The 55106-nt window shown below is 27.5% G+C and carries 36 protein-coding genes, 2 pseudogenes, 1 riboswitch and 2 other annotated features; of the genes and pseudogenes, 11 read left to right on the top strand and 27 right to left on the bottom strand.

The window, feature by feature from the left end:
- Positions 1–141 precede the first annotated feature (141 nt).
- Positions 142–705, bottom strand: a complete 564-nt coding sequence (locus NGI68_RS07560; RefSeq protein ID WP_251860871.1) for an ECF transporter S component — start codon at positions 703–705, stop codon at positions 142–144.
- 153 nt (positions 706–858) lie between these two features.
- Here NGI68_RS07560 and NGI68_RS07555 point away from each other — a divergent pair, with 153 nt between their 5' ends.
- Positions 859–1014, top strand: coding sequence for a hypothetical protein (locus NGI68_RS07555; protein ID WP_251860870.1), 156 nt, complete (start codon positions 859–861; stop codon positions 1012–1014).
- A 189-nt stretch (positions 1015–1203) separates the two neighbouring features.
- Positions 1204–2196 carry a phosphatase PAP2 family protein gene (locus tag NGI68_RS07550; protein ID WP_251860869.1) on the top strand — a complete coding sequence of 331 codons (993 nt, stop codon included), beginning with the start codon at positions 1204–1206 and terminating at the stop codon, positions 2194–2196.
- A 76-nt stretch (positions 2197–2272) separates the two neighbouring features.
- Here the strand turns inward: NGI68_RS07550 and NGI68_RS07545 are convergent, their stop codons facing one another.
- The gene (locus NGI68_RS07545; protein ID WP_251860868.1) at positions 2273–3862 is read right to left on the bottom strand and encodes a peptide chain release factor 3; all 1590 of its coding nucleotides are present in this window, start codon (positions 3860–3862) and stop codon (positions 2273–2275) included.
- A 483-nt stretch (positions 3863–4345) separates the two neighbouring features.
- Here NGI68_RS07545 and yidA point away from each other — a divergent pair, with 483 nt between their 5' ends.
- Positions 4346–5152 (top strand): sugar-phosphatase, encoded by an 807-nt coding sequence (gene yidA / locus NGI68_RS07540; RefSeq protein ID WP_251860867.1) that lies wholly within the window; start codon positions 4346–4348, stop codon positions 5150–5152.
- Between the two features lie 83 nt (positions 5153–5235).
- Here the strand turns inward: yidA and trpS are convergent, their stop codons facing one another.
- Both trpS and NGI68_RS07530 read right to left on the bottom strand, forming a co-directional pair.
- The gene (gene trpS / locus NGI68_RS07535; protein WP_251860866.1) at positions 5236–6234 is read right to left on the bottom strand and encodes a tryptophan--tRNA ligase; all 999 of its coding nucleotides are present in this window, start codon (positions 6232–6234) and stop codon (positions 5236–5238) included.
- A gap of 59 nt (positions 6235–6293) precedes the next feature.
- Positions 6294–6520 (bottom strand) — a binding site (T-box leader).
- A gap of 271 nt (positions 6521–6791) precedes the next feature.
- Entirely contained in the window at positions 6792–7166 is a 375-nt protein-coding gene (locus NGI68_RS07530; RefSeq protein WP_251860865.1) for a desulfoferrodoxin, read from the bottom strand.
- 183 nt (positions 7167–7349) lie between these two features.
- Here NGI68_RS07530 and NGI68_RS07525 point away from each other — a divergent pair, with 183 nt between their 5' ends.
- Positions 7350–7544, top strand: coding sequence for a hypothetical protein (locus NGI68_RS07525; protein WP_251860864.1), 195 nt, complete (start codon positions 7350–7352; stop codon positions 7542–7544).
- 459 nt (positions 7545–8003) lie between these two features.
- Here NGI68_RS07525 and NGI68_RS17070 read toward each other — a convergent pair.
- From NGI68_RS17070 to NGI68_RS07480, 8 genes and pseudogenes are all read right to left on the bottom strand, one after another.
- Positions 8004–16635: pseudogene (locus tag NGI68_RS17070) on the bottom strand (glycoside hydrolase family 94 protein).
- 240 nt (positions 16636–16875) lie between these two features.
- Positions 16876–18162 (bottom strand): diaminopimelate decarboxylase, encoded by a 1287-nt coding sequence (lysA, locus tag NGI68_RS07510; protein WP_251860862.1) that lies wholly within the window; start codon positions 18160–18162, stop codon positions 16876–16878.
- A 15-nt stretch (positions 18163–18177) separates the two neighbouring features.
- A complete protein-coding gene (locus NGI68_RS07505) occupies positions 18178–19380 on the bottom strand; it encodes an aspartate kinase (protein WP_251860861.1) in 1203 nt (400 codons plus the stop codon).
- 157 nt (positions 19381–19537) lie between these two features.
- A riboswitch (Lysine riboswitch) is annotated at positions 19538–19707 on the bottom strand.
- Positions 19708–19777: 70 nt separating this feature from the next.
- Positions 19778–21082: a M18 family aminopeptidase gene (locus NGI68_RS07500; protein ID WP_251860860.1), complete on the bottom strand. Its 1305-nt coding sequence runs from the start codon at positions 21080–21082 to the stop codon at positions 19778–19780.
- A gap of 569 nt (positions 21083–21651) precedes the next feature.
- Complete coding sequence (locus tag NGI68_RS07495) at positions 21652–22212, bottom strand: acyltransferase (protein WP_251860859.1); 561 nt, start codon at positions 22210–22212, stop codon at positions 21652–21654.
- Positions 22213–22301: 89 nt separating this feature from the next.
- A complete protein-coding gene (locus NGI68_RS07490; protein WP_251860858.1) occupies positions 22302–23405 on the bottom strand; it encodes a DegT/DnrJ/EryC1/StrS family aminotransferase in 1104 nt (367 codons plus the stop codon).
- Complete coding sequence (locus tag NGI68_RS07485) at positions 23398–24369, bottom strand: NAD-dependent epimerase/dehydratase family protein (RefSeq protein ID WP_251860857.1); 972 nt, start codon at positions 24367–24369, stop codon at positions 23398–23400. The genes NGI68_RS07490 and NGI68_RS07485 overlap by 8 nt, the downstream gene beginning before the upstream one ends.
- An 18-nt stretch (positions 24370–24387) precedes the next feature.
- Positions 24388–25671, bottom strand: a complete 1284-nt coding sequence (locus NGI68_RS07480; protein ID WP_251860856.1) for a glycosyltransferase family protein — start codon at positions 25669–25671, stop codon at positions 24388–24390.
- 287 nt (positions 25672–25958) lie between these two features.
- Between NGI68_RS07480 and NGI68_RS07475 the strand changes: the two genes are divergently transcribed.
- On the top strand, positions 25959–27137 hold the full coding sequence (locus tag NGI68_RS07475; RefSeq protein ID WP_251860855.1) for a cation diffusion facilitator family transporter: 1179 nt from the start codon (positions 25959–25961) through the stop codon (positions 27135–27137).
- A gap of 115 nt (positions 27138–27252) precedes the next feature.
- Positions 27253–28344 (top strand): PRK06851 family protein, encoded by a 1092-nt coding sequence (locus NGI68_RS07470; protein ID WP_251860854.1) that lies wholly within the window; start codon positions 27253–27255, stop codon positions 28342–28344.
- Positions 28345–28642: 298 nt separating this feature from the next.
- On the opposite strand, the gene NGI68_RS07465 is transcribed toward NGI68_RS07470, so the two are convergent.
- The 13 genes and pseudogenes from NGI68_RS07465 to NGI68_RS07405 all read right to left on the bottom strand — a co-directional run bounded on the left by NGI68_RS07465 (position 28643) and on the right by NGI68_RS07405 (position 46257).
- Positions 28643–30772, bottom strand: coding sequence for a HelD family protein (locus NGI68_RS07465; protein ID WP_251860853.1), 2130 nt, complete (start codon positions 30770–30772; stop codon positions 28643–28645).
- 20 nt (positions 30773–30792) lie between these two features.
- Entirely contained in the window at positions 30793–32775 is a 1983-nt protein-coding gene (gene ftsH / locus NGI68_RS07460) for an ATP-dependent zinc metalloprotease FtsH (RefSeq protein WP_251860852.1), read from the bottom strand.
- Between the two features lie 405 nt (positions 32776–33180).
- Entirely contained in the window at positions 33181–34572 is a 1392-nt protein-coding gene (gene pepV, locus NGI68_RS07455) for a dipeptidase PepV (RefSeq protein WP_251860851.1), read from the bottom strand.
- 213 nt (positions 34573–34785) lie between these two features.
- Positions 34786–36222: a proline--tRNA ligase gene (proS, locus tag NGI68_RS07450; RefSeq protein WP_251860850.1), complete on the bottom strand. Its 1437-nt coding sequence runs from the start codon at positions 36220–36222 to the stop codon at positions 34786–34788.
- Positions 36223–36276: 54 nt separating this feature from the next.
- Positions 36277–36488: a binding site (T-box leader), on the bottom strand.
- Positions 36489–36622: 134 nt separating this feature from the next.
- Positions 36623–36877: a GIY-YIG nuclease family protein gene (locus NGI68_RS07445; protein ID WP_251860849.1), complete on the bottom strand. Its 255-nt coding sequence runs from the start codon at positions 36875–36877 to the stop codon at positions 36623–36625.
- A 195-nt stretch (positions 36878–37072) separates the two neighbouring features.
- Entirely contained in the window at positions 37073–38290 is a 1218-nt protein-coding gene (locus NGI68_RS07440) for an ABC transporter permease (RefSeq protein WP_251860848.1), read from the bottom strand.
- A 102-nt stretch (positions 38291–38392) separates the two neighbouring features.
- The gene (locus tag NGI68_RS07435; protein WP_251860847.1) at positions 38393–39262 is read right to left on the bottom strand and encodes an ABC transporter ATP-binding protein; all 870 of its coding nucleotides are present in this window, start codon (positions 39260–39262) and stop codon (positions 38393–38395) included.
- A gap of 11 nt (positions 39263–39273) precedes the next feature.
- The gene (locus NGI68_RS07430) at positions 39274–40626 is read right to left on the bottom strand and encodes an RNA polymerase sigma factor (RefSeq protein ID WP_251860846.1); all 1353 of its coding nucleotides are present in this window, start codon (positions 40624–40626) and stop codon (positions 39274–39276) included.
- A 172-nt stretch (positions 40627–40798) separates the two neighbouring features.
- Positions 40799–42457: a SulP family inorganic anion transporter gene (locus NGI68_RS07425; RefSeq protein ID WP_251860845.1), complete on the bottom strand. Its 1659-nt coding sequence runs from the start codon at positions 42455–42457 to the stop codon at positions 40799–40801.
- A gap of 195 nt (positions 42458–42652) precedes the next feature.
- Positions 42653–43393, bottom strand: a pseudogene (locus tag NGI68_RS07420) (sensor histidine kinase); the annotation flags it as partial.
- The gene (locus NGI68_RS07415) at positions 43383–43994 is read right to left on the bottom strand and encodes a DUF2705 family protein (protein ID WP_353505364.1); all 612 of its coding nucleotides are present in this window, start codon (positions 43992–43994) and stop codon (positions 43383–43385) included. The pseudogene NGI68_RS07420 and the gene NGI68_RS07415, both read right to left, overlap by 11 nt.
- 64 nt (positions 43995–44058) lie before the next feature.
- Positions 44059–44964 carry an ABC transporter ATP-binding protein gene (locus tag NGI68_RS07410; protein WP_251860842.1) on the bottom strand — a complete coding sequence of 302 codons (906 nt, stop codon included), beginning with the start codon at positions 44962–44964 and terminating at the stop codon, positions 44059–44061.
- Positions 44965–45210: 246 nt separating this feature from the next.
- Positions 45211–46257, bottom strand: a complete 1047-nt coding sequence (locus tag NGI68_RS07405; protein WP_251860841.1) for a PLL family lectin — start codon at positions 46255–46257, stop codon at positions 45211–45213.
- Between the two features lie 360 nt (positions 46258–46617).
- Between NGI68_RS07405 and NGI68_RS07400 the strand changes: the two genes are divergently transcribed.
- Positions 46618–47319: a ferric reductase-like transmembrane domain-containing protein gene (locus tag NGI68_RS07400; RefSeq protein ID WP_353505363.1), complete on the top strand. Its 702-nt coding sequence runs from the start codon at positions 46618–46620 to the stop codon at positions 47317–47319.
- A gap of 445 nt (positions 47320–47764) precedes the next feature.
- Here the strand turns inward: NGI68_RS07400 and NGI68_RS07395 are convergent, their stop codons facing one another.
- Entirely contained in the window at positions 47765–48631 is an 867-nt protein-coding gene (locus NGI68_RS07395) for a hypothetical protein (protein ID WP_286010095.1), read from the bottom strand.
- Between the two features lie 206 nt (positions 48632–48837).
- On the opposite strand from NGI68_RS07395, the gene NGI68_RS07390 reads away from it, so the two are divergent.
- The gene (locus tag NGI68_RS07390) at positions 48838–50568 is read left to right on the top strand and encodes a coiled-coil domain-containing protein (RefSeq protein ID WP_251860840.1); all 1731 of its coding nucleotides are present in this window, start codon (positions 48838–48840) and stop codon (positions 50566–50568) included.
- A gap of 207 nt (positions 50569–50775) precedes the next feature.
- Here NGI68_RS07390 and NGI68_RS07385 read toward each other — a convergent pair whose 3' ends face one another.
- Entirely contained in the window at positions 50776–51360 is a 585-nt protein-coding gene (locus NGI68_RS07385; protein WP_251860839.1) for a hypothetical protein, read from the bottom strand.
- A gap of 282 nt (positions 51361–51642) precedes the next feature.
- Between NGI68_RS07385 and NGI68_RS16935 the strand changes: the two genes are divergently transcribed.
- The 3 genes from NGI68_RS16935 to NGI68_RS07370 form a co-directional block, all read left to right on the top strand.
- Positions 51643–52626: a collagen-like domain-containing protein gene (locus tag NGI68_RS16935; RefSeq protein ID WP_286010094.1), complete on the top strand. Its 984-nt coding sequence runs from the start codon at positions 51643–51645 to the stop codon at positions 52624–52626.
- Between the two features lie 273 nt (positions 52627–52899).
- Positions 52900–53955 (top strand): tetratricopeptide repeat-containing glycosyltransferase family 2 protein, encoded by a 1056-nt coding sequence (locus tag NGI68_RS07375; RefSeq protein ID WP_251860873.1) that lies wholly within the window; start codon positions 52900–52902, stop codon positions 53953–53955.
- 411 nt (positions 53956–54366) lie between these two features.
- Positions 54367–55106, top strand: a 740-nt coding sequence (locus NGI68_RS07370) for a collagen-like domain-containing protein (protein ID WP_502799376.1), incomplete at its 3' end; no start/stop codon positions are given.

The following is a 55106-nucleotide window of genomic DNA, read 5'->3' as shown; positions in this document are numbered from 1 at the left end:
TTTGAGCGTTCAGCCAGTTATAATTTGGAATCATATATTTTAAGGAAAAACAAATTAGAATCTCTTATTGAAGTGAATTGCCTTTCAAGCCACATATCCCTTTTTTTAATCTAAGGTAGTGACTTTTAAGTTGTAATTTTCTTAATTTATGCTTTTCATTAAACTTGATCTTTTTAATGCTCTTCCTAGTGGTAATGCTATTATGATTCCAACCACAGCCTGGGCTATATTTGATGGTATATCCTTTAATGATATTAGTAATGCTTGGCTTAAAGTTGCGCTTTCTACCATTATAAATCTAGTTATTATGGCACCTGCTAAATAGTAAGCAACCACCATCCATATACCTGCCAATATAAATCCTAATAATTTTACAGATAAATTTTCTTGTTTTTCTTTATCTTTATATATTATTGTTCCTGCTATAAATGCCATTAATCCTTTTATTAGTATTGTAAAAGGAGCCCAAACTAAGTATCCACTTATTATATCAGCCATTGCCATACCTATAGCTGATGAAAACACACCCTTTTTTCTTCCTAAAAGTACTACTGATAAAAGCACCATACTATCTCCTAAATGAGTATATCCCGCATATGTTGGAACCTTTATTGTGAAAGTAACTACACATATTATTGCGGCCATAATAGCTACATGCACTATATCTAATATATTACTATTATGCATAACTTTTTTTTGTTCCATTGCAATTCATCTCCTTAAAAACTTTTTGTATATAGTATATAAAGTATTTATCTTTTCTTAAAGTGTATGGGTACATTATCTAAATAAATCTTATTATTATAGGAAAAGCTATATCTATAAATAAATTAATCTATATAATAAGGAGATGAATGAATGAACTTTTTAAGATGGATAATCTCTATTATACTTATATTCTACTTAATATCCTTTATATTTAAGCTAGGAACTACTTTTATAAATGCCCTTCTATTACTTGCAGCAACAATTTTTATAATTGATATTTTTATAGAAAAAGAAAAAATAAGATAATTATATATACATTGCAGTTGTTACCAAACAACTGCAATTTTTAATATAAATTTACAAAATTTTTATTAATTTAAACTTAAATCAAAATTTTTATATATACATTTTTTTGTACATATTATATAATTTATTAATGAAACATTAAGTTTTTTCAGTTTTTTAAATTTTATTAATAACGAAAGGAGAATATAATTGGCTAATAATACAAAAATATCTTTATTTAAAAAAAATTGTAAATTAAATTCTATTTTACAATTTTGTGACAAATATTATTCAATAATTATAGGTATTATAGCTTTGTACTTCTTTATTAAGGCTATGCGTTTTCCAAGTATATCCTACAGCTATAAATTTTATTTACTTTTGCTAGCCATTGCTACTCTTACAGCTTATAAAGATGTTAGAAAAGATGTAAAAATAATACCTTTTTTAATATTAGCAATTCCTTTTCTAATATTTATAATGTATATAAATAAACACGGATATGAATTTTGGGGAAAAATGTTAAGCTGGCAAATAAGCAGAGATATTGTGATGGATCTTAATCCATCTTTTAAAAACATACCTTTTAATGATGCAGGTTTTGCAAGAATTTTTCAAAATGAAACCCTTACTTGGTATTTTAGATTAGTATATAATAATGGTTTTGTTATTCCAGCTTTAATTCCTATGTATAGAGCAGCTGTATCTAAAGATTTTAGGAAGATGATTCGATACGCTTTATCTGCCCACGTACTTCAAGTGTTCTTAATAACTCCATTTTATTTAATGTTCCATTTACAAGAAGTTTGGTATGTAAATGGACATCCCGATGGCTTAGCTAGACATTTAAGTCCAGAAGCAGCAGCTGGAGTTACTTTAAATTGTTTTCCGTCTATGCATACGTCTATAGCCTTTGCTATGTTTTTAGTTGTATTACATGAAAAAGATAAAATATTTAAATTTGTATGGTCATTTTTCTGTCTATCAGTAGTATACTCTACAATGTATCTAGAAATACATTGGATTATAGATGTAATTGGTGGAATTATATTAGCTTTTGTAACTGTAAAATTAGTGGACTTTATATTAGCTAAGGGAAAGATTTTGTTGACCAAAATTCTAAATAAATTTTATTATAGGAAAAACAAAGAAACGGTATGCCTAGACAATATATTGGTTGGAAGTTCAAAATCACTATATTAACTTTAAATAAAAGAGATGATACACAAAAATATAATTTGCGTATCATCTCTTTCTTATTATATTTAATTGGTGAAAATTAATTTTTACCTATATCTGAAAGAACTAAGCCATTGTTATGTTCTAAAGCCCAACTTATAGACCAGTCACTTTGGAATAATAATAAATCTCTATCCTTTAAATCTTTTACTATTTTAGTGTCACTAGTTATGCTTAACTTTTCAGCTTCTTTTTCTGATTTTTCAATCCATCTTACATACTTATGAGGTATTCTTTCCAATTTTATATCTACATTATATTCATTTTTCATTCTATATTCTAAAACTTCAAACTGAAGAACACCAACTACTCCAACCACTATTTCTTCTATACCTATATGTAGTTCCTTAAAAACTTGTATTGCACCCTCTTGAGATATTTCAGTCATACCTTTTATAAATTGTTTTCTTTTCATGGTATCTATAGTTCTAACTCTAGCAAAATATTCTGGTGCAAAAGTAGGTATTCCTTCAAATTTAAATTTATCCTGAGTAGAACACAGAGTGTCCCCTATTCTAAATATACCAGGATCAAAAACCCCTATTATATCTCCAGCATATGCTTCCTCAATTATTTCTCTATCCTGAGCTAAAAATTGTTGTGGCTGAGCAAGCTTAACTTTGTTTTTTCCTTGATAATGATAAACTTCCATACCTTTTTTAAACTTACCAGAACATATTCTCATAAAAGCTATTCTATCCCTATGTGCTGGATTCATATTAGCTTGAATCTTAAATACAAAAGCTGAAAATTTATCACTAAATACATCTATTTCTCCGTTATCTGATTCTCTTGGTAGCGGTGGTGGGGTTAAATTTAAAAATTCTTCTAAAAATGGTTCTACTCCAAAATTAGTTAAGGCACTACCAAAAAATACTGGTGTCAATTCTCCAACCCTTACCTTTTCTTGATCAAAATCATCTCCTGCAATGTCTAAAAGCTCTATATCTTCTTTTAGCTTTTCATGTAAATCTTCTCCTATGAGATCTTTAAATACAGAGTCATCTATGTTACCTGATAAGGATTCTACGGCTGTTTGACCATGATTTCCACCATTAAAGGCTTGAATTATTTTTTTCTTTCTATCATAAACACCCTTAAAGCCTTTACCTGAACCTATAGGCCAATTTATTGGATAAGATTTTATACCTAATACATTTTCTATGTCTTCCATAAGTTCAAATGGATCTTTGCTCTCTCTATCCATCTTATTTACAAATGTAAATATAGGTATGCCTCTTAAACTACATACATGAAACAGTTTTTTTGTTTGTTCCTCTACACCTTTAGCAGCATCTATAACCATTACCGCACTATCTGCTGCCATTAAAGTTCTGTATGTATCTTCACTAAAATCTTGATGTCCTGGAGTATCTAATATATTTATACAATATCCCTCATAATTAAATTGCATTACAGAGGAAGTTACAGATATTCCCCTTTGTTTTTCTATTTCCATCCAGTCTGAAGTGGCATGTCTTGATGCCTTTCTAGCTTTTACAGAACCTGCTAATCTTATAGCTCCTCCGTATAATAATAACTTTTCTGTTAAAGTAGTTTTGCCAGCATCTGGATGTGATATTATAGCAAAGGTTCTTCTTGTCTCTATATTTTCTTTTAAATCAGCCATTAAATCACTCTCCTTTTATAGTAAATATTTATTCTCTAGCTAATCAAGTACTAAAGTTCCATATTAAAAATATTATAAACATGATTTTTTAATATTAATCTAATTATACATAAATCAACATTAATTTTAGTACTAATAAAAATTTATAAAATTATGAAATAAAACAAAGGATGTCTAATTAGCTACATCCTCTACTATTAGATCAAAATTATATATGTATAGTATTTGTATAAACTATGTACATAATACTTTAATAAAACAAGTTAAATTATATCATTTACAAAGTTTATTTTCAATAAAAATACATTACCCTAATATTCTTCTTCATAAAATAAATTTTAACTAAAATATAAATATAAATAAATTTTTTAAAGAATTTGGTAATATTATAAATGTAAACAATATCACTTTTAGTTACAAATTTGATTTTATTTACAATATGTTATAATATTTTTATATTATAGCTAATATGGAGGTTGTAATATGTATAAATTAATAGCATTAGACATGGATGGGACTGTTCTTAACAGTAAAAAGACTATATCTAAAGAAAATAAAGAAGCTATAAAAGCTGCTATATCTAAGGACTGTAAAGTAGTTTTATCTACAGGAAGACCTGTTAAAGGTATAGAAAATTATTTAAATGAATTAAATTTAATTCACAATGGTGACTATGCCATTGCTCTTAATGGTGCCTTAATTCAAGAAACAAAAACTGGTGAAGTGTTATATTCAGATAGAATGACTCATGATGATCTAAAAATAATATATAAGCTAAGCTTAAAATTTGATATAGATATTCACTTTTTTACAGCTAATGAATGCTATACACCTAAGTTAAATGAATATAGTGAATTTGATAGCAATATTAATAATATGCCTTTAAGTATAGTGGATATTAATAATTTACCTGAAGATTTAATCATAATAAAAATAATGTTTGTGGGCCGTGAGGGAAAAATAACTGAAATAATCAAACAAATACCACAAGAATTTAGAGAAAAATATAATGTAGTAAGAACTGCACCTATTTATTTAGAATTTCTAAATAATCATACAAGTAAAGGCCACGGTGTGGAAAAGTTATGTAATATATTAAATATAGACAAAAAAGAAGTAATATGTGTTGGAGATGCAGAAAATGATATATCTATGATAGAGTATGCTGGTTTAGGTGTAGCTATGGAAAATGCTTACCCTGAAGTTAAACAAGTAGCCAACTATATTACTAAAACTAATGAAGATAATGGTGTAGCTCATGTAATAAATAAATTTATACTTGAAAAATAATCTACTTTAAAAATAAAAAGTTTTCATAAATAATAATGAAAACTTTTTATTTTTACATGCTATAAATTTATAATCTTAATATATTATCTAGGTATAAACCCTATTTTCTTTTGCATTTTTCTTAACATTTTATAAGATGTCTTATAAGCTTTTTCTGCACCTTTTTTGTATATAGATTCCAAATATTCCTTATCATTTAACAATTCATTTACTTTATTTTGAATTGGCTCTAATTCTGAAATTATAGCTTCTGCTACATCTTTCTTAAATTGAGCATATCCTTGTCCTTCATATTTTTTTTCTATTTCTTCCATAGTCATGCCAGTTATTGTATTTAATATTGTCATTAAGTTTTTAATTCCTAATTGATCATCTGTATATTTAACTGTTCCTAGACTGTCTGTTACTGATCTATTAATTTTCTTTCTTATAACGTCTGGTGGATCCATAATTAATATATATGAATTTTCATTATCTGATGACTTAGACATTTTTTTGCTTGGATCTTGTAAATCCATTATTTTTGCTCCCGCTTCTGGTATATATGGTTCCGGTATTTTAAAAGTTGGGCTATACAAATTATTAAATCTTTGGGCTAAATCTCTTGTTATTTCTAAATGTTGTTTTTGATCTTTACCTACTGGTACTAAATCTGTATTATATAATAATATATCTGCGGCCATTAAAACTGGATAGTTTAGTAAGCCTGCACACACAGATTCACCATATCGTTGAGATTTATCTTTATATTGAGTCATTCTAAATAATTCACCTATATATGTGTTGCAATTTAAAATCCATCCTGCTTCTGAATGAGTTGGTACGTGTGATTGTATAAATATAGTATTCTTATCAGGGTCTATACCTGAAGCTATATATATTGCTAATACTTCCAGAGTTCTTCTTCTCAAATCTTTAGGTTCTTGTCTCACTGTTATAGCATGTAAATCTACTACACAATAATAACAATCATATTCATCTTGTAACTTAACCCAGTTTTTTAATGCACCTAAATAATTCCCTAAAGTTAAGTTTCCTGAAGGTTGAATTCCACTAAATATAACCTTTTTGTTATCTTCCATATTGTTTCCTCCATCTATTTTATTTTTTAAGAGTATATAAAAAAGCCCTATAACAAAAGTTATAGGGCGAATTGTCGCGGTACCACCTATATTCAAGAAATCTTAAATTTCTCCTCTACGAACATAAAATTCTGTCTTTGTAACGTAAGACTTACGCCTAAGGCTACTATTATTTCACCTAGGTTTTCAGGGGCCCATTTGGCTTAACCATAATTACTGTAATCTCAGCATCTACAGCTCTCTTTAAATTTGTTTTTAAGCTTACTTTTCCCTTCTCTAAATATAAATATAAAAATTTTAAAATTAATTTTTAATACTCAAAATTAATAAATTAAAATTATTTTAAATATATTATACATTATTTTACTACTATATTGTCAATAGCTAAATGAAACTATTTTTATTATTTTAAGCAAATTTATTACATTTATAAAAATATTATTTATAAGCTAAATAAAGTCCTATTTATAAATAAAACTTTAAAATAGGACTTTACTTAATTTAAAATTTTAAAAATTACACATAAAATTTAATGTGTAGTATTAATTATTTATATCTTATTTCTTCCATAATCCATGTATATTACAGTATTCTCTAACTTTTAGTACTTCTTCATCTAATTTAAATTCTGCTTCTGGTTTTTCTCCTGGTTTTAAATATTTTTTATAAACTTTATTTTCTGTGATAACTTCAATCCATTCTATATAGTGCTTCTCTTCCATTGGATGCTCTTTTTCTCCAACTTTTACTATAACTCCATCTTCCGTTTTTTCAACCACTGGAACATGTTTTTCTAGTGCTGCATCTGTTGTATTTTCTTCTAATAATCTCATAGGTTTACCACAGCATACTAATTGACCTGCAGATGCATGAACAACTTGTATCATATTACCACATACTTCACATTTGTATACTTCATTTAATTTTACCATGAAAATCCCTCCACTATTTAAATTTGTGTACCCTTTATATAATTTCTCTATTTATTATTTTTTCCCTTTTAAAAAGAAGATATTTCTTAAATATTTAATATTAAGCAACAATATATTGACATAATTATTTTTATTATTAGTGGAATACTAAATTATATAATAACTTAAAAAGGAGTGATTTAAATGGATAAAAAGCCTTATTTACCTAAAGAAAGGGATTACTTAGAACAAGATCCTAAAATAATAAAATCTATGTCTAAAACTGGTAAAACCTATTCTAAGTTGCCTGATAATGTAAGAGATCCTATAGTATGTAATAATATAGCTTGGCCAGAATTTGATTATACTTCAAATGAATTAGGAGAAGATGACATATAAATATTCAAATTAATTTTTAATCTAAAAAACTATTATAATAAAATTTATATAATAAACAATAAACTTTATAATAAAAACTATACAATAAACAAGTCTTATAAATAAAACCCTATTTAGTTGCAAATTTTATTTAACTAAATAGGGTATATTTATTCAACTGTAAAATTATTTAATTTAAAATACACTATTATAGTTCTAAGAATATATTTCAAAGAATTTCCAATCAATTAAGTCTATAAATCTTTGAAATAACATTATATAATTATAATTATCAACCTTCTTGCTATATATTTTGGGATAATTATACTAAAGCATATGTTGCTGATTTTTTTAATATAAAATTCATGGATAAATTTCATATTAATTTTGTCAATAGTATTTCAATTCCAAACGTTGAACTCTAGTATGATAAAATAAATAAATCTTTAAAGAATAATTAAAATGTAATTTAATATATTTTTATATTATGACCCTTATTTCATGAGTACCCTTTTCAAATATTGGTACAATATTGTCCTGTTTTAATTTACCATCTACCCAAAGTTCTTTTTTATTTTGTCTAACTACTTTTATATTATATTTGCAATTTCCTCTATTATAATATATCTCATATTCCTTCCAATGTTTAGGTACACATGGATCTATATAAAATCCATCTTTTCCCTTCAATTTTAATCCCAATATACCCTCTATACCTGTTCTATACATCCATGAAGCAGCTCCTGTATACCAGCTCCATCCTCCTCTACCTGTATGTGGCTCTACATCATATATATCTGCGGTCATAACATAAGGCTCAACCTTATAATTTTGACAATTAAAATAAGAATTGGCATGATTTATAGGATTTATCATACTAAATAAGCTCCATGCCTTATCTTCCATGTTCATTTTAGCAAAAGCTAATACTACCCATATAGCCGCATGAGTATATTGTCCTCCATTTTCTCTAACACCAGGTAAATATCCTTTAATATATCCTGGTTGTAAATTAGATTTATCAAAAGCTGGAGTTAAAAGAGAAATAATCCCTTTATCTTTTTTAATAAGATTCTTTTCAACAGCTTCCATAGCTTCTTTACACCTAGATTCTACACCTGCTCCTGACAATACAGACCAAGATTGAGATAGGGAATCTATTGTACATTCTTCATTTTCTACAGAACCTAAGGGAATACCATTATCAAAATATGCTCTTCTGTACCAACTTCCATCCCATGCATTTTTCTCTATATTTTCTTTTATAAATTGCATATATTCTCTATATCGATTCATATTTACACTATCTTTTTTATAGTCACATATAGTTATGAAAGATTCTAATATAGTATATAAGAACCATCCAAGCCAAACACTTTCTCCTTTGCCTTGGTTTCCTACTGTACTCATTCCATCGTTCCAGTCACCAGATCCCATCAAAGGTATATTATGTTCTCCAAACTTTAAAGCTTTATTAATAGCCCTTATACAATGTTCATATATACTTCCTTTTTCACTAGATACAGAAGCTACATTGTATCTTTCATCTTCGCCTTGTTTTAATAAAGGTTCCTCTAAATAATTTGTAGTTTCTTCTAATATACCATAATCTCCTGTATTTTTTATATAATCTATTGTTACATAAGGAAGCCATAATAAATCATCTGAAAATCTAGTTCTTATACCACTTTCTACTACTGGATGCCACCAATGCTGAACATCTCCTTCTTTAAACTGTCTTGAAGAACTATATATTATTTGTTTTCTAGTCATATCCGGATCTATATAACATACAGACATAACATCTTGAAGTTGATCTCTAAATCCATATGCACCTCCTGATTGATAAAAAGCTGTCCTAGCCCATAATCTACATACTATTACTTGATATAAAAGCCATCCATTTAACATTAAATCCATGCTCTTATCTGGAGTTTTTACTTTTATGCTGCCCAAAAGATTTTTCCAATAATCCTTAACATTATTTAATTCCTTAAAAGCCACCATTTCATTGTTATATTTACTAATTTTTTTCTTTACATCTTCTATATTCTCTTCTGCTCCTAATATAGCTACTAATACTTTTTCTTCATCTGGTTCTAAAGTTATTTTGGAATTTTCAGCCATACATGGATCTATACCTGCACCCACTTCATTATTTAATTTTTTATACTTCAATCCATTAGGATTTTCTATAGTTCCATCAACACCCAAAAATTCCTTTCTATTCCCTGTAAATGATTCTTCCTGTCCTCCTACTATTTTTAAATAAGCTATAGTTTTCTTAAAGCTAGTATTATAAGGATTCTTCCCATATATAAAGTCTTCTTCATCTAAATAAGTACTTATATATTGTGAAGTTAACTGCTTAGATACTCCTAAAACCATTGAAGCATAGTAGGTTACAGATATTTTTCTTGTTATATTGGTATTATTTTTAAGCTTTATTAAAGATATTTTACAATTATCTTCTATAGGACAATAGTTTATAACCTCCCCAATTATGCCTTTAGCATAATGTTTAAAATTAGAATATCCAAATCCATGACTTATTATATACTGACCAGAATCCCTTACAGGTTTAGGGGTAATACTCCATATTTCCCCTGATTCTTCATCTCTTACGTAAATATGTTCACTCTCTCCATCTATTACTGGATCATTGCACCAATTAGTCAACTTGTTTTCCCTGCTGTTTTTATACCAGCTATAAGATGAACCACTTTCTGATACATGGAATCCAAATTTACCATTAGACATTACGTTTATCCATGGTAATGGTGTGTTATTATAATCCTTTAATAATATTGTATATTCATTGTTTTCTATATCAAATCCACCTATATCATTAAAATACTCTAATTTGGGAATTGTCAATTTATAATATTTAGGATTATATTGTAATTCTTTTTTCTCTAACAAATCTATCTCTTCTTTTTTATTACTACATATATTTATCTGTTCTGCTAGAGATCCTTTATTACAATCTATATATAATCTACATATAGCTTTTAAAAGCTCTAAATCTGTTTCACTCATAGTAGATTTGTTAAATAAAAATATTCCTGATGATTTATTTATATTGCTCATCAATCCTATACTATTTATTAAATTTAATATGGAATCTTCTACAGGCTGTATATACGAGCTTTCCTTAGTATTAACTATTACTAAATCTACATTTATATTTTTCATTTTCCAATATCTATAAGCCATTAATAGTTGCCTTACTATATCTATTCCTGCTTCCTCATCTAAAGTAGCTAAAATTATAGGATTATCTCCTGATATTCCGTAAACCCATAAATTTGATTGACCTAAATTTATTGATTTTATATATTGTACTCTTTCTTTCATATTTCCATTTATAAACAATATATTAGATGCAATATACTGATACATATTAGCCGCAGTAGATCTAATGCCTAAATTTTTCATTTCTAAGTTACTGTGATTCCAAGATAAATCAAAGGCATTTCTTACATTACGTATATTTCTATATTTTTCTGCTATTTTTAATCCTTCATCTTTAGAACTGCAAAAAGCAGTTGTATATGCTACTGTACAATTGGACTTACCCTTTAATTTTACTCTAATTCTTATGCTTATGATTGGATCTAAAACTGGTCCTATAGATTTTTTAAGATTAGTATCACTATCCATAGCTTTGGGATTATATAAATTTCTTCCTCTTCCTATAAAATCTATTCTACTAGTTTCATATTCAAATCCACCAATTTGATCACCGTCTACAGCTACAGTCTGCATTATCCAAGGAGATTCATCATTCTCACTTCTTCTTCTTCTATTAGCTAGAATACAAAATGGCTCTTCTTCTAATTCCGTTTTTACAAATAAATTACTATAACTTGGATGAACTAAATCTGCATTATAATTTGCCAGTGTTACTTCACAATAACTAGTTATTTCTATGACTCTATCATTATCACTATTATTTTTTAAATTTATACTCCTTATTTCTGCATCTTCTTCTTGGGAAACTGTAGCATTAGTTTCTGTTATTATATTACCATCTTGTCTTGAAAAAGTAATTTTATCACTAGCAAATTGAGCTTTGTAATTTTTACCTTCAAATTTACAAGGCTCATAAGTAGCACTCCAATAATTATTAGAATTTATATTTTTTATATAGAAAAACAACCCTTTAGAATCCGATGTTAAGTCCTCTCTCCATCTATAAATAGTAGTATTGTCTTTTTTGCCATACCCTCCACCTCTGTTAGTGATCATTAAAGAATAATTACCATTAGATATTAATGCTACTCTAGGTATGTCAGTTTTAGCTGTGTTATAAATTCTACTATACTGATCAACAGTATCAACCTTACATTCTGTATTATATTTTTTAATACTCCTATTATATATAATCCTATTAGTTTTTCTCTCTTGTAATAACAATTCTGTAGCTTTAACTTCTGATTTGTTATGAAACCTTCTTTGAAATATATTATCGTTTACAACATTATTTAAAGCCATAAGGCTCATTCCCTGATGATGTACCATAAAAGATTTAATAATACATCTACTCTTTCCTTTTGGTATTCTGTTTTTAGTATAATCTACTGCTTCGTAAAATCCATATCTAGCTAAGAGCTCATCATCTATTAATCTATTTATATTTTTTATACTTCCATTTACATCTTTTTGTAAAGCTAACAAAGAAGAATATGGGGCTATAACTAGATCTTTAGACAATCCTCTTTTTATTCCTATACCAGGTACTCCAAAAGCCATATATTGATAGTTTTTATCTCCATCAAAATGATAATATGCAGATTCTGATATTCCCCAAGGTATATTCTTATTTTTAACATATAGTTGTTGTCCTTTTACTACTGATTTATATGTTTGATCTAATAAAGTATTTTCATAGTTCTTCATTATTAATAGAGGCATAAAATATTCAAACATAGTCCCACTCCATGAAGCTAACCCTTTTAATTTTTTCCCCATATAAGTCATAGCTCTACCTAATGCTATCCAGTTATCTTGTGGTATATCGCCTTTGGCTATAGCAACAAAACTTGCTTGCCTAGCTTCTGAAGCTAATAAATCATAATAAGAATTGGCTATTTCTCCTGAGTCTACATTAAATCCTATAGTAAATAAATTTCTATCTTTATCATATAGAATTTTAAAATCTGTATCTTCTGCTAGTTTATATAATCTTATATTTATATTATCTATATCTTTTATTAATTTTTTAATGTTTTCACCACTAATATTTAAATTATTTATTAAATTTAAAATCCATTCTTTTTCGTAGCTCTGATCTGTTTTTATTTGTTCTAATTTATCAATGATGTATTTTATTCTATATGGTATTTCTTCTATAGGTACTTTTACAACAAAATCTCTTATTTCTTCTATGACATCTTTGCATATACCTATATTTTCTATTATTTGCTCTTTCCAAGGAATATTTTGAATTCATTAAGAGATTCATTTAAAAAATCAGACAGTTTTTTATTCCAATAAGTTTATTTATATCTAAATTAAAATCGGATAACTGCCTTTGCTTATTTAATATTTTTAAAATCATATTGTTGAAAAACACAATATCTGGTTCAGCTTTATTTAGTATAAATATTATATTTATATAAAAGTTATCTATGTCTTCTTCTTTTTTTAGTTCTTCATCTGCTAACTCTAATAAGCTTATTAATCCGTCAATATTTTTTTTCATCAATAATGGTCTCTTTAATATATCTTTTAATGATTCTTCTGTAAGCCATAAATACCCTACCAGATTTCCACTATCTACTGCAGATATATATCTAGGATTTAATGGCTTAGCAGTTTTTATATCATACCAATTATAAAAATGCCCATTATATTTATCTAAAGTTTCCATGCTAGATAGTATATTTCCCAAGCGATTGGTAACATTTTTTAATGTTATAAAACCTAAATCATAGGCTGCAATATTTGAGGTTATCCCCATTCCCATATTTGTAGGGGATGTTCTATAAGCTATACCCTTATAGGGTTCTTCCTGATAATTGTCTGGAGCTAACCATTTGGTATCTTCACAAACAAAATCATCAAAGTATGACCAAGTTCTTCTAGCTATATTAAATAATAAACTTCTATCATATTTATCTAAATATAATTTATCTTTCTTATCCTTACTTACATAAAAAGCTATATAAGGACTAATAAACCACACTATGCAAGTTGGGACAAGAAATATAGCCAGTTCATTAGATCTTCTTATGGATAAATACAGTATAATTACAGCAATTAGGCTGCCTACCCACATGTTCTTTATATATCCATAGAAATCTTTGCGTGACATTTTTTCAGCATCTTCTGCAGTTTGCCATTCTAATAAATTTCTTTTACTTACACAAAGCCTATATAAAGTTCTCATTATTGCATCTCTCATTAAATATGCTTTATGAGGAATAAAAGCAAAAATTAAAAAGAACTGCTTTAGTACATTTTTTACGCTATATATTCTTCCAGATAGCCCTATACCTTTAGTTGGCAACACAATAACCTCTGAAACATTAAACAATATAGGTGCAATTATGGAAAGGAAAGCTACAATTATCATCTCATTAGTTCCATAATATATAATAAGAGAAAATAATATAAGGGTAATTATAGAAGGTGCTAAAAGACTCCTTCGTAAATTATCCACTATTTTCCACTTAGATAATCTATTTATAGCTGTCCTTTTAAATATCCATGGTATAAGCTGCCAGTCGCCCCTTACCCATCTGTGTATTCTTTTACAACTTGAATTATAGTAAGCAGGGTATCCATCAACTAATTGTATATCAGTAACTAAAGCAGTTCTAACATAAGACCCTTCTAATAAATCATGACTCAGAACAGAATTTTCTTTTATTTCTCCATCAAGCATCATATTAAAAGTATCTACATGATATATTCCTTTTCCTGTGAATATACCTTCTTTAAACAAATCTTGATAAATATCTGATACAGCTGTAGTATAGGTATCTAAACCTACTTCTCCAGAAAAAATCTTTGAAAACATGGTCCTACTAGCATCTTCTACTCCTATACTAATTCTAGGCTGCATAAGTCCATACCCATGACAAACTACTTTTTTTACTTTATCTATTATGGGTTTGTTAAGTGGATGTTCCATGGCACCTATTAATCTTTTAGCCACATCTCTTGGAAGCTTTGTATCTGCATCCAATGTTATTACGTATTTAACATTTCTCAAAGTTTTTATATTTCCACTTATAACATTATAGCTAGTATCTTCTTCTCCACGTACGAGCTTGTTAAATTCCTCTAATTTTCCTCTTTTTCTTTCCCATCCCATCCATTTTTTCTCTTTATTATTATATTTTCTACATCTATTTAAAAAGAAAAAAATTTCTTCCTTGCCTTTGCAATATTTATTATTTAATCTCTCTACTTCTTTTAACATTTCTCTTACTATTTCTTCATCATTTTCTTCTTTTTCATTTTTACTGTCTTTAAAATCTCCTAGTATAGCAAAATAAAGATTATTTTCTTTATTAGCTAAATAATGTACTTCCATATCTTTTATCAATTCTTTTGCTCTTTTTATACTTCCTATTAATGTAGGTATTACAACAACTGTTGAAGCTTTATCATCTATTCCATCCCTAAGCTGCAACTTGGGTATAAAATTAGGTTTAGTTAAATTATTCAAACTCCAATTTAGAATTGATATTATTATTTCACTACTTGGTATTAAAAGTATTACAAATTGTAACAACATAATATATATGTTGTTATATCCTATAGATTTTATAATAAAAAATTCAAATATTAGTGTAAAAATTACTATGCTGCTTATATAAGATCTAACTTTATTTCTAATTAGAAAATCTTTTATTTTATCTTTTCCTTTGTTTTTTATACTTAAAGATTTTCTAAGTATTCTAGCCCCTTTTTCTTCAACTATATAATATCCAACATGTTTTTTATAAAATTCTTCTTTATTTTTAGCTTCAAACTGTTCTGCACATTCTATGCTCTTTTTTGCTATATAACTTTCAGGAAGCCTTAATTTTCTTGATAATCTCTCTATTTTATTTCTATAAAAATTTTTAGATGGAAAGTCCATATCATTATAAACTTTTAAAGGATCTTCTTTTAATATCTTTTCGATTATACTAACATTCTCAAATACATTTTTCCAATTAATAGATTCTACATTTCTTAATCCATTTATACAATCCCCCATAACTATCTGCTGTTTAGATTGCTTTCTATATCCTGAACTTATTATATTATCTATATTTTTTTCTTTTATATCCAATTGCTCTTGTATAAATAAATCTAAATTTTTCTCTTTTATTCCATTGTCATTTAGTATATTTATAAATGTTTCCATGAAATAAGGACTAATTCTTATGCCATTATTTTTTAATTCATTAATAGTTCTATCTAGGTTTTTATTATTGTAGTCTCTAATTATTTTATCTGCTAATTTTTCTCCTCTTTTTCTTTCTCTTTGTATATACGCTATCTCTTCTGATATTATAGATATCTTTTGTATTAAAGATATTCTTAGCATTATAGGTAATGCCCATATTTCTGAACTAGTTAAAACATTGTTTTTTTCATATTTATTTATAAAGGTTATTATAAATTCTTTATCCATATTTCCGTAAAAATTATGTATTATAGCTAAAGCTAAATGATATACTCTGGGATAACATTTCATTATGCCTTTATTTATAACAGGTAATTTTACATAATATGAAAATGGCATATTCTTTTTTATATCTTTATATTGTTTTTCTATAAGATATATATTATCTAGCAACCATTCTCCTGCAGGTACAGTCATATTTATATCTTCATCCAGTGATACTATGTATTTATAATTTTCCATTATTCTCTCATAACTTTTATCTAAACTCTCCAACACTAATTTTCTACATTTTCTGTTAGATACTATACCATGAAATTCTGATATATCTTCTACAAATTGTTCTAAATCTTGTTTATCTTCGCTAAAAAATATATTGTTTATATCATCTATTAAATTTCCTTTACTATTGTTATTTTTATAAATTATATATATTAAAATCATTAAAATTATACAAACAAAAATAGGTATAAATACTGTCATGGGAATTCATCCTTTCCTTGTAAAGAGTATGCCTAATTTAGTATTTCCAATCAGAATAAAAATATTACAATTAAAAATCAGGTTATAGTTGGTAACTAATCACCTGTCTTTATCTAATAATATTTAAAATTACAAATATTATTATTAAATAAAAAAAATATTATTAAGTTGAATTGTATCAACTCAATAATATTTTTCTTTTTAATCTTACAAAAAATTATATTTATTTTGACAAATATTTTATACTTCATTTTGTATTAAATTTTCATAAGTTTGTCTTTTACATACTAATCTTACTTTATCATCATTAACAAACACTACAGATGGCAATAAAGCTTTATTATAGTTACTTGCCATAGAATAACCATAAGCCCCTGTATTTAATACAGCCAGCAAATCATCAGATTCTAATTTTGGCAATCTTACATTGTCTATAAGTACATCTCCAGATTCGCAACATTTTCCTACTATCTTCACTTCTTCTGATAAATTATCTAAAACCTTATTACACACTGTACATTCATATTGTGATTTATATAGTGCAGGCCTTATATTATCTGTCATGCCACCATTTACAGCCACATATTTAGACACATTAGGTATTTCTTTAATTGAACCTACTGAATATAGTGTAATCCCAGCATTGCCCACTACAGATCTACCTGGCTCTATTGTTAATGTAGGTTGTCTAATACCTATTTTCTTTGAATAGTTCTGTGCTTTATCTAGTATAAGCTTACAAAATTCTTCTATTTTTTGGGGATTATCTCCATCTGTGTAATATATTCCAAAACCCCCGCCTAAATCTAACTCTTCTACATATATATTTAATTCTTCATTAATTCTTTTTATTAAATTAAACATTATTTCTATTTCTTCTTCATAGGGCTTTGTTTCAAATATCTGAGAGCCTATATGACAATGAAGCCCTAAAAATTGTATATTCTCTAATTCAGAAGATTTTTTTACAGCTTTAATAGCACCGTCATCTATTAATGTAAATCCAAATTTAGAATCTATTTGACCAGTTTTAATATATTCATGAGTATGAGCCTCAATACCTGGAATAACTCTTAAGATTACTTTTTGCTTTATATTTTTATTTTTACAAATAGTATTTATAATATCTAATTCTTGAAAATTGTCTGCTACAAATATTCCAACGCCTAAATCTATAGCCATTTCTATTTCTTCTATAGCTTTATTGTTACCATGAAAATATATTTTTCCCATTGGAAATCCACTTTTATAAGCAGTAAATATTTCTCCTCCTGATACTACATCTAAAAAAAGTCCTTCTTCTTTTATTAAAGTGCACATCGCCTTAGTTAGAAAGGCTTTTCCTGCATAGGCTACTTTATTTTTTTCTTTACTAAAAGAATTTATATATCTTCTACAATTATCTCTTATAAGAGTTTCATCCATTACATATAAAGGTGTTTTGAATTTATTAGCTAAATCTAAAGTATTAATTTTACCTATATATAAATTATTGTTTTTTATATTCATGCTTCCAAAAAGTTTCATATTTCCACATCCTATTTATAGATTGAATTCTTTTGCCACTAAATTTATAGCATCTATTTTATCTTCTACATTTATTGCACAGGTAATTCTTATTTCTGAAGTTGTTATCATTTTTACTTTTATGTTATTATCACTAAATAATTTTAACATCCTAGCTGCAACCCCTGATGTATTTTTCATACCTATTCCCACTATAGAAAATTTAGTTAAGTTTTCATCTATTCTTATTTTATCCTGTGGTGCATAAGCTTTTATTATATTCATACAATCCTTTAAATCTTCCTTTGGTATAGTAAAGGATAAACTTATTTTGCTATTTATAGGTGCTGTTTGACTTATTATATCTATATTAATTTGTTTTTCTGCCAATTTACCAAATATGTCTGCTACCACATTTATACTTTCTTTTATATCTTCAATTGTTATTGCAACATCATCATCACTAGTTGCTAATCCTGTTACTGATTTTATTTCCATATTCATATTATTCATCCCCTTAATAACTGTTCCCTTAGTATTACCATTACTTAAACCTACATAAATAGGTATGTGATATTTTTCTGCTAATTCTATAGATCTTGAATGCATAACTTGAGCTCCCAAGCTAGACAGTTCTAACATTTCTTCATAATCTATGTAATCTAATTTTTTAGCTTTATTGTACACTCTAGGATCTACACTGTATATACCATCTACATCTGTATATATTTCACACACAGCATTATTTAATTTTGCTGCTATTGCCACTGCTGAAGTATCTGAACCGCCTCTACCTAAAGTTGTTATATTACCATCACAATTTATTCCTTGAAATCCTGCAACAACAACAACTTTTCCTTCTTTTAAACTTTTATCTATTCTTTTTTCATCAATATCATTTATTAAGGATTTTCCATATTGTCCATTTGTACTTATATTTATTTGATAGGCTGTGTAACTTATAGAATCTTCTCCTAGTTCCTTGATTGCCATAGATAAAAGAGATGCTGATACCATTTCTCCTGTAGAAATCAATGCATCTAATTCTCTTTTATCTGGTGTACTACTTATATCCTTAGCCAATTTTATAAGATTGTCTGTAGTATGCCCCATAGCAGAAACTACAACTACCAGATCATTTCCTTCTTTTTTTCTTTTTACAACAGATTTAGCTATATTTTGTATTTTTTCTACTGTTGCTACGGATGTACCTCCATATTTTTGAACGATTATTGCCATATAAATGCCCCCTAATTATAAATAAGCCACTTTAAATCAACTGCTCCAAAATCTAATAAGTATTACAGCGTACATATTTTTTATAAAAAAATAATGCAACAAAGGAACACCTTTGCTGCATTATTTAAATAAACATAAATAATATGCAACGTCTGTGTACCTATGCAGCTCTCCACTTTTTTCAAGTGACAGCCTTACATATATTCTATGCAAAGCCAGGAAAAATTTTTGCAAAACTTCTTCCTTCGGCCATAATCCCTTTCTTTATTCCTCACAGTCCGCCGACTAAGAATAAATACTAATAATTACAGCGCCTCTCCATAAGTAGCTTTTATTTAATTGAATTTTTATTAGTTTAACATGAATAATAAAACAAATCAATAGCTATTTATTATTTTTATTTTAAAGTATAAAATTTCTTCAATGATTCTATCATGTAAAACTGATCTTTTACTCCCCCAAGTTCTCTAACAGAATGCATGGCTAAAAGTGCAGTACCTACATCTACAGAATCAATATTTACATGAGTTGAAGATATTGGTCCAATAGTAGATCCGCCTCTTTCATCAGATCTATTAACGAATTTTTGTACTGGAACCTCAGCTAAATCACAAATTTCTTCATATACAGATGTAGAATATGCATCAGAAGTATAGCTTTGATTTGCATTAATTTTTATAACTGGTCCTTTATTTATTATAGGTTTATTCGTTGGATCAGCCTTTTCTTCTGTATTTGGATGAACTGCATGAGCAGAATCACAAGATATCATAAAAGATTTAGAAAGAGTTCTAAAATAATCTTCTCTATCTTTTCCTAATCCTATAACAATTCTTTCTATAATACTTGAAAGTAATGGAGAATCTGCTCCTTGTTTTGTAGAACTACCTACTTCTTCGTTATCAAAACAAACTAACATTTGGCTTGAATCTTCTATATCACTTTCTATCAAGGCATTTAATCCTGCATGAACCATAGACAAATCATCTAATTTGGAAGAAGATATAAATTCATCATCTATCCCCATAATACATCCTTTTTCAAATTCATATAATAATAATTCAAAATCTAATATATCAGATTTTTCTACATTTAACTCCTTACATAATATCCTTAATAAATAATCTTCTTCCTCTAATTTTTCATTTATCAACCCTAAAATAGGTAACATATCTTTTTGTTTATTTAATTCATAGCCTTTATTAACACTTCTATTCATATGAATAGCTAAATTAGGTATTATAAGTATTGGTCTTTTTACATTAACAAGCTTCATTTCAGGCTTAAATGGGTTTTTACTCCTTACTGTAACTCTTCCTGCTAAAGATAAAGGCCTGTCCATCCAAGTATTTAATATAGGACCTCCATATACTTCTGTATTTAGTTTTATATAATTTCCTTTAGAAAATATTTGTGGATTTGGTTTTATTTTAAATGTTGGTGAATCAGTATGAGCCCCTACTATTCTAATACCACAATCTTCTATTTGTTTATTTCCAATACAAAAAGCTATAATAGCAGATTGATTTTTTATAGTATAATACTTTCCACCTTTTACAAGATTCCATTTTTCACTGTCTTTGAGCTCCTCATAATGATTGGAATCAAGAATAGATTTCATATTGTTTACAACATGAAAAGGTGAAGGGCTATCATATATAAAATTCAAAAGATTCTGAGATATTTTTAAATAATTGTTCACAAAAACACCACCTACTTATATTTTATATTAATTATACCAAATAAACTCATAAATATTATATATGTATTATATTATTAATAAACAGATTATCCCCTTTATTTTCCACTATATATAAATAATTCTACTATTTTCTTATGATTACTCTGTCACCTTAATATCAGTTAGCTGTCCTTTACAATAAAGATGATAAAATTTATTTTCTATATATGCCAATTATCTCATATCCAATTCCTCAAATATCAATTTGGTTTTCCCCAAACATTTTTTCCACTTACAGGTTTTGTTGTTTTAATTGATTATTTATATTAAATAAAATAATCTGTGTATCCTCTATTTTTATAAGAATCATTCTATCATTCTTATGGAGTTTACACAGATTATTCTACACTTTGGAAAATCTACAATGAAGTTACATCAATCTTCTTTACACAAAGTTAAGACCAAATATTGGAATTTGGTCAATTTACTTTACACTAGGTTAAGCTATTAAAATTGAGCTTACAGAATCATATTTTAAATAAATGTACGTAAATATTTTGACATAGCAAACTAAACTTTCTATATAATTTTTATTTATAATACTTTATACTTACATAATCATCTTTTAAAATAACCTTACCAACTACTTTAGCTGGAGTTCCAAAAGCTACGCTATAATCTTCAATATCCTTATTTACAAAACTATTAGCTCCTATTATACATCTTTTTCCAATTTTTACTCCATGTTTTATTATACTCATACTTCCTATATAAGTATTTTCTAAAATTGTTACGTCTCCTTTTACTAAATCTTCCTTTCCTCCACTTACAACCCTTAAAGATGAATCATGAGTATATATTTGTACTCCTGTTGAAATATCGCAGTTATCTCCAATAGTAATTTTGCCATTTATGCCTTCAATCATTGTAAAAGGACCAATCCAAACATTATTTCCTATTTTAACATCCCCCATTATTACACTGGTATCATATATACTAGATCCTTCTCCTGCTTTTATTAAAGATGCTTTTTCCCATCTATCATATAAAAGCTCATTGGTTGGAAGTATTCTATTAAATTTTTTTTTCATCTCTAAACGTTCTTCATCTAAATAGCCCTTTAAATACTCCTTGATTTTTTTATTATCCATATTTCTATCTCCACCACGTTATTAATATATTCAACCTATATTAATTTAATTAACTCAATACTTGCAATTATTTCTCCATTAAATTCTTATTAATTATAAATATAATCCTTTAGTTGACTTACTATATAATCGATTTCATTATCCTTTATTCCTACATAAAGAGGTAATGCTAATCCTTGTTTCCACGCAAAACTTGATTTTTTAAATTCTTTATCATCATAACTATATTTTTTCTTATAATAATCTTGTTCATGAACTGCATAAGCTCCTATATTTGTTTCTATACCTTTTTCTTTTAAATTTTCTATGATAGAATCTCTATTTATAGATTTATTTAAAAGTATATGATAAGTTTGCCAAATATGTTTACTATATTCTTTTTCTCTTGGTAAAATTATTTCTTTTATATTGTATAATCTTTCGTTATATTTATTAGCTATAATTTTTCTAACTTTGTTTATTTTATCTAATTTTCTAAATTGGGCAACTCCCATAGCACCTTGTATATTGGTCATCCTATAGTTAAGTCCAGAAAATATAAATTTAGGTGTTCCATGATAATAGTCCATACCATGATTTCTTATAGCTCGTATTTTTCTTGCAAATTCATCATTGTTAGTTACAACTATACCACCTTCTCCAGTTGTTATTGATTTTCTAGGATGAAAACTAAAACATCCTAAATCTCCTATAGTACCTATTTTTTTATTTTTGTACTCAGCACCTAAAGCACACGCTGCATCTTCTACTACCCTTAAACTATACTTGGATGCTAAATCCATTATTTTATCCATATTTGACACTTGTCCGAATTCGTGTACTGGAATTATTACTTTTGTATTATTATTAATTTTATTTTCAATCTCATCTGTATCAATACAAAAATCATCCAAATTTATATCTACAAAAATACTTTTAGCTCCAATATTCTCCACCACATTTGATGTGGCTGGGAATGTAAAATCTGGTACTATAATTTCATCACTAGGTTTAATATCTAGTGCAATCAAAGATAAATGTAAGGCTGCTGTTCCATTGCTTACAGCTATAGCATGCTTAACATGTAGATACTCCTTTATCAAGTTTTCAAATTCTTCTACTTTATTCCCTTGTACCAGATATCCTGAATTTAAAACGTTTTTTATTTCATTCATCTCATTATCATCAATAAAAGGTACTGATAGTCTAATCATTATCTAAATTCCTCGTATACCATTTTATTGTTTCTTCCAACCCTTTTTCTAAATCATATTTAGGTATAAATCCCAAAATATTTTTAGCCTTATCTATACTGGGCATCCTTAGTTCAACATCAACATAATTTTTAGGAATATATTTAATTTTAGAATTTGATTTTGAAATATTTTTTATGAGTTTAGCTAACATACTTATGGTAATTGTCCCTCTTGGATTACCAATATTAAAAGAATTTCCTATTGCATCCTCATTTTCAATACAAAGCATAATTCCATTTATAAAATCTTCTATATAGCACCAAGATCTAATTTGATCACCGTCTCCATGGATATTAATATCTTCATTTTTTATAGCTCTTGTTACAAACTCATGTATAGCCCCTTCACCTACTTGTCCTGGACCATATATATTAAATGGTCTAACTGAAACAGTAGGTAATTTATACTCTTTGTAATAACTATAGGTTAAATGTTCTCCTGCTAATTTACTTATGGAATATGTCCACCTTGCTTCTCCTACAGGTGCCAAATTTGTATTAGAAGTTTCTTCCACCTTATATGCATAAGATCCAAAAACTTCTGATGTTGAAAAATCTACAAATCTTTCTAGAAATCCCTCACAATCTTTTAAAACTTCTAGAATATTGAATGTACCTATCATATTAACTTTCATAGTATTAACAGGATTTTTTATAACTGTATCTATTCCTGCAATAGCTGCTAAATGAACAACTATGTTAGGTTTTATTTTATCTATAGTTTTTTTTAAATTATCAAAGTCTAATACATCTCCTTGTATAAGTTTTATATTAGAATAGTCCAACAAATTAGTATTTTTTATAGAATTTCTATTAAGATTATCGTATAACCATATTTTATTATTTTTATATAACTCTTCACATAGCTTTGTTCCTATAAATCCTGCCCCGCCTGTTAATAAAATCTTTTTATTTTTAATCACCAAAATTCCCCCATAAGATTATTTATATATATGAATTAACTGTTTAGCTATTTTATTCATGTCATGATATTTCTTGGTATACTCTATTCCTTTTTTAGATATATCATATAAAATATGCTTGTTATTTAATATATACTCCAATTTTTGTTCTATGTTACTTGGATTAGCAGATATTATTGGAATATCTTCTGGATAATTATTTTTCATATAATCGCTTATATAACAAACTACCGGTTTCCCCATACACATACATTCTATAGAAAACAATCCATAACTTCCTCCCAGTATCTGATCAACTATTAAGTCTGCTTCTCTATAAATCTTTTTTGCTTCTATATGAGGAACTTTTTCTACCAATTGAAAATCAAAACTATATTTTTTCTTTAAGTTATCTATTGCTTCAATTATATATTTTGTTCCTTTACATTCTGCATTTGTTGGAGCATGAACAATAAAAAACTGCTTATTTTCATAATCATTCACTATTGGCTTATATTCACTAATATCTATAGCCTGAGGTATAAAATATACGTTTTTATAACATCCGTCAATATACCTATATAACTCCTTATCAGCAACAATGCAATTATCTATATATTTTGCACATAAATCTATTTTCTCCATAATATGTTTTTCATTTTTTGTTTTTACTTTAATATATTTATTTATCTTTACAGCTTTAGAATATTGCCTTATTTCTGAACCCCAATAGTTCATGAAAGCCTTTTTATTTATTTTCTTTAATATCTTTATATCTATTAAGTTTGCCCAAAGAGTTGATCCAAAGAAAAAATGAAATACATCAAATTGAGAAATTAATTTGGCTAGATGTTTAATTGTTGTATTATTGTCACCATACAACTTAAAGTCGGAACTATTGTAATTAATCCAATTAGGATAATAATTTAAAGTAAATGATTCTACTCCTTGTTTCCTAAGGGCTTTTGAATACGTGCTCATTTGATTTGCAATTTCCATAGTTCCAAATAAAACTTTTAGATTTTCTTTTACCTTTGGCTTTTTTGTAGTTACATAATCTTCGAATTTTAAATCTAAATCAGGATGCATGAATTGATCAACAACAAATTTTTCTATTTCCATGTTGTATTGCTTAATTTTTTCTATAGTTTCTACATCATTATTTCTATACTCTAGTTTATAAATTTTATCTTCTATAGAATTCTCTAGAATTTCATTTTCGCAATAAAACAAAGCTTTTCTATACTCTATTAAAGAATTAAATATTTGCTTTTTTTCCTCATAACCTACAGCTAAATTATATGCTTCATTAAATTCATCCACTTTTTTTATTCCTTTCCTATGAATATTTATCCTACATATTCATAATATTATTGTTATATATAATTAGTGAGAATTATCTTATAAAAAGTATCTATAATAATCAATTTGAAAACAAAATTTAATTTGATTATTTTATATATACTCATTCAAATAATATATATATAACTTTTTAAAATAAATAATCTTTTTAAAAATCCCCAAAATATAAAATAAGGAAAAGTTTATATGTTATAATACATAATGAATTCTATTAGAATTTATTATTCTAAACTTGGCAGGTGTTTTCTATGTTTACTAGATTTCTAATAACAAAATTTATTAAAAATCATAATAATGTTAATAACAAAAAAGTAAGAGATGCTTATGGGTATTTAGCAAGTATTGTAGGTATACTATGTAATATCATATTATTTGTAACAAAATTATCTATAGGATTAATTTCAAATAGTATAGCTGTTATAGCTGATGCATTCAATAATTTATCTGATGCAGCTTCTTCTATAATTACATTTTTAGGTTTCAAACTTGCTTCAAAGCCAGCAGATAAAGAGCATCCTTTTGGTCATGGCAGAATAGAATATTTGTCTGGATTTATAGTATCTTTTATGGTTTTATTAGTTGGTGTAGAATTTATTAAATCTTCTTTCAATAAGATAATTCATCCAACTTTCGTTAAATTTCAACTTATACCATTTGTTATTCTTGTCCTATCTATTCTTGTAAAGCTATGGTTAAGTATTTTTAATAAATCTATAGGTAAAAAAATAGATTCAAATGCTTTAAAAGCTACCTCTTTTGATGCACTAAGTGATGTTATTGCTTCATTTTTTGTAGCATTATCTTTAATTACAAGTAAATGGATATCAATACCCTTAGATGGATATTTCGGAATTGTAATTTCACTTTTTATATTATATTCTGGTATAAGTTTAATAAAAGAAACATTAAGTCCAATACTTGGAGAAGCTCCAGATTCAAAACTTGTAAATGAAATTGTAGATAACATTATGAGAAATGATTTAATAATGGGTGTACATGATTTAATAATACACAATTACGGTCCAAGACGATATATGGCGTCAATTCATGCTGAAGTTCCTTCAAACGAATCTATTGTTAAGATTCATGAAGTTATAGATAAAGCTGAGAAAGAAATATCTGAAAAATTAGATCTTCTCTTAGTAATTCACATGGATCCTGTTAATGTAGATAATAAAGAAGTATCTTTTACTCGTAGAGAGGTCTCAAAAGCTTTAGAAAGGTTTCCTATAATAAAATCAATGCACGATTTTAGAATAGTAGGAGAAGATGAATATAAGAATTTAATATTTGACATAGTAATAGATCATTCTTTTAAACTTACTTCAGAATTAGAAGATAAACTAAAAAAAGATATAGATGATTCTATAAAAAAAATGCACCCACAGTATAATTCAGTTATAACTGTAGATAGAGATTTTTACTAATTCAGTATGTATATTTTAATTGAAATCATAACTCAATAGTTAAATCCTAATTAGTATACAAAATTATGTTTTGTGCATATTATATATAGTGATTTTAATTAAGGAGTTGATTTTTTTGATAAACCCATCAAAACACTTCTTTGCTGGTGGTAATACCTCTGAAGGCTTCTACTCTCTCTTTAATAATATAATAGATGTTAATACAGCTAATAGAATTATATACTTAAAAGGTGGTCCAGGCACTGGTAAATCTTCATTAATGAAAAGTATTGCAGATTTTTTTATAAATAATAATTATACTTTAGAATTTTTTCATTGTTCTTCAGATAGTAACTCTTTGGATTCTATAAAAATAAAAGAATTGAAAGTGGCTATGGTAGATGGAACAGCCCCTCATATGCTAGATCCCAAGGTACCTGGCGCAATAGATAAAATAATAAATCTAGGTGATTTACTAGATGAAAATGAATTAAAAAATCATAAGAATGAGATAATAAAAGTAAGCAATGAAATAAGTGAAACATTTAAAAGAGCCTACAGATACTTAAATGCAGCTAGATCTATCCATGAAGATTGGAGAGTATTAAACTGCAATGCTAAAAACTATGATAATCTATATAAACTAGAGTCAGAATTGAAGAATAATTTATTTAAACAAAATACTTTTATGCCTGGTAAAGGTGGAAAAAGACATCTATTTATAAGTGCCATTACTCCTGAAGGAATTGTAAGCCACACAGATAGTATTTATAGCAGTACAAAAAACATGTACGTTTTAAACGGAGCCCCTGGTACTGGTAAAACAGAAATATTAACTGCCTTAGGTAATGAAGCTATAAATAGAGGTTTATTTGTTGAGTACTATCATAACCCTCTAGTTCCAAATATGATAGAACATATTGCAATTCCAGAACTTGATTCTGCAATTATGACCTCTAACGAAATTAACAAGGAATTTTTAGATGGTGAGCAAATATATATGGATAATTTATTAGATTTATCTATCCTAAATAACAACAGATCAAAAATAAATGAAACTAAGGAATTATTTTATAAACTTATAAATAAGGCTACAGATATACTTAATTCTGAAAAAAATATTCATGATGATTTAGAAAAATATTATGCTACTAATATGGACTTTTCTAAAATTCCGCAAATTAAAGAATCTATAATTGAAGATTTTTTAAATTTTAAAACAAACTAACTTAGCAATTTATTAAACTTATTAAATTTGTTTAACAAATAATTAATTACAGGTTATAATTTAATGTAATTTTTATATACGCTTTTATTAAAAGAGACTTTTTAATTTAGATATAATTCGGAAAATTTCATTAAAAAATAAAGAACTCCTAATTTATATACTCTTATAAATTAGGAGTTCTTTATTTTAATTTTATTTAAAGCCTTATTAATTACAACTCATAGTATAAAACATTTTTCAATAGAGTTTTTATTTATATAAATAGTCCACATTGTTAATGAAAACTTATCCACATTGTTTATAACTTTTCATCTTCATTGTGTACAACTATCATTTCATGCAATGCTCTTGTAGCCATTATATATTTTAAATGCTCTATTTCATTGTTATCATCTAATACTAGAATGGTGGCATCAAATTCTAATCCTTTTGATAAGTAAGAAGGAATTATAATCTTTCCTCCAGAATAAATTATATCTTCTCTGTGTATTAGATTTATATATCTTTCTTTCTTCAATTCTGCTCCTATAACTTTACCTTTTTCTAGTGTTGCTGTTATAATTGCAATATTTTCATATTCTTTATTATCTAAATAATCTAAATAGTAATTAATTTTATCTACTAATTCCTGTGTATTATTTACTGTTACTTCTTTTACAGGCTCCCCTTCTCTTACTAAAGGAACAATTTTATTAGTTGACAAATATTTATTAGCATATTCCATAATCTCTTTTGTTGATCTATAACTTTTATCTAAATTAAAATATTCTACATCAACTCTATCAAAGACAGAATCTAAGCATAACATAGGAATCTGATTATTACAAGGTAATGTTCTTTGATTAACATCTCCTACTATAGTGAAAGATTGACAATCAGTAAGCTCTTTTAATACTACAAATTGTAAGAATGAATAATCCTGTGCTTCATCTATTACTATGTGTTTTATTTCATTTTTGTATCTTAAACCCTCTAATTTTATTTTTAAATATAATATAGCAATAACATCATCTATAGTAAGTTCCTTATTTTTATTAAATTCATTATATACATCTAAAACCTGTGGATTATTTAACCATACTAATGATTTTTTTAGTTCTATAGATTTTTTTACTAAACTTCTTATAGTATTTTTTCTTTCAAATTCTATATTATTTTTACTAAGTTCTAGCTCTTCTTTTGATAATTTACTTATCTTTTCTTCATACTGCTTTTTAATCTCATAAACTTTTTTATTTCTTGCATCTCTTATCTTAGAAAAAACTATTCTTTTTACCTTTTTACTCCTTTTAAACAACGGCATATATTTATAATAAGAATACAGCATTTCATCTATTTCTTTTTTACTGATAGCAACTTCATCAACTAATATTACATCTTTTGTAGTAAATGTATTTTGTTCTAAGCTATCCATAAAATTATTTAAATCTTTCATATAGTCCATAGATTGTTTATGTTTTATATCTTCTATAAACTTATTATCTTTTCCTATAAGTCTTTTTATATAATCATCATATCCTATGAACTTATCTATAGGAATTAGATCTTCTATAAAATCCTTAAATGTAGTTTGTTTAACACCATTTTCACCTAGGCTTGGTAATACCTCTGATATATAATCTACAAAAATATTATTGGGTCCTAGTATTAGTACTTTATCTTGTATCTGCTTTCTATAATTATATAGTAAGTACGCTACTCTATGAAGAGCGATGGTAGTTTTTCCACTACCTGCCACTCCATTTACAATTATAGATTTATCTTTAGGTTGTCTAATTAAATTATCTTGCTCTTCTTGTATAGTCATAACTATATCTTTTAATTTTTCCTTAGTATTTTCAGTTAGGACCATTTGAAGAACTTCATCTTTTACATCTAAAACAGAATCAAACATACCCTTTAATATTCCCTTACGAATAACATATTGTCTTTTGGATTTAACATCTACCTCTATTTCACCTTCTGGTGATTCGTAAGGTATATTGCCTAGCTTGCCTTGATAAAATATTTGAGATATAGGAGCTCTCCAATCCACAATAAAAGGCTTATAACTGCCAGTTTCTAAAAAGCCATATCTACCTATATATATGGAATCCTCATCACCTTCATCTATAAAATTAACTCTCCCAAAATAAGGATTTTGTTCTAAAACTGTTAATTCTTTTAGCTTTTTGTCTATAAATCCATAAAGTTTCTCTTTTAAATATCTATCATGATCAAAATACTCTACTACCTTATCTTCATCATTTTTATCTTCTTCTAAAAATTCTTTTCTATATTCTACTATATCTTGTACTGTATCTTTTCTTTTATCTAAATATATGCTAGTTTCTTTTCTAATTTTATCTATTATAAAATCTAGATATTCTTTCTCCATACTTAGGTCTATACATTTATCTATGGAATTGTTAATTTCCTTATTATCCATAAACATCTCTCCATTTCGTTCTATTCTTCTGTAGGTTGTTTATCATCTATATCTACGCTTTTATTCTCCACTACAGAATCATCTATATTCTTTTCATCTGATATTTTATCTTCTAATTTACCTTCATTACTTTTCTCTTCTAATACTTTTTTCTCTTCATCCACATCTACTTGCTTTGATATAGAATTATTTTCTCCTTTAACCATTGCCATGAATTCATCCCCCATAAGAGTTTCCTTCTCTAGCAATCTTTCTGTTATTTTATTTAATAATTCTTCATTTTCTTTTAAAACGCCCTTTGCTTTTTCATGACAATTTTTTATTATATTTAATGCTTCTTCATCTATTATAGCTGCTGTTTCTGCGCTACAATTTTGAACTGGTCTTCCATCTAGATATTTATTTTGAACGGATTCTAAAGCCATCATGTCAAATCTTTCAGTCATACCATATACGGAAACCATACTTCTAGCAGTTTGAGTAGCTCTTTCTATATCATTTGCAGCTCCTGTAGATACAGAATTAAATTTAACTTCTTCCGCAGAACGTCCTCCTAACATTACTGTTATTTGGTCCATCATTTCTTCTTTATTTATTAAATATTTATCTTCTGTTGGAAGTTGCATAGTATAACCCAATGCTCCCATAGTTCTTGGAACAATAGTTATTTTGTGCACTGGATCTGTATTAGGAAGTAATGCTGCTATAAGAGCATGCCCAACCTCATGAAAAGCAACTTGCCTTTTTTCTTGTGGAGATAGTATTCTATCTTTTTTCTCTTTACCTGCAATAATAACTTCAACAGCTTCTTCTAAATCCTCTTGTATAACTTCTTGTCTACCATTTTTAACAGCTCTTAATGCTGCTTCATTTATTATATTAGCTAAATCAGAACCTACTGCTCCTGGAGTACTTTTTGCAATAGATAACATATCTACTTCTTTTGATATTTTTACTCCATCTGAGTGAACCTTTAATATATCTTCTCTTCCCTTTAAATCTGGTCTATCTACTATTACTCTTCTATCAAATCTACCTGGTCTTAAAAGAGCTTTATCTAATATTTCTGGTCTATTAGTAGCAGCCAGTATAACAACACCTTTAGATGAATCAAATCCATCCATTTCAGCCAAAAGCTGATTTAAAGTTTGTTCTCTTTCATCATTACTACTCATAGCATTATCTCTGCTCTTACCTATAGCATCTATCTCATCTATAAATATTATGCACGGGGCTTTGTCTTGAGCTTGCTCAAATAAATCTCTTACTCTGGCAGCCCCCATACCTACAAACATTTCTACAAAACTTGAACCTGACAGTGAAAAGAAAGGTACTTTAGCTTCTCCCGCTACTGCCTTAGCTAATAAAGTTTTACCTGTTCCTGGAGGACCTACAAGTAGTGCTCCTTTAGGCAGCCTGGCACCTATGTCTGTGTATCTTTCCGGTTTATGTAGAAAGTCTACAATTTCCACTAAAGATTCTTTAGCTTCATCTTGTCCTGCTACATCTTGAAAATTAACTCCTGTTTCATTTTCCCCATATATTTTAGCAGTGTTCTTCCCAAAAGACATAACACCACTACCCATCTTTTTATTCAATTTTCCAAATATCAATTTTCCAAAGAACATAAATATCATCATAGGTATAATCCAGTTGAAAATAAAACTTTTTATAGCTGAACTTTCCTGAGGAACGCCACCATATTTCACATTAGCAGATGCTAATTTTTTTACTAAATCAGGGTCATAAACTGCCTCTGTGTACATGATTTTATTCTTTTCTCCTTCTTTTATCTTAGGATGAATTATTATTTTATCTCTTGTTAATTGAACTTCTTCTATTTTATTTTGATTTAAATATTTCATAAATTCGCTATATTTTATATGATCGGATTTTATATTTGTAATGTAATCATTAAGCATAAACACTATTAAAGCCACTGCTACAGCATAATAAGCAACATACTTTATTTTATTTTTGTCAAATTTACTATTCTTAGACATAATTTTTCCTCCGTTTTATATTAAATAAATTTACACCCTAAACATGCAGTATAGTATATTTTATCATAATTATAAAAAAATAAATATAATTATTCTCTCCTATAAATAGTATTACATTTTTTTTGTTATTACTATATTGTTATTTGGACTAATGTTAAATTTATTATTAAATATTTGTTAAATAAAATATTTAATAATAAATTTAACATTAACTTATGGATATCATATCTATATGTACCTTTAATATCACTTTATATATATATTCTTCTATATTATAAATACAATTTTTATTCCAAGAAAACTATACAGTAATGTAAATTATTATAGAGAAATAAAAGATATGAGCAAATATTATACATTTATCTCATATCTTTTTTCCAAATAACTATAAATCTTATAAATATACTATTTAGCTAATTCATATATAGCATGTCCGTATATTTTAGCATTTAAAACTAAATTTTCTAATCCTATATATTCATCTTTTTTATGAATTACATCTGGTTCTCCTGGGAAAATTGGTCCAAAAGCAACTATATTAGGCATTTCCTTTGCATAAGTTCCTCCCCCTATAGCCAATAGTTTTGGTTCTTTTCCTGTTTGTTCTTTATATACCTTTTGTAATGATTTTATCAATTTATGTTCAGCATCAAAATATAAAGGTTTTTGATCTTCCAAATTTTCTATTCTTATTTCTGTTCCTTCTATTTTTTTATTGAATCTTTCCATAAGATCCTCTACTTTATGTGTAACTGGATATCTTAAGTTTAATGACATTCTTATTTCATTTTCATCCATAGAAATAGTTCCAACATTAAAGCTTAATTTACCTGAAGGTTTATCTTCTAGATCTACTCCAAAAGATTTACCATCAGTTTCATTTCCTACATTATTATTGAAAAATCTTATAAATTGTAATTCATCACAATGTCCTAATGGAAGGTCTGCTAAAATTTTAAACATTTGCATTATAGCATTTTTCCCAAGCTCTGGTGTACTACCATGAGCAGACATACCCATAGATTTAATTACAACTAATCCTTCTTTTTCTTCTGCACTTAAATCTATTTTATTTTTAGTGGCACAATACTCTACAGCTCTTATAACCATATCAGTATCTGTGCATTCTATGCCAGCTTCACAATAATCTGGTACCATATTAGAAGCTTCTCCACCTTTAATATATTTTAATTTAATATCTTTATTGCTTTTTACCTTTAAATCTTTTACTACATCAAATATTGTAATTCCTTTTTCAGCATAAATTATTGGGTACTCAGCATCAGGAGTAAATCCAAGTACTGGTGGTTTCTCTTTTGCTAAATAATGCTCTATTTCAGTAGATCCCATTTCTTCGTTTGTTCCAAATAAAATTCTAACTTTTTTAGACAAAGGAAGTTTAGCTTCTTTTATAGCCTTTAATCCATATAATGCTGCAATTATAGGTCCTTTATCATCTGTAGTTCCTCTACCATGCATCTTTCCATCATGTATTTCTGCCCCATAAGGTGGATATTTCCATCCGTCTCCCTCTGGAACTATATCTAGATGTCCTAAAACACCCACATATTCGTCACCTTCACCATATTCTGCATAGCCAACATAACCATCTACATTTACAGTTTTAAAACCTAACTTTTTACTTATTTCTAATGCTTTTTCTAAAGCACTAGCTACGCCTTCCCCATAAGGTTTACCTTCTTTTGCTTCCCCTGCTATACTTTTAATTTTAACTAATTCTGCGGTAGAATCTATAAGATCTTCTTTTAGATTCTCTATTACGCTGTTTATGTCCAAAAGAATACCCCCTCAATAAATAATTTATTTTTCCTATTACACATACATTATACCTCTTTACAAAAAAAATTACACCATAATTTACAAATACTAAGTTAAAGGTTACCATAAATAAACATTGAGAAAAGACATAGAAAAATAATTATAGATTTTTCTATGCCTTTTTCTAATTTTAATATACTAAATTAAATATAATTTTTTATGAAAATTATATTAGTATGCTCTTCCCCAGTAAACTAGGTTTTTAGCTTTTTTACCACAGCATACGCAAGTATCTGATACATGTTCTTCATTAAATGGTATGCATCTAGAACTAGCTCCTGTTTCTTCTTTTATTTTTTCTTCACATTCTATATCTCCGCACCACATAGCTTTTACAAAACCATCTTTATCTTCAACAACTTTTTTAAATTCGTCCATATCTTTAGCTACACTAGTTTTTTCTTCCATTCTCTTTTTAGCTTTGTTGTACATAGTTTCGTGTATATTATCTAAAAGTTCTGGTATAACTGTCTCTAATTCATCCATAGAAACTACTATTTTTTCTCCTGTATCTCTTCTTGCTAATACTACTTGATTTTTTTCTATATCTTTAGGACCAACTTCTAATCTTATTGGAACACCTTTCATTTCATATTCGTTAAACTTCCAACCTGGCATTTTATCTGTATCATCAAGTTTAACTCTAGCTACTTTTGAAACTCTTTCTTTTAGTTCATATGCCTTATCAAGTACTCCTTCTTTATGTTGAGCTACTGGAACTATAACTACTTGTATTGGGGCTATTCTTGGTGGAACTACTAATCCACTATCATCTCCGTGAACCATTATTATAGCCCCTAGCATACGAGTTGTAACTCCCCATGAAGTTTGATGAACATTTTGAAGTTTTCCTTCTTTATCTGAATATTGTATTCCAAAAGCTTTTGCAAAATGATCTCCAAGATAATGTGATGTACCTGTTTGCAATGCTTTACCATCATGCATTAAACTTTCTATTGTATATGTGGCTTCTGCTCCTGCAAATTTTTCTTTTTCTGTCTTTTGTCCCTTTATTACAGGTATAGCCAATACATTTTCAACATGTTCTGCATACACATTAAGCATTTGTTCTGTTTCTTTTCTAGCTTCTTCTGCTGTAGCATGAATTGTATGACCTTCTTGCCATAAGAATTCTGCAGTTCTTAAAAATGGTCTTGTAGTTTTTTCCCATCTTACTACTGAACACCATTGATTATAAAGTTTTGGTAAATCTTTATAAGATTGAACTATTTTAGCATAGTGTTCACAGAATAATGTTTCTGATGTAGGTCTAACACATAATCTTTCTGTAAGTTCTTCTTCTCCACCATGAGTTACCCATGCAACTTCTGGTGCAAACCCTTCTATATGATCCTTTTCTTTATTTAGTAAGCTTTCTGGTATAAATAAAGGCATATATACATTTTCATGTCCTGTAGCTTTAAACCTTGAATCTAAATCCTTTTGAATCATTTCCCACATACCATAGGCATAAGGACGTATTATCATACAACCTCTTACACTTGAATAATCTGCAAGTTCAGCCTTTTTTACTATATCTGTATACCATTGTGCAAAGTCTTCATCCATAGGTGTAATATCTTCAACAAACTTTTTATTTTTTGCCATATTAAATTCCTCCCTAGAATTTATTTTTATAAATAAAAAAACTCCTAATCCCTAGACAGGGACCGAAGTTATGCCGGTGGTACCACCCTTGTTAACATATAAAATATGCTCACTTTTATTGATAACGGAATTTTTCCGCTGTATCCTACTTAAATTTCAGTACAGAACTCTGAGGCTGGTTCAAAACTTAGCTTTTAGGAATTCTCATCTTACATCCTTCTCTGTAAAAAGCATAGGAATCTACTATTCCTCTTCTTTGCTATAAATTTATATAATTTTTAAATATTTAATTATTATGATAAGTTATATTATAAACATTGTCAATAGCTTAACTAGCTTTAATTTTCCATATTTTTTATAATTTTAATATGCTCATAAAGTTATATAATATTGATATTATTTACAATCCCATCGAATTATAATCAATTAATTTTATTTTATCTTTTCTAGAAAATGTTTTGATTTCATATTCTCTTTTCATGGCTTCTCTATTAGTATTAAATTTCTCAAAATATTTTAAAACCACTGGTCTTCTAGCTCTAGTATATTTTGCACCTGTTCCTTTATTGTGCTCACTTATTCTTCTTTCAATATCTGTTGTCCATCCTGTATATAAAGTTCCATCCTTACACTCTAAAATATAAACATATGCCATATATAACAATCCTTCTCTTTTATATATTTCTCTATTACATATTATAAATATATAATACAATTATCTCTTAATAAATTGTTATTTTCTATAACTATTCATAAATCTTATAACAATATAGATTTTCAACTATCTATAAAATTTTATTTAAAATATAAATTCATTATAAATAGTTGAAACTATATAAAGATTATATTATTATTTTATCTGTTCATATTTTAATCTATTGTGTAAAATATATATTAATAAAATTGCTAACAGAGCGGAGTAGGTTAATATAAAATAAGGGTAAATCACAGGATGTCCAAATATATTAATAGTAGAAAATACATCATATATTTTTACACCACTAAGAATCTGTGCAATACTTAAGCTTATCAAAGGCTTTTCCCACCAAAAGTTTGCATTTGCACCAAATCTTTGTACTAACATTGGAAACATCAATATAAATCCAGAAATAAAGAAAGTCATCATAGATGATCTTGTAATATTAGATATCAGCAATATCAATAGTGCAAATATTATAGCTCCTATTACTGTTGTAAAAAATAATGTAAGATTAAATTCGCCTATAGTAAGATTATATGGAGAACATATAAAATCCCATAAACATTGCATAGGTGCACTAAATCCTTGCCATCCATATGCTATATTTACTAAAACAGTACTTATAAGATTACATATAAAAGTTATAAATACAGCATATATAATAGAAGCTAATATCTTTGCCCTAACACACTGACTTCTACCTTTTTTAGTAGATAAAATTATTGTATCTACTTTAGTTTTATATTCATCTGAAAACATAGGAGAGACCCCTAACAAAAGCATTATAACTATAATAATAAAATTTGTCTCATTTACAAAACTAGATATATATTGCCACCCTTCTGTATAAAAAAACTTAGGTTCTGAAAGTTTTTTATACATATCATTAGCTATAGTTTTATTTTTATATTCATAAGAATTTTCCTTTCCAAATTTTTTAAGATCCATTAAATTTTTATCTAATTCCTTTAGTGTATATCCTTTAAAATCTTGAGGTCTACTATCTAGTTTTTTATTATAAAACAGTGGATCTGCTTTTCTTAAAACATCAGCTATAGCTACAAATTTTGGTCTATTTTGCTGAGAATAATTATTCCATATTCGTTCATATATTCTTTTCCTACTATCATCTTTATCTTTAGTACTTTTAACAATATTAGATAATTTTTCTTCTTTCCCCTTAGTTATTTTTCCTTCAAAAGGTTTTGTATAATTATATAATACATTTGTTGATTCATAATAATTTTTAACCTCTTTAAATTCAATAATACCATTAGAGCCATGAACCAATAACAGTATTCCTCCTAATATTAAGAGCAAGTACTTTTTAGAAAATATTTTATATAATTCGTGCTTTAATAATTCCATGTTTCAACCCCCCTGTTATATTCTCCTGTATATTTTCCTAACTTTTTAATATTCTAAGCTATATTTCATTGTGAAATTTTATTATGAAATCTTGTCAAAATACTACTCTATTTTTTCATTAAAATAATGCATGTACATATCTTCAAAATTGGGTTCAATATCTATAGAATCTCCTTCTGGTTTATTAGAACTTATTATTCTAAGTTCTACTTTCCCTATCTTTCTCATAATATTTACTACTTGATATGTCTTTTCATATTCTGATATATCTTTCTCATCCATTTTTACTTTCCAAACTTTGCCTTTCATTTCTTTAAGGAGTTCTTCTCCTGTAGAGCATTTAATAAGCTGTCCTTCTCTTATTAAAATAACTTTTTTCGCAATATATTCTATATCTCCAACAATGTGAGTAGACAAAATAATAATCCTATCTTTGGATATATCTGAAATTAAATTTCTAAACCTGATTCTCTCTTTAGGATCTAATCCTGCTGTTGGTTCATCTAATATTAAAATCTTAGGATCATTTAAAAGTGCCTGGGCTATTCCTAATCTTTGTTTCATTCCTCCAGAAAATTTGCCTACTTTTTTCTTTCTACAATCTGCAAGACTCACAACTTCTAAAAGTTTTTCTATTCTTTCTTTAACTGTGTTTTTACTTAAGCCCTTTAGGGCTCCCACATACTTTAAAAATCTTTCTGCTGTAAAATTATTATAATATCCCATATCCTGTGGTAAATATCCTAATAAATCTCTATAATTTTCCCCTAAATCATTTTTATCCACGTTGTTTACTAAAATTTGTCCACTAGTGGGATTAAGTACATCAGAAATTATCCTCATTAATGTAGTTTTTCCTGCTCCATTAGGCCCTAATAATCCATAGACCCCTTCAGTCATCTCTATAGAAAAATCTTTTACAGCTATCTTATCTGAATATTTTTTAGTTAAATTATTTATTTTAAGTTTCACACTGTCATCTCCTATTCTTCATATATAAAATCTTTTATTTCTGTTTTCATATATTTTTTAAGAACTCTGTAAAACAAATATATTCCTGATATAGCTAAAGCAATATAAACCCCAATATTTATATATATAATCTTCTCCATAAAATTTCTATTTTGAAATAATTCATATAATAATAAAACCCATAAGCTTATAGCTCCTAATGAAACATAATATCCTCTAACTTTTTTTGCTATTATAAAAGCCATTAAATTTATCCATATAAAAGGAACTATCCATAAAATATTAATTTTTAATATTTGAATATCTAACCCAGTTTTAAATAATACTAAACTTATAGCTGTATTTAAAATAATATTAAAAATTCCTATTACTATAATTCTACTAATCACCATTTCTTTGCCAGAAATTTTAAAACTTAATTCTAGTTCTAACATATTGTTTTCTTTTCCCTTAAAAATTTCTACCAAGCCCAGTAATAATGGAATAGGACCTATTAGGATAATGACTTTATAAGGATCGATGTTCATGCTAATTGCCAATTTGAAAGTTATTAAGAATATTACAATACTTATAATCCAATATAACTTGTTTATATAACTTATTTCTATTTGCCCTCTTCTTAAGAATTTTTCAAATCCTTGTGCTAGATTTTTGTTTTTAGGAACATAAACTCTTAAATTTTCTACACACTGATCTATTTCACTTTCAGCAGGATACTGAATACTATAATCACTAAAGGTATCTATGAATTGTTTCATTTCTTCCTGTGAAATATCTAAAAATTCTGCATCATTAAATACTTCTCTGGTTTTTTCACTATTATCCCTCCCTTGCAATAATATCTTAAGCTTTTCTATAGCCAGCCTCAGTCTTGACTTCCCAGTGGATTCCTTTGTTCCTGATATATTAGCTATATCTCGTATTTTTAGATCATTATAGTATCTTAATATAATTACTTCCCTTTGTTCTTCTGGTAATAGCATGATGCTATTTTTTATTTCTTGTCTTTGTTCAACTTTTTCCAAATAATTTATAACATTTTCCTCGTCATAAACTTTTTCTAAGGAACCATCATCACCAGCATTATATTTAACATAAGCACTTTTCCAATAATCCTTGCATACATTTAAAGCTATCTTTAAAATCCAACATTGAAAATTCCCCTTATGTTTTTTGAAACTTTTCAAGTTTTTCATGATTTTTATGTAACTTTCTTGAGTTAGATCCAATGCAGTATTATACTCTCCTATATTTCTATATATAAAAGCATATATGAATTTATAATTTCTATTTACAAGAACTTCCATTGCTGATTGATTTCCCTTAAGAATATCATTGACTAGTTCCTCATCACTTAGTGCCAAAGTTATCCCCCCCTTCATACTTAATACGATGTATACTTATAAAAAGTTTAAAAATTACCATATTATTTATTATAAATAAAAATAGAATCCATAATATAGATTTTTTTCAAATACCTATACTATAGATTCTTTTTTAATTTGCTTAAGCTTTTTATTTGTATTTATATAAAATTTATCCCATACAACAATTATTAGCTGTTTGTATAGCTTCCTCTAAGGATTTTATAAATGTATTTTCACCTAATCTTGACACCATGCCCATACTTTTCATAACTTTCATAGGTTGAGATTGAACTTCAGACATAATCAGTTTTATTTCCTCTTCTATGCATAATTTTTCTATTTTCTTTAATTCACTATAGGCCGTAACATCTAATACAGGCATATTTTTCATTCTTAATATTACTACTTTTGATTCTGTATCTAAACTTTCTATTGAAGACATAAAATTATCTATACCTGCAAAAAATAATGGGCCATTTATGTCATATATCAATATTTCATTACCAATTTTACTTGTATGTACACTTTCTAATCTTAATTTATTTGAACAATAATTCTCATCTAATTCATTAACTTCTATAGCTAAAGCCATTTTTCTAATAAATAAACACATGGATATAAATATACCTACTTCTATAGCTATAACCAAATCAAATATAACTGTTAGAAAAAATGTAGCTAATAATATTATCACATCACTTTTAGGAGCTTTTAGCATGGCTTTAAAAATTCTCCACCCACTCATGTTATACGATACTACTATTAATATGGCTGCTAAAGTAGTAAGTGGAATATACTTTGCAAAAGGCATAAATATCTTCATTATTAATAATAATGTTACTGCATGCACTATTCCTGCTATAGGAGTTCTTCCTCCATTTTTTACATTAGCTGCTGTTCTTGCAATAGCTCCTGTAGCTGGTATTCCACCAAACAAAGCTGATGCAATATTCCCTACCCCTTGAGCTATTAACTCCATATTTGAATTGTGCTTTTCACCTATCATACCATCTGCAACAACTGCAGACAACAAAGATTCTATAGCTGCTAAGATAGCTATAGTAAAAGCTGGTTTAATTAATTTTTCTAATGTTATAATGTCTATCCCTGGCAATTTAGGTAATGATATTTGTGATGATATTTCTCCAAATTGAGTACCTATGGTTGCTACATCTAATTTTAAAAAAAATGCTATAAGAGTAGACAATATTAGTGCTATTAAAGCTCCTGGAACTTTCTTACTAAATCTAGGCCATATTATTAAAACTAATAAAGAAAAAATGCCTAATCCTAAAGTTTTATAATTTAACGTTCCTATATGCGATAAATACATTGACCATTTAGGTAAAAATTCTGATGGTACTTTATTTATTGCTAGCCCTAAGAAATCTTTAACTTGGGTAGAGAATAGAGTAACAGCTATTCCTGCTGTAAATCCAACTGTTATTGGATAAGATATGTATTTAATTAAAGAACCGAATTTTAATAGTCCAAATATGATAAGTATTATTCCTGCCATCAATGTGGCTATTACAAGTCCATCTATACCGTATTTCTCTATGATACCATATATTATAACAACAAAGGCTCCTGTAGGTCCTCCTATTTGAACTCTACTTCCACCTAAAAATGAAATTAAAAATCCTGCTATTATAGCTGTAATGAGACCTTTTTCTGGGGATACACCCGAGGCTATACCTAAAGCCACTGATAAGGGTAATGCTATTATAGCCACTATAATACCTGCTATAAAATCTTTTATTAATCCTTCTTTAGTAAATCTGCCCTGTTTACATTTTAATAGGTTTAAAATTTCTGGTTTTAACATTTAGTTCCCTCCTTGTGTCAGATTATTATTATACCCCTTTATCATTATAAATTCTTTTTCATAATTCGCCGTATTTCTACAAAAAATTAGATATATTAAATTCTTCTTATAATATCTAGTATAATTAACAATTTATTAACTTTTACAATAAAAAAAGGGTTCTCCTGTTTGAAAACCCTACTCTATAATATTATATTATATTTCTATTATCATTCCTAATCTTTCATTTTTTATAACTGCATACAACTGTCCCCCATGAAGCTTTACAGACTCTAAAGCTATAGCAAGTCCAAGTCCTGCTCCTTTACTTCCTCTTGATAAGTCTTTTTTATAAAATCTTTTAAATAAAAACTTTAATTCATCTTCTTTTATAACATCTTTAGGTGTATTCCAAAATTCCATTATTATTTTATCTTTATTTTCATATAAATTTATGATAATATCTGTTCCTCCAGAACTGTATTTTATAGCATTGGATATTACATTTTCTAGTACTCTCATAAATTTATCAATATCTACATCTTTATATACAGGTTTTTCAGGGAAATTCATATCTATAGTAATACTATTTTCTTTTAATTGAGGATAAAACCCATCAACTATTTGCCGTAATATTTCTTGCAATTTTATATTCTCTCTTCGCAATTTAGTATGTTTCCATTTTAATTTAGAAAACTGAAAAAATTCCTCTATAAGAGTTTTTAGATATATGCTTTGTTCTTCAATAGTATTTATATATCTATCACGTTCTTTTTCTGTATCATACTTCTTTTCCTTTAAAAGGCTTAAAAAACCTAATATAGATGTTAATGGAGTTCTTAAATCATGAGATATATTTAATAGAAATTCTTCTTCATTCTTTTTATTTTCTCTTATTTTATCTCCCATATCATTTAATGCTGTTGCTAAGGAAGTAAGTTCATTGTTATATTTTAAATGAAAAAGCACAGATTAAAATTGAAGCCATAAACTTTGAAAATAATATTCTGCTCCTTGACACTGGTTTAGTTAAAAGAAATTTTATGGTAGCTGGATTAAACTCTCCTGATACAGAATCCGAAACAATTATTCCTATGATTACTGAAATGATCAATAGTCCTACGAACATATTTATTTTAGGCAATAGACTAAATGCAGTTATTTCATAATTTGGAGTAGGTCTAATATTATTATTTAAATAGTATTCATTTGTTGCTATTTGATCTTTATATTCACTTATTTCCGTAGTATTTCCTTTTAATTTAACTTCTTTTAATCTTTCCCTTAAATCATTGTTCTGTTTTTTAAGTCTTTCATTCCAATTCATATTTTTATTCGCAATTTCAAATTTTAAATCTTTATTTCTTCTTTCCATATATTTTATATTTTTTTCTATTTCAAATTTTCTCTCTTTAGAAATACCTTTATTTGATTTTTCCTTTAGCCAATACTGAAGATTTTCTTCATTCATATTCAATAAATTTTCTGGTTTTGAACCCAATGTATCTTTACACATTAAGAATCCTATTACCATGTATAAAATAAGAAATATACCCATAGAAATTATATATTTTTTTGATAATATAGTTTTTTTTATTTCATTTTTTATTAATCTCATATACTTAAGCACCTTCCTGAAGTATTTTTATAAATTTATTTTCAAGATTATCTTTAACTTTATATATATAATTAATATTTATATCATTTTTACCTATTTCTTTTATTATTTGAGAAAAATATTTTTTATCTGATTCAACAATAATAAAATCTTTTCCCGTATTAATACTTTTTATATAGTCTAATTTAGAAAATACACTTTCTATTTTATTTATTTCAGTTGTACATATTTTAAATCTTTCCCCATCAGAAGATTTATTTGAAAATGATTGTATTGTCTTTACCACTCCATCTTTTATAATTGCAAAACTATCACAAATTTGTTCAATCTCAGATAGAATATGTGATGATATAAAAACTGCACTATTATTTTTCTTTGCTATGTCTTTTACTATGTCTCTAAATTCATGCATACCTATTGGATCTAATCCATTTGTAGGCTCGTCTAATATTAATAGCTTTGGATTTGATAATATAGCCTGTCCTAACCCTAATCTTTGTTTCATTCCCAAAGAATATTTTTTTACTTTGTCATTAATTCTATTCTTTAATCCCACAAGCTCTACAACCTCATCAATTCTTTCTTTACTTATGTCCCCATATAAATCTGCATAAAATTTAAGATTCTGAATACCAGTTAAATCATTATACATATCTGGATTCTCTACTATACACCCTACATTTCTTAAAGCTTCTATTTTATCTTTTTGTATGTCGTGTCCCATAATCTTGATGCATCCTTTAGTTGGAGATATAAGTCCTACTAACATTCTTATGGTAGTTGTTTTTCCTGCACCATTAGGGCCTAAAAACCCAAAAATTTCTCCAGCTTTTATGGAAAAACTTATGTCTTTAATTATCTCCCTTCTTCCAATTTTTTTATTAATATTTTTCGCCTCTAAAACTTCCATATTTTCCCCTCCATTTAAATTAATGTAAATCTGGAAATTATTCCTACATATTTAGTATATATAATAAAAATAAAGCTTAAAAAAATATAAACTAAAGAAAATATAAAGATTTTTATATTTAAAAATTAATAAAAAAAATAAAAGAATCTAAACTAATATATAGTTTAAAATTCTTTTATTTTTTATTGTGCTATAAATTTTATTATTATCTTACTATCCTATTAAAGAAATAGTCCTAAATAGCTATTAATTTCTAAATATGTGCCACATTGCATTATTCCTTCCTCTGGCAAATACGTCTGTCCTGTTTGGTCCCCAGGATACTGCAGCTGGATCAGAGGTTATATTTCCTGCTAGATTTCTCCAGTTACTCCAACGGGATCTTTCCCAAGCTCTGGTCATTAATTGATTATTTGCTCCTCTAGCAAATACTTCTAATCTATTAGGGCCTCTAGAGGACACTGCTGGACCAGAAGTTAGTCTTCCACCTAGATCTTCCCAGTTACTCCAACGAGATCCGTTCCACCATAGATGATATAAACGATTTTGCATTCCTCGTGCAAATACATCAATTCTATTAGGACCCCAGGATACTGCTGCTGGTGAAGATGTTAATCTTCCACCTAATCTTTCCCAATCACTCCAACGAGAACCATTCCACCATTTATGCCAAAGACCATTATCTGTTCCTCTAGCAAAAGTGTCTATTCTATTTCTTCCCCATGAAGCTGCTGCTGGTGCAGAACTTATATTTCCACCAAGACTTTCCCAATCGCTCCAACGAGAACCATTCCAGAATATATGCCACATAGCATTATCTGTTCCTCTAGCAAACACATCAATCCTATTAGGACCCCAAGATACTGCTGCTGGTGCAGAAGTTATTCTTCCACCAAGACTTTCCCAGTCACTCCAGCGAGACCCGTTCCACCATTTATGCCAAAGGGCATTATCTGTTCCTCTAGCAAAGGTGTCTATCCTATTTCTTCCCCATGAAGCTGCTGCTGGCGCAGAAGTTATATTTCCTCCAAGATCTTCCCATCTACTCCATCCACCGCCAGGGGGATTTATGTTTATCTGTCTATCAAAAGATCTGGTATCTTGAAGATCATCATCTTCATAAAAAAAGTCATCATCTTCAACTTCATCGTATTCTTCATAATCATCGTAATCTTCTAAATCATCAAAACCTCTCATCATTTGATCCTGTATAAATGGATAATTAAATTGGTGATAATTAGGGTCATCCATATAATATGGAGCAACATAAAAAAATGGATTATTATAATACATTAGGAACCTCCTCATATTCTTGTTCCTGATTAAACAGTTATCAATTATATTTTATGAATAAAACTGAAACTTGTTACAATATAGGTTTTAAAATAATAATAATAAAACCCATATAGTCACTATAATTAAAATCTATATATTTATTCCTTCATAATGCTACTATTTTTATAAATTCATTTCCCATTTGATCAAATAAATGTCTATTGACTTTTATAAAAATTTATATTACAATTTTAATCGATAATGAATATCATTTCTATTTAATTATTAATTTCAATTTATTTTTGGTTTATATATAAAAATTTATATTATAACCAATATCAGTTTTACTTAAAATATTTTTCATAAAGGAGTGTCCATATGTTATTAATTTATTCTTTTATATCAGTGATAATCTTTTCTATAATTTTTTCCAAAAACATAACAAAGTACAGCAAAATTTTCTATAGTCTAGCAGGCTTAATATCAATTATAACCATTATCTATGAAACTTTTAAAATGGTTCATGGAACAAAACTAAGTGGGTTTATTTATTATCTTGAGAAGACATCAATAAAGGGAATCATTTCAGTATCATTTTTTATTTTAGTAATGTATGCTGGGGCATTAAGCACAAACTACTCTTTCACAAAGAAGCTGCTGAAAATGAGAGCAGAACTAGCTATAATAGCTTCAATTCTGTTATTACCTCATGGAATAATATATACTATTAAATTCTTTTTATTTTCATTTAAAAAAGTCATGTCCAATCCCTCTGGATCTATGGCTTATTTAGGAATAGTTATTACTGGCTTAATAGGTCTTATATTAATGATTCCTTTATTTATAACTTCCTTCAAAAAGATAAGACGTAAAATGAGTGCTTATAGTTGGAAAAAACTTCAGAAAAAGTCTTATATATTTTACTTTTTAACATATCTTCATATAATGATTATAGGAATAAAGTCTATGAATTGGATTAATATTTCTACGTACTCAACTATATTTATGTTATACACAATTTTAAGAATATTAAAATATAATAAAGATCAACTTAAAAGAGTTAAAAAAGTAGCAATCTAAATATATAAAATAAAAGGGGCTGTCCCATTAAAGAATTTAAGCACAATATATTGTTTTACAGTTTAAAGTTAACACAATATCATTGTAGCATTTATTCTTAGTGCCACAGACCCTTTTATTTTATATTCATATACAACTCTTTTTTTATCAATATCACCTAAGTACATCTTATAATCACATACAACACTCTTCTTATCTATAGTTGCTTTTCTAATTTCAATTAACCATAAAACAACAAAGAAAATCTATTTGATCAAAGTAATCTCATGAAAAAAACATAAATGGAAAGACTCCGAATCCCTATATAGGGATCGAAGTCATAATATACCTTTCTATAAAAAGCATACATATTCAATATTCCTTTTCTTACAACTATCATATTTAATTTATAAATTAATACGATAAACTTTTAAAAATAATTTTCATATTATTCTTAAATTACAAATTAGTTACTAGCTATTAGAGTACCTTCATCTACATCTTCTTTACTGGATTTATTATCATAACAATGATCGTTATCATCACAATCATCAAATAAATTATCCATTATTTGTGGTGGATATAAAGTTGGAAGTTCTCTTTCCATAAAGTCTTTGCATGGATCCTCTGAGCAATCACATTCATCTGGTACTGGGCAATAGCCATAAGCTGGAACCATTAATTGAACCACTATTTCGCATTTGATTATTATAAATAATCCTAGTGTAACACATAAGAATACTTTTTGATCTGTAGGATCATCTGGGCAAGTACAACTGCAACCACAACCACCACAATCTACCTTAGAAATGTCTGTGCTTAAACAATCTCCTACGATTTCTAGTTTTATAAACTGTTGGTCGATTTCTTCTGCTGATGTACATTCTCTACCTATTACAGTTTTAGCTATAGTGTCTGGACAATATAAGTTGCCAGCAGTTATAGTTCTATTTACTGAATAAGTTAATGTTTGTGTTTGTATTACGCCATTTATTTCTACATCTACATCCACATTAAAAGTAACTGTATAATTAATAGTTACTTTCTTATAGCCAGTTCTACCATTTGCAACAGGACATTTAGTAACAGAATTAACAACTACTGTAAAATCATCACAGCATCCTACACATCTAACCTGTGATGGATCTGTAATATTTGGTATTTGCATACATAATTGTTCACAATCATCTGTTGGTTTTAAGCATTCCTTTTTTAAACATTGATCAAAAACTTTAGGTACTTGAATACAACATATCTCCACTGGATCTGGTAAACATCCTTGTTTATTTACAAAACCTGGACGTGGAATAAAATCTTTTGAATTAATAGCCATATAAAATATCCTCCTTTTTCATATAGAAGAAACATTGTTTTATCTCAATATATAGTATGCATATAAAAAAATAAGTGTGATTAGTTAAAATATATTTTACTAATATAATTTTTGCATAAATTAAATAGATTTTTAGTAATATTTTACTATTAAAAGAATATAAGAAACTTGTTATTAATATAATTTTATAAAGGTAGGTGAATATTATGAATTTTAACAACTCATACATTTTCAAAAATATATATGGTAATATGTATGAATTTTATATTAACAAAAATAACGAATTAATGTGTAATAAATTTCAGGAAGAAACAAAAATTCTAGAAGGCGTTTCAAAATTTAATATAAATATAACTAGTCTAGGAATAATAGAAATAGTATGTATAACCTTTGAAGGCCTTATTAAATACTGCAAATTCAACAAAAAATGGTCTGTTCAAACTCTCTATAAATTAAAATCCCATAATAACCGTATAGATGAAGTAACATTATTTTCTAAGGAAAATAAACTTCATATATTTTTTATGTTCTATGAAAACAGATCAGATTCTATGGGTAACATATTACATTATGTATGGAATGGAAATAAATTTGATACCAATATAATAGGTCCTATAAATACTATAAATAGTGTAGAAACTCATTACCATTTAGAAGTAATAGATAATAATATTACCATGTTTTACATAACAAAAGAAAAGGGATCTAACGTGATTAACTCTTGTAAATATTTAAATAATAAGTGGTGTGACTATAAAAAGTTATATAGATTAGATGGTGGCAATATTAATTTTTCTACTATAAAAAAAGATACAGAATTTAATATTTTAAATGTGTCTGAAGAAGATAAAATATATACATTAGAACATGTAAAAATAGATAATAGCAATAATATTGTAAATTTCCCTATTTATCAAACAAATACTCCTATATATAAATCTACATTTATTATATTCAATAATATATTGTACTGTGTATGGTTAGAAGATGATAAATTAATGTATTCTTCCTTTAACAATACTAAATGGTCTTCCCCATCTAACATTTATACTGAATCCTTTGATAATATAGATATGTATAAATATGTTTATGAACAAAGTCCTTGGGATAAATCTATAGAAAGTAAAAATATATTTGCTTCTATATCTGATACCATCAATGTATTTTTACCTAAAGTCACTAAAACATATAATAATAAAAATAATGATAAATGTGATGCAGAAAGCACTATAAGAAAATTACTCCAAGAAATATCGGAGAGAAATGCTATAAACTATAATTTAAAAAATAAAACTATATTGCTAACAGAAAAATTAAAAGAAGAAAATACTCGTATTAACAATCTTGTTGAAAATCTAAATAAAATTTCTATACAAAAATCCAATATTGAAAGTAGATATAAATCCACATTAGAAACTAATAATAAACTAAGTATTCAGACTAAGGATTTTAAAGAAAAATTAAATGAAGAATTAGAGAAAAATAAAAATCTAAATAGTATGATGGAGAAATTTCAAAATCAAAATATTGAAACTATAAAAAGTCTTGAAAATAAATATTTTATTGAAGTTGAAAGTATAAAAAAACAACTTAAAGATAAGGAAATAGAATTTGAAAATTTGCTTGATAAAAATAAAGATTTAGAGAAAATCGTTAAAGAATTAAAAATAGAAAGTAATAAATTGAAAGAAAAATTAGAAAAATCTAAGCATAATATCTTAGAAGACTTGAAAACACAATATGATATAGAAGCCTCCAACATAAAAAAACAACTTGAAGAAAAAGAAAAAAGTTTTGAGTATATAACAAATTATTCGCAAAAATTGGAAACAAGTCTAGAGGAATTAAAATCAGAAAACTCACTTATAAAGCAAGAACTAGAATGCTCTAAAAATAAGAGTTTTCTAGAAAGACTTTTAGGTAAACCTTATAAATAATTATTAAATCATAGTCTTAATATAAATTATAATTAATTAACATTATAAATTAAATATTTATATAAAGAACCCCATGCAAATACATGGGGTTCTTGAACAATCTAACACCTTATATTTAATAAAATATAAGAAGGCTTTATTATCTAAGTTTTACAATTTTATTTGAATGGAATATATACTTTATCAAAAAATTTTTTAACTTTATATTTAACCTTGAATAAATTTTGTAATCTTACAAACTGAAAATGCATCTACAAGACCATCAGTTATATTTTGTCCTATAACTATTCCAAGACCAACTTTTCTTATTGTTATAGGTTGAGTAGCATTAGGATCTAATTGTCCTTCAAACTGTACTTGTACATTACTACCTATTAATCTATTTAATCTTTCTCTTAGTGGTCTTTCATAACAATCACATTCGTCACAAGTGCATACTGGTGGAAGTAAATTAATTAAAGCTATTGTCCCTGCACCAGTCCATCTAACTCTTGAAATATTACAAATTGAAATAAATTGATTAATACCATTTATATTTAAACTAATTACACTATCATCTATTGATACTATTTGACTTACTAAAAAAGATTGAGTAGCTCCAGTATCCAAAGTTAATTGAATTGTTGCAGTAGCTGGTAAAACAGTTCTTAATTGAGTTAATAAATCTTGCATAGGATCTACACAGCAATCACATAAAGTAGTAGCAGCTTGACACATGCACATGCCACAGCCATTACAGTATAAATCTTCTAATTTTTCTTGTAGTTTTTTTCTATCATTACAGCATAGCATAAATCTCAACATCCTTTCAAAAATTTAAGACTATTAATTCAGCTTATTTGTTGTCAATACATTATATGATTTACATCTGTTTAATGTAACTAAATCTTATAATCTATAATATATTTATATTTTAATAAGCTTTGATACTAATTCTATACATTATATATAAATGTTAATACTAGGATCATTTACAATTATGTCAAACAAAGAAAATCATCATATAATAATAATAATAATGTCAATATAACTGACTTTATTATTAAAAATATAACTATATTATTTAAATGGAAGGTGATTTGCTTGAGTAATAGATGTATGATATGCATGCCAAGTTGCAGCTGTGGTAGATGTACTTGCCCTCCTGGTCCAACTGGTGTAACTGGCCCTATTGGTGTAACCGGTCCTACTGGTGTTACTGGCCCTATTGGTGTAACCGGTCCTACTGGTGCTACTGGTCCTATTGGTGTAACCGGTCCTACTGGTGCTACTGGCCCTATTGGTGTAACCGGCTCTACTGGTGCTACTGGTCCTATTGGTGTAACCGGTCCTACTGGTGCTACTGGTCCTATTGGTATAACCGGACCTACTGGTCCTATTGGTGTAACGGGTCCTACTGGTGCTACTGGTCCTATTGGTATAACCGGACCTACTGGTCCTATTGGTGTAACCGGTCCTACTGGTGCTACTGGTCCTATTGGTATAACCGGACCTACTGGTCCTATTGGTGTAACCGGTCCTACTGGTGCTACTGGTCCTATTGGTATAACCGGACCTACTGGCCCTACTGGTCCTATTGGTATAACCGGACCTACTGGCCCTACTGGTCCTATTGGTGTAACCGGACCTACTGGTCCTCAATTATTACCTTCTGCATTTGTTACTAGGACAATTGCAGAAGATGAAGATATTGACACTAACCAAGCAATATCTTTTAATAATGCTGGATTTATTGATCCTGTTATTGCTTTTTCACACACAGCTGGTAGTTCATCTATTACAATTAATGAAACAGGTAAATACGAACTAATATTTACAGTAACTAAAGCTGTATCAACTCCTCAAGGAGTTATAATTCAGCCTCGATTAAGTATATCTGGTATAATTCCATTTTCCTCTTTCGGTAATATAACAGATGATCAAATTATGGGACATTCCATATTTAATGCTGTTGCAGGTGATATCTTACAACTTTTTAATATAAATAGTCCACTTACTATACCTGCTAGTGTATCTGGATCTGTTACAGCATCTGTACAACTTATAAAAATAGGATAAATATATTTTTTTATAATAAATCAATACACCTATGATATTAATAAGGCTATCTCATTATTTTGAGATAGCCTTGTCTTTATAATAAAATATATACTTAAAAATTCTAAATTTATTTTTTATATTCCTAGATTTTTTCCTTTAAAATTTTATAGAACGTAATATTTAAACATTTCATATCATAAAATTAGACAGTTATGTTATGAATGAATACTAAAATAAATAATTATATTTGGAGATGATATTTTGGGAAAACCTATAACTATAAGTTTATGTATGATTGTAAAAAATGAAGAACTTACGTTGGAAAGGTGTCTAAATTGTGCAAAAGATCTAGTAGATGAGATTATAATCGTAGATACAGGCTCTACTGATAAAACAAAAGAAATTGCTCAAAAATTTACGGACAAAATTTATTATTTTGAATGGATACAAGATTTCGCAGCAGCAAGAAATTATTCATTCAGCAAAGCTACTAAAGAATATATATTCTATTTAGATGCAGATGATATAATCTTAAAAGAAGATCAAGAAAAATTCAAAAAATTAACATCTAATCTTGATAGATCCATTGATTCTGTTACTATGTTCTATAATATGAATTTGGATAAAGATGGTATACCGGCTTTAAGCTATAGAAGAAACAGACTTGTCAAACGAGAAAAGAATTTCAAGTGGTATGGTAGAGTTCATAACTATTTACAAGTATATGGTAATATATTTGATAGTGATATAGCTATAGTTCATGATAAAGTAAAACCTCGTGATTCCGATAGAAATTTAAATATATATAAGAAAATGATAGAAGATAACTATGAATTTTCTCCAAGAGATGTATTTTATTATGGAAATGAATTATATGATCATAGATTATATGAAAAAGCTATAGAACAATATAAAAAATTATTGCAAATGAATTCTGGATGGTATGAAGATAAGATAACTGCCTGCGGTAAGCTAGCAGATTACTATAATTATATAAAAGATCCTTTTAACGCTAGAAAATACTGTTATTATTCATTTAATTATGATACCCCAAGGGCTGAATTTTGTTGTAGATTAGGTCGTTATTTCTTGAATGAAAATAAAATACCTAATGCAATATTTTGGTATGAATTAGCTACTAAATTAGAACGTCCCAAAAATAGTTGGGGATTCTTTAGGGATGACTGTTGGACATGGCTTCCTCACGTTCAACTTTGTGTTTGCTACTATAAACAGGGAAACAAAAAGCTATCTTATGAACATAATGAAATAGCTCTCTCATATTCCCCTAACAATCAAACTTTACTGAATAATAAAAAATTCTTCAAAAGTATTGGGTTTGATTAACATTATGAATACAACCTTAGCTTAAATTAATTCTTTAATTATAAGCGATGTTATTAAAATTTATAATTATTTAAAATCATTATAACGTTTATCCTATAATTTTTATTTTATTTGATTTATATAGGATAAATGTTATTATTTTTTTTATTATATGCAATAAAATATCATAATGTAATGCTAAATTTATTTTCAAAGTAATTTGCATCTTAATTCCTATGAAATGCATCAATTCTTCTATCTTATTGTTATGAATCCATAATAAATTTGTTCAATTATTTATACCTTATAAAGCAAAGAAATTGCAATATTATACTAAATATAAAAAATTATTCATATCATATATTGATAATCTTATATTAATTTTTATCAAGTAGGTTATCAATGTACTACTTTAAATAGAAGGTGATTTATTTGGATTATAAACATAAAATTATGTTTGTGCCAAGTTGTAGTAAATGCACCTGTCCACCTGGACCAACAGGTCCTAGAGGAATTACAGGTTCAACAGGAACTACTGGACCACGAGGTATTACTGGGAATATTGGTCCTCAAGGTGTCACTGGAGTTACTGGATCTACTGGCAATACAGGCCCTCAGGGTATTACTGGAGTCACTGGTCCTACTGGCAATACTGGCCCTCAAGGTATCACTGGAGTTACTGGATCTACTGGCAATACAGGCCCTCAAGGGATTACTGGAGTTACCGGTCCTACTGGTGATTCTGGCCCTCAGGGTATTACTGGAGCTACGGGGGTTACTGGACCTCAAGGTATTACTGGACCTAGAGGCGCTGCTGGGGTTCAGGGTATTAGAGGTATTACCGGACCTAGAGGTGCTACTGGTGCTCAGGGTATTAGAGGTATTACCGGACCTAGAGGAACTACCGGTGCTCAAGGCATTAGAGGTATTACGGGGCCTAGAGGGGCTACTGGTGCTCAAGGGATTACTGGAGTAACTGGTCCTACTGGCAATACAGGCCCTCAAGGAGTTACTGGTGCTACTGGTGTTACTGGCCCTCAGGGTATTACTGGAGTTACCGGTCCTACTGGAAATACTGGTCCTCAAGGTGTCACTGGAGTTACTGGATCTACTGGGGATACAGGTCCTCAGGGTATTACTGGAGTTACTGGTCCTACTGGAAATACTGGCCC

Source organism: Clostridium sp. Marseille-Q2269 (genome assembly GCF_943736985.1).
Classification (GTDB): Bacteria; Bacillota; Clostridia; order Clostridiales; family Clostridiaceae; genus Clostridium_F.
This window is presented reverse-complemented; position numbering and strand designations above follow the sequence as displayed.

Bases quoted from the DNA above. Each gene is read 5' to 3' on its own strand.
- NGI68_RS07560 (WP_251860871.1), bottom strand. From the start codon at position 705: ATGGAACAAAAAAAAGTTATGCATAATAGTAATATATTAGATATAGTG.
- NGI68_RS07555 (WP_251860870.1), top strand. From the start codon at position 859: ATGAACTTTTTAAGATGGATAATCTCTATTATACTTATATTCTACTTA.
- NGI68_RS07545 (WP_251860868.1), bottom strand. From the start codon at position 3,862: ATGGCTGATTTAAAAGAAAATATAGAGACAAGAAGAACCTTTGCTATA.
- yidA (WP_251860867.1), top strand. From the start codon at position 4,346: ATGTATAAATTAATAGCATTAGACATGGATGGGACTGTTCTTAACAGT.
- trpS (WP_251860866.1), bottom strand. From the start codon at position 6,234: ATGGAAGATAACAAAAAGGTTATATTTAGTGGAATTCAACCTTCAGGA.
- NGI68_RS07530 (WP_251860865.1), bottom strand. From the start codon at position 7,166: ATGGTAAAATTAAATGAAGTATACAAATGTGAAGTATGTGGTAATATG.
- NGI68_RS07525 (WP_251860864.1), top strand. From the start codon at position 7,350: ATGGATAAAAAGCCTTATTTACCTAAAGAAAGGGATTACTTAGAACAA.
- lysA (WP_251860862.1), bottom strand. From the start codon at position 18,162: ATGAAACTTTTTGGAAGCATGAATATAAAAAACAATAATTTATATATA.
- NGI68_RS07505 (WP_251860861.1), bottom strand. From the start codon at position 19,380: ATGGCAATAATCGTTCAAAAATATGGAGGTACATCCGTAGCAACAGTA.
- NGI68_RS07495 (WP_251860859.1), bottom strand. From the start codon at position 22,212: ATGGATAATAAAAAAATCAAGGAGTATTTAAAGGGCTATTTAGATGAA.
- NGI68_RS07490 (WP_251860858.1), bottom strand. From the start codon at position 23,405: ATGATTAGACTATCAGTACCTTTTATTGATGATAATGAGATGAATGAA.
- NGI68_RS07475 (WP_251860855.1), top strand. From the start codon at position 25,959: ATGTTTACTAGATTTCTAATAACAAAATTTATTAAAAATCATAATAAT.
- NGI68_RS07465 (WP_251860853.1), bottom strand. From the start codon at position 30,772: ATGGATAATAAGGAAATTAACAATTCCATAGATAAATGTATAGACCTA.
- ftsH (WP_251860852.1), bottom strand. From the start codon at position 32,775: ATGTCTAAGAATAGTAAATTTGACAAAAATAAAATAAAGTATGTTGCT.
- proS (WP_251860850.1), bottom strand. From the start codon at position 36,222: ATGGCAAAAAATAAAAAGTTTGTTGAAGATATTACACCTATGGATGAA.
- NGI68_RS07445 (WP_251860849.1), bottom strand. From the start codon at position 36,877: ATGGCATATGTTTATATTTTAGAGTGTAAGGATGGAACTTTATATACA.
- NGI68_RS07440 (WP_251860848.1), bottom strand. From the start codon at position 38,290: ATGGAATTATTAAAGCACGAATTATATAAAATATTTTCTAAAAAGTAC.
- NGI68_RS07425 (WP_251860845.1), bottom strand. From the start codon at position 42,457: ATGTTAAAACCAGAAATTTTAAACCTATTAAAATGTAAACAGGGCAGA.
- NGI68_RS07415 (WP_353505364.1), bottom strand. From the start codon at position 43,994: ATGGGTATATTTCTTATTTTATACATGGTAATAGGATTCTTAATGTGT.
- NGI68_RS07410 (WP_251860842.1), bottom strand. From the start codon at position 44,964: ATGGAAGTTTTAGAGGCGAAAAATATTAATAAAAAAATTGGAAGAAGG.
- NGI68_RS07405 (WP_251860841.1), bottom strand. From the start codon at position 46,257: ATGTATTATAATAATCCATTTTTTTATGTTGCTCCATATTATATGGAT.
- NGI68_RS07400 (WP_353505363.1), top strand. From the start codon at position 46,618: ATGTTATTAATTTATTCTTTTATATCAGTGATAATCTTTTCTATAATT.
- NGI68_RS07395 (WP_286010095.1), bottom strand. From the start codon at position 48,631: ATGGCTATTAATTCAAAAGATTTTATTCCACGTCCAGGTTTTGTAAAT.
- NGI68_RS07390 (WP_251860840.1), top strand. From the start codon at position 48,838: ATGAATTTTAACAACTCATACATTTTCAAAAATATATATGGTAATATG.
- NGI68_RS07385 (WP_251860839.1), bottom strand. From the start codon at position 51,360: ATGCTATGCTGTAATGATAGAAAAAAACTACAAGAAAAATTAGAAGAT.
- NGI68_RS07375 (WP_251860873.1), top strand. From the start codon at position 52,900: ATGATTGTAAAAAATGAAGAACTTACGTTGGAAAGGTGTCTAAATTGT.